Annotated in this window: 18 protein-coding genes, 1 tRNA gene and 16 pseudogenes (1 of these 35 running past the window's edge); 16 read left to right on the top strand and 19 right to left on the bottom strand. The window is 46.0% G+C overall.

Features of this window, described 5'->3' with window-relative positions:
- The 6 genes and pseudogenes from JCM10512_RS08405 to JCM10512_RS08380 all read left to right on the top strand — a co-directional run.
- Window positions 1-1,253 carry the 3' portion of a hypothetical protein gene (locus JCM10512_RS08405; protein ID WP_044162248.1) on the top strand. Its footprint begins 340 nt before the window's first position, so 1,253 of the gene's 1,593 nt are visible here — the last part of the coding sequence; its start codon lies off the left edge, out of view; its stop codon occupies window positions 1,251-1,253.
- 103 nt (window positions 1,254-1,356) lie between these two features.
- Window positions 1,357-3,148 (top strand): annotated as a pseudogene (locus JCM10512_RS08400) (glycoside hydrolase family 2 protein).
- A 66-nt stretch (window positions 3,149-3,214) separates the two neighbouring features.
- Window positions 3,215-4,056, top strand: a pseudogene (locus JCM10512_RS08395) (DUF4886 domain-containing protein); the annotation flags it as partial.
- A 114-nt stretch (window positions 4,057-4,170) separates the two neighbouring features.
- Window positions 4,171-6,376 (top strand): annotated as a pseudogene (locus JCM10512_RS08390) (glycoside hydrolase family 3 N-terminal domain-containing protein).
- Between the two features lie 10 nt (window positions 6,377-6,386).
- Window positions 6,387-8,841: pseudogene (locus JCM10512_RS08385) on the top strand (beta-glucosidase).
- Between the two features lie 29 nt (window positions 8,842-8,870).
- Window positions 8,871-9,980 (top strand): glycoside hydrolase family 88/105 protein, encoded by a 1,110-nt coding sequence (locus JCM10512_RS08380; protein WP_044162165.1) that lies wholly within the window; start codon window positions 8,871-8,873, stop codon window positions 9,978-9,980.
- A 378-nt stretch (window positions 9,981-10,358) separates the two neighbouring features.
- On the opposite strand, the pseudogene JCM10512_RS08375 reads toward JCM10512_RS08380, so the two are convergent.
- Window positions 10,359-11,368, bottom strand: a pseudogene (locus JCM10512_RS08375) (2-oxoacid:ferredoxin oxidoreductase subunit beta).
- Between the two features lie 3 nt (window positions 11,369-11,371).
- Window positions 11,372-13,222: a 2-oxoacid:acceptor oxidoreductase subunit alpha gene (locus tag JCM10512_RS08370; protein WP_044162163.1), complete on the bottom strand. Its 1,851-nt coding sequence runs from the start codon at window positions 13,220-13,222 to the stop codon at window positions 11,372-11,374.
- A 201-nt stretch (window positions 13,223-13,423) separates the two neighbouring features.
- Here JCM10512_RS08370 and JCM10512_RS08365 point away from each other — a divergent pair.
- Window positions 13,424-13,495 (top strand) — tRNA-Arg (locus JCM10512_RS08365).
- Between the two features lie 298 nt (window positions 13,496-13,793).
- Here the strand turns inward: JCM10512_RS08365 and secDF are convergent.
- The 5 genes and pseudogenes from secDF to JCM10512_RS08340 form a co-directional block, all read right to left on the bottom strand.
- Window positions 13,794-16,801: pseudogene (gene secDF, locus JCM10512_RS08360) on the bottom strand (protein translocase subunit SecDF).
- 151 nt (window positions 16,802-16,952) lie between these two features.
- On the bottom strand, window positions 16,953-19,037 hold the full coding sequence (locus JCM10512_RS08355) for a M3 family metallopeptidase (protein WP_044162161.1): 2,085 nt from the start codon (window positions 19,035-19,037) through the stop codon (window positions 16,953-16,955).
- A 28-nt stretch (window positions 19,038-19,065) separates the two neighbouring features.
- Window positions 19,066-20,151, bottom strand: coding sequence for an endonuclease/exonuclease/phosphatase family protein (locus JCM10512_RS08350; RefSeq protein ID WP_044162159.1), 1,086 nt, complete (start codon window positions 20,149-20,151; stop codon window positions 19,066-19,068).
- 5 nt (window positions 20,152-20,156) lie between these two features.
- Window positions 20,157-21,056: a rhomboid family protein gene (locus JCM10512_RS08345; protein WP_044162157.1), complete on the bottom strand. Its 900-nt coding sequence runs from the start codon at window positions 21,054-21,056 to the stop codon at window positions 20,157-20,159.
- Window positions 21,037-21,710 (bottom strand): annotated as a pseudogene (locus JCM10512_RS08340) (rhomboid family intramembrane serine protease). The gene JCM10512_RS08345 and the pseudogene JCM10512_RS08340 overlap by 20 nt, the downstream one beginning before the upstream one ends.
- Before the next feature lie 219 nt (window positions 21,711-21,929).
- Between JCM10512_RS08340 and JCM10512_RS08335 the strand changes: the two are divergent.
- The gene (locus JCM10512_RS08335) at window positions 21,930-22,202 is read left to right on the top strand and encodes an HU family DNA-binding protein (protein ID WP_044162155.1); all 273 of its coding nucleotides are present in this window, start codon (window positions 21,930-21,932) and stop codon (window positions 22,200-22,202) included.
- A gap of 1,120 nt (window positions 22,203-23,322) precedes the next feature.
- Here the strand turns inward: JCM10512_RS08335 and JCM10512_RS08325 are convergent.
- The 6 genes and pseudogenes from JCM10512_RS08325 to JCM10512_RS08300 all read right to left on the bottom strand — a co-directional run bounded on the left by JCM10512_RS08325 (window position 23,323) and on the right by JCM10512_RS08300 (window position 33,692).
- Window positions 23,323-26,086 (bottom strand): annotated as a pseudogene (locus JCM10512_RS08325) (alpha-L-rhamnosidase).
- Window positions 26,083-27,486, bottom strand: a complete 1,404-nt coding sequence (locus JCM10512_RS08320) for a rhamnogalacturonidase (protein WP_044162150.1) — start codon at window positions 27,484-27,486, stop codon at window positions 26,083-26,085. Before JCM10512_RS08320 ends, JCM10512_RS08325 begins: the two are co-directional and overlap by 4 nt.
- Window positions 27,483-28,061: a DUF4450 domain-containing protein gene (locus JCM10512_RS08315; protein ID WP_044162148.1), complete on the bottom strand. Its 579-nt coding sequence runs from the start codon at window positions 28,059-28,061 to the stop codon at window positions 27,483-27,485. Before JCM10512_RS08315 ends, JCM10512_RS08320 begins: the two co-directional genes overlap by 4 nt.
- Window positions 28,009-29,529: a glycoside hydrolase family 28 protein gene (locus JCM10512_RS08310; RefSeq protein WP_044162146.1), complete on the bottom strand. Its 1,521-nt coding sequence runs from the start codon at window positions 29,527-29,529 to the stop codon at window positions 28,009-28,011. Before JCM10512_RS08310 ends, JCM10512_RS08315 begins: the two co-directional genes overlap by 53 nt.
- 26 nt (window positions 29,530-29,555) lie before the next feature.
- Window positions 29,556-30,794 carry a rhamnogalacturonan acetylesterase gene (locus JCM10512_RS08305; protein ID WP_044162144.1) on the bottom strand — a complete coding sequence of 413 codons (1,239 nt, stop codon included), beginning with the start codon at window positions 30,792-30,794 and terminating at the stop codon, window positions 29,556-29,558.
- Window positions 30,795-30,816: 22 nt separating this feature from the next.
- Window positions 30,817-33,692, bottom strand: a pseudogene (locus tag JCM10512_RS08300) (exo-beta-1,4-galactosidase).
- A 244-nt stretch (window positions 33,693-33,936) separates the two neighbouring features.
- Here JCM10512_RS08300 and JCM10512_RS21315 point away from each other — a divergent pair.
- The 8 genes and pseudogenes from JCM10512_RS21315 to JCM10512_RS08260 all read left to right on the top strand — a co-directional run bounded on the left by JCM10512_RS21315 (window position 33,937) and on the right by JCM10512_RS08260 (window position 47,443).
- A pseudogene (locus tag JCM10512_RS21315) lies at window positions 33,937-36,301 on the top strand (family 43 glycosylhydrolase).
- A 31-nt stretch (window positions 36,302-36,332) separates the two neighbouring features.
- Window positions 36,333-38,415 (top strand): annotated as a pseudogene (locus JCM10512_RS08285) (beta-galactosidase).
- 26 nt (window positions 38,416-38,441) lie between these two features.
- Window positions 38,442-39,753: pseudogene (locus JCM10512_RS08280) on the top strand (rhamnogalacturonidase).
- Between the two features lie 80 nt (window positions 39,754-39,833).
- Window positions 39,834-42,233, top strand: a complete 2,400-nt coding sequence (locus JCM10512_RS08275; protein ID WP_052517150.1) for a beta-galactosidase — start codon at window positions 39,834-39,836, stop codon at window positions 42,231-42,233.
- A gap of 305 nt (window positions 42,234-42,538) precedes the next feature.
- Window positions 42,539-43,922, top strand: a pseudogene (locus JCM10512_RS08270) (alpha-d-galacturonidase).
- A gap of 3 nt (window positions 43,923-43,925) precedes the next feature.
- A complete protein-coding gene (locus JCM10512_RS23615; RefSeq protein ID WP_244437021.1) occupies window positions 43,926-44,297 on the top strand; it encodes a hypothetical protein in 372 nt (123 codons plus the stop codon).
- Between the two features lie 18 nt (window positions 44,298-44,315).
- Window positions 44,316-44,615 (top strand): SGNH/GDSL hydrolase family protein, encoded by a 300-nt coding sequence (locus tag JCM10512_RS23610; RefSeq protein ID WP_244437019.1) that lies wholly within the window; start codon window positions 44,316-44,318, stop codon window positions 44,613-44,615.
- Between the two features lie 759 nt (window positions 44,616-45,374).
- Window positions 45,375-47,443: pseudogene (locus JCM10512_RS08260) on the top strand (rhamnogalacturonan lyase family protein).
- 256 nt (window positions 47,444-47,699) lie between these two features.
- Here the strand turns inward: JCM10512_RS08260 and JCM10512_RS08255 are convergent.
- The 6 genes and pseudogenes from JCM10512_RS08255 to JCM10512_RS08230 form a co-directional block, all read right to left on the bottom strand.
- Window positions 47,700-49,333: pseudogene (locus tag JCM10512_RS08255) on the bottom strand (rhamnogalacturonan acetylesterase).
- Window positions 49,334-49,347: 14 nt separating this feature from the next.
- Complete coding sequence (locus tag JCM10512_RS08250) at window positions 49,348-50,748, bottom strand: family 43 glycosylhydrolase (RefSeq protein ID WP_052517149.1); 1,401 nt, start codon at window positions 50,746-50,748, stop codon at window positions 49,348-49,350.
- 149 nt (window positions 50,749-50,897) lie between these two features.
- Window positions 50,898-52,036: pseudogene (locus JCM10512_RS08245) on the bottom strand (glycoside hydrolase family 88/105 protein).
- A 279-nt stretch (window positions 52,037-52,315) separates the two neighbouring features.
- Window positions 52,316-52,930 carry a RagB/SusD family nutrient uptake outer membrane protein gene (locus JCM10512_RS24565; protein WP_500778524.1) on the bottom strand — a complete coding sequence of 205 codons (615 nt, stop codon included), beginning with the start codon at window positions 52,928-52,930 and terminating at the stop codon, window positions 52,316-52,318.
- 2 nt (window positions 52,931-52,932) lie between these two features.
- Window positions 52,933-54,438, bottom strand: a complete 1,506-nt coding sequence (locus JCM10512_RS21310; protein ID WP_200869098.1) for a RagB/SusD family nutrient uptake outer membrane protein — start codon at window positions 54,436-54,438, stop codon at window positions 52,933-52,935.
- A 34-nt stretch (window positions 54,439-54,472) separates the two neighbouring features.
- Entirely contained in the window at window positions 54,473-57,661 is a 3,189-nt protein-coding gene (locus JCM10512_RS08230) for a SusC/RagA family TonB-linked outer membrane protein (RefSeq protein ID WP_044162139.1), read from the bottom strand.
- Window positions 57,662-57,671 lie beyond the last annotated feature (10 nt).

Genomic DNA, 57,671 nt, shown 5'->3' with positions numbered 1-57,671 from the left:
CCCTGAATCCTGCCGAAGGAGAGTACGTATGGGATAATCCGAATGCACGTCTGACTAAGTTATTCCAAAGTGCATTGAATAGAAATATGCGTCTGTCTTTTAGGATCGTGGTAGATGGTCGTGATCAAGGATTAAATACGCCACAGTATGTATTTGATGCAGGTGCAGAGTGGTATCCCGATCCTAACGGTAATAATGGAGAGAATCGTAAGTCTCCTTATCCAGACGATGAAGTTTTTCAGACAAAGTATGCAAAGTTCATTGAAGCATTTGCCAAGAAGTTTGATGATCCGGATAAAGTGGACTTCATTGATGCCTATGGACTAGGTAAGTGGGGAGAAGCACATTCGATGGTTTATAAAGATTATGCGAATAAATCGAAAGTGTTTGAGTGGGTTACTAGCCTGTATACCCGTTGTTTTAAGAAGGTACCATTAGTTATTAACTACCATCGGTTGGTAGGTGCCAATAACACCTCAGGCTGGGGAGCAGTAGCGCCCGATACAGAGCAATTAATGAGTAGCGCGATTAATAAGGGATATAGCTTGCGCCACGATGCTTTCGGAATGAACGGTTACTACCAGGATTGGGAAAAGCAATTCGCTGAGAGGTGGAATTATAAGCGCCCGATTATAATGGAAGGCGGATGGATAACCGGTGGTACACACCGCTACTGGATTGATCCGAGTGGTAAATACCGTGAAGGACATCCGGAAGATGTACGACAAGGTGAGTTCGATGCCTCCGCAGAAGCTCATGTGAATATGATGGATCTCCGAGTAGGTGATGAAACTAATTCATGGTTTACGAAATGCTTTTCTCTGGTGCAACGCTTTATCACTGAAGGAGGTTACCGCTTGTATCCGGATATGGTCTCTTTACCGAAAGAAATATCTAGCGGGAAACAGATTACCATCATTCATCGCTGGAATAACTTGGGGTGGGGGTATTGCCCGACTAATATCCCTCAGTGGAATCAGCGTTACAAAGTCGCGTTTGCATTGCTTGACAGTAAGAATGAGCCTAAGAAAATAGTTGTAGACCAGCAAACCGATTTGTCAACTTGGTTAAAAGGCAAGCCTACTACCTATAACTTCGACTTGAATATTAAAGGTGTTACAGTAGGGGCATATACTTGGGCGGTTGGCTTGGTAGATACAACCAAAGATAATGCAATCGGATTGCAAATGGCTATCAAGGGCGATGTACTTCCATCGGGTTGGGCTAAACTGATGACCGTTACAGTGAAATAATACTTACTAGTTATTTTATACTCCCAAAGGTAGATGCGATGTGAGTATCTTCTGTGAGGTTGTATTCTCGTTACTCAAATGCATGTATTAAAATGAAATAGAGATGAAGATAGGAAAGAAACTGATAATATCCATGTTGCTGCTGACTGCCTTGGCGGAAACCCTTGCAGGGCAGCAATTGATAACGAATGTATATGGTCGCGACATCCGTTCACTGAATGGTAAATGGAATGCGATTATTGACCTCTACGATCAGGGGAGGCGGATGAATATCTATGAAAATCAGCAACCGAAAGGGACTACTGATTTCTTTGAATACGCATTTGAGGGCGGTTTGCGTCTCAATGTTCCGGGCGATTGGAACTCGCAGGCAACGGAACTTAAATACTATGAGGGCACCGTGTGGTATGCTCGTCATTTTGATGCCGGGCGGTTGGCGGATAGTCGTCAGTTTCTCTATTTCGGGGCTGTTAGCTATCGTTGTACGATTTATCTGAATGGCAAAGAGATCGGTGCGCACGAAGGAGGTTTTACTCCCTTCCACCTAGAAGTGACCGACCAACTGAAAGATGGAGACAACTTCTTGGTTGTTGAAGTAAACAACCGTCGGACAAAAGATGCCATACCGGCGTTGGCATTCGACTGGTGGAATTATGGTGGTATCACAAGAGACGTGCTACTGGTGAGAACCGCACGTACATTCGTAGAAGACTACTTCATTCAACTGGATAAAAACGCTCCTGATCGGATTGTTGTCAAAGTCCGCCTTTCCGATAAAAAGGCCGGTGAACAGATCACTGTTTTGATCCCCGAGCTGAAGATCAATGCGCTACTGACACTGATGCCGAGGGAAAAGCAGAGGCAGTGCTCAGTGTGAAAAACTGCAACGTTGGTCGCCGGAAGACCCCAAGCTCTATGCTGTGACGATTGCTTCCGGTAGCGACCGCGTGGAAGAGCAGATCGGTTTCCGTAACATTACGGTCAAAGGGACGGATATTTACCTGAACGGGAAACCAATGTTTATGTGCTGCATCTCCTTTCATGAAGAGATACCGCAACGCATGGGACGTGCTTTCTCGGAAGCAGATGCGGCCGTGTTGCTTCACGAAGCGAAAGAGCTGGGCGTGAATATGATTCGTCTGGCACACTATCCGCAGAATGAATACACCGTTCGGTTGGCAGAGAAGATGGGATTCTTACTTTGGCAGGAGATACCCATCTGGCAGGGAATCGACTTCATGGATAACGACACTCGTCGGAAAGCACAAGGGATGTTGACGGAGATGATCAAACGTGATCAGAATCGCTGCTCGGTCAGTTACTGGGGGATTGCCAATGAGACCCAACCCTCGAAAGAGCGGAATGACTTCCTCACCTCTTTGTTACAAACCGGCAGGCAACTGGATACCACTCGTTTGTATGTCGCTGCATTTGACCTGGTGCGTTTCAATGCCGAGAAGCAACGTTTCACAATGGACGATTCGTTTACCTCTCAACTGGATGTGGTAGCTATCAATAAATACATGGGCTGGTATCACCCCTGGCCGGTTGAACCGAAAGATGCGATCTGGGAAGTGACACCTGATAAACCGTTGATTATTTCAGAGTTCGGTGGTGAAGCATTGTACGGACAGTCGGGAGATGAGAATATCGCCAGCTCTTGGAGTGAAGAATATCAGGCACGTCTGTACAAGGATAATATCCGGATGTTCGGTAACATTCCGAACCTGCGTGGTGTATCTCCCTGGATTTTGTTCGACTTCCGTTCACCTTTCCGTTTTCACCCGACCAATCAGGATGGATGGAACCGTAAAGGGTTGATTTCCGATCAGGGAATGCGCAAGCAAGCATGGTATATCATGAAAGAGTATTATGAGAAGAGGAAAAATGAGTAAGGGGCAGGTCAATGCCTTATGTAATACTACCGTATGGTAGTATTTGTTTAAAAGATCTATAATATAATGAAGCGAATTAAAATCGGAATGCTCGGTCTGTTCATCGCATTCTTCTGGATAGGAGGAGTGCATGCGCAGCAGAAAGTAGTCCGAATACTGGCAATTGGTAATAGTTTCTCGCAGGATGCCATCGAACAGAATCTGCATGAATTGGCTGCTGCCGATGGCTTTACTGCCGTTATCGGTAATTTGTTTATCGGGGGATGCTCTTTGGAAAGGCATGTGAGAAATGCTCGTGATGATGCGTTTGCCTATGCTTATCGTAAGATAGGCATCGACGGTAAGAAGGTCGAACGAAGGAACGTCTCTTTGGCACAAGCGTTGGCTGATGAGCAGTGGGATTATGTGAGCTTGCAACAAGCCAGTTCTTTTTCGGGTATGTATGCAACCTACGAGGTCTCTCTGCCCGAGTTGGTTAGCTATGTAAGTGAACGAATCCCGAAGAAGACCAAGTTGATGTTGCATCAGACTTGGGCTTATGCAGCCAGCGCATCGCACTCCGGCTTTCGGAATTATGATAATGATCAACTGACGATGTATCACGCATCGTGGAAGCCGTGAAGAAAGCGGGACGGTTGGCGAAAATTAAGATCATTATCCCTTCGGGAACAGCCATACAGAATATGCGAACTTCCTTCGTGGGCGATCATATGAATCGGGACGGATTCCATCTGAATCTGACAACCGGACGTTATACTGCCGCTTGCACTTGGTACGAAAAGATTTTTAAGCGTAAGGTTGTCGGCAATCCATACGCTCCGCAAGGAATGAGTGAAGAAGAACGCAAAGTAGCGCAACAGGCTGCTCATAGAGCCGTACTGCATCCCGGCAAGGTAACAGAAATGTCCGGTAAGTATTCGGGAACGGCTGTGACGTTCACCGGCATTGAATATCTTTGTGTCGGTGACTCTCCGATGAGGCTGCATTCAATTGATGAATAGATAAACTAAAGACAAAATAAGATGAAGAAAAAAGTATTTATGTATGGGTTATGTCTGCTGGGCACACTCTGTACCCTTTCAGCGAAAGAGAAGAAAGGACAGCTTTTGTATAAGGATGCCAAAGTACCCGTGGAGCAGCGGGTGGAAGACTTACTGTCGCGTATGACACTGGAAGAGAAAGTTCTGCAACTGAACCAGTACACCTTGGGGCGAAATACGAATGTCAATAACATCGGTGAAGCGGTGAAGGAAATACCGGCAGAGATAGGTTCACTGATCTATTTCGATCGGACACCGAATCTGCGCAACCACATGCAAAAGAAGGCTGTGGAAGAATCGCGGCTGGGTATCCCGGTTCTTTTCGGTTATGATGCGATCCACGGCTTTCGCACGATTTATCCCATCTCACTGGGGCAGGCCTGTTCGTGGAATCCGGAATTGGTGGAACAAGCCTGTGCCGTATCAGCCCAGGAAGCTCGTATGTCGGGTGTTGATTGGACATTCTCGCCTATGATCGATGTAGCCCGTGACCCTCGCTGGGGACGCGTTGCCGAAGGTTACGGTGAGGACCCGTACACCAACGGCGTGTTTGCTGCTGCTTCCGTACGGGGTTATCAGGGCGATGATCTTTCGGCAGAAGACCGGATAGCGGCTTGTCTGAAACATTATGTAGGTTACGGGGCTTCGGAAGCCGGACGCGATTATGTCTATACCGAAATCTCCGGGCAAACCCTTTGGGATACCTACCTGCTTCCCTACGAAATGGGCGTGAAAGCGGGTGCGGCAACGTTGATGAGCTCGTTCAATGATATCAGTGGCGTACCCGGATCGGCCAATCATTACATCATGACAGAGGTGTTGAAGGAACGCTGGGGGCATGAAGCTTTATTGTATCCGATTGGGGAGCCATTGAGCAATTGAAGAATCAGGGACTGGCGGCCACTAAGAAAGAGGCGGCAATGCGTGCGTTTAATGCGGGCCTGGAAATGGACATGATGTCTCATGCCTACGATCGCCACCTGCAAGAACTGGTTGAGGAGGGGAAAGTGTCGATGGCACAAATCGACGAGTCTGTTCGGCGTGTGTTGCGTCTCAAATTCCGGCTGGGCTTGTTTGAACGTCCCTATACACCGCTTACGACAGAGAAGGAACGTTTCTTCCGACCGCAAAGTCGTGCTACTGCCGGAGAACTAGCAGCGGAGTCGATGGTACTTTTGAAGAATGCTAACGGGGTCTTGCCACTTACCAACGTAAAGAAAATTGCTGTTGTAGGTCCGATGGCAAAAAATGGTTGGGACTTATTGGGATCGTGGTGTGGGCACGGCAAAGATACGGATGTAGAAATGCTCTATAACGGTCTGGCGGCAGAGTTTAAGGATAAAGCTGAATTACGTTATGCTGCAGGGTGTAAACAGGATGGGGATGATCGTTCCGGTTTTGCCGAAGCTGTGGAAGCAGCCCGTTGGTCGGATGTCGTAGTTCTCTGTCTGGGCGAGAAGATGACTTGGAGCGGTGAAAACGCATCTCGCTCGACCATTGCCTTGCCTACTATTCAGGAAGCGTTAGCTGTAGCCTTGAAAGAAGCCGGCAAGCCGATTGTACTTGTTTTGTCCAACGGCCGGCCGCTCGAACTGAATCGGCTGGAGCTATCTGCGATGCCATGCTTGAAATCTGGCAACCGGGCATCAACGGGGCACGCCCAACGGCAGGCATTCTATCCGGGCGCATCAATCCGTCCGGGAAGCTGGCTATTACCTTCCCTTATTCAACAGGACAAATTCCGATCTATTACAATCGCCGGAAGAGCGGACGCGGGCATCAAGGATTCTATAAGGACATAACCAGCGATCCGTTGTACCCGTTTGGGCATGGGCTTAGTTATACAGAGTTTACTTACGGAGCAATAACGCCTTCTGTAACGACCCTAAAACGTGGTGAGAAGCTTACTGTCGAAGTGGTTGTAACCAATACAGGCAGCCGCGACGGCATGGAAACCGTTCATTGGTTTATCGCTGATCCGTATTGCTCCATTACCCGTCCGGTTAAAGAACTGAAGCATTTTGAAAAACAAGACATCAAGGCCGGAGAGAGTAAGACTTTTCGTTTTGATATCGATCCGGAACATGATCTGAGCTTTGTGAATGGAGATGGTAAACGCTTTTTGGAATCCGGAGAGTATCATATACTTGTCAAGGATCAAAAGATGAAGATTGAATTGCTGAACTAGGAACTGACAGATGATGAATATAAAAACAATAAGTGTGGGGCTTTGCTTATTCTTTGGAAGCATGGTGGGCAAAGCGCAGGTTATTACCCCACAGGCGGAGCAGCGGGCACGGGAAATTGTATCCCGGATGACACTGAAGGAGAAGATCGAATATCTATCGGGTTATACTTCGTTCTCACTCCGGGCCATTCCCCGATTAAGCATACCGGAAATCAGACTTGCTGACGGTCCGCAGGGGATTCGCAACCATGCGCCGAATAGTACCATGTATCCATCGGGTATTTTATCCGCCTCTACCTGGAATCGGGAACTTGTATATCGACTGGGTAGGGGATTGGGGCAGGATGCCGGGCTCGGGGAGTGTCTATTTTATTAGGCCCTGGAGTGAATATTTACCGTGCTCCCTTGTGTGGACGTAACTTCGAATATTTTGGCGAAGATCCGTATCTGGCAGGAGAGGCTGCCAAGGCTTATATTACCGGGGTACAGTCTGAGGGTGTGATTGCGACTATCAAGCATTTTGCCGCCAACAATCAGGAGTGGAGCCGGCATCATGCGAGTTCGGATATCGATGAACGCACGTTGCACGAAATCTATCTGCCCGTTTTTGAGAAAGCTGTGAAGGAGGCGAACGTAGGAGCGGTGATGAACAGCTACAACCTCCTGAACGGGGTACACGCTACGGAGCATAAATGGCTGAATATTGATTTGCTACGTGATACTTGGGGGTTCAAGGGAATCTTGATGTCCGACTGGACTTCGGTTTATTCGGCAGTAGGAGCTGCCAATGCCGGGCTGGATTTGGAGATGCCGAAGGGTGTTTTTATGAATGCCGGGAATTTGTTACCAGCCATCGAGACGGGGCGGGTGACGGAGGAAACGATCAATCTCAAAGTGCAACATATCTTGCAGACATTGATCGCTTACGGTTTATTGGATAAGGAGCAGCAAGACCGGACTATTGCGTTGGATAATCCTTTCTCTCGCCGGACAGCGTTGGATTTGGCTCGTGAAGGGGTTGTCTTGTTAAAGAATACCGGGAACTTGCTTCCGCTGAAAGGTCGGACGGCTGTCATGGGACCTAATGCGGACCGAATCCCTACGGGTGGCGGTAGTGGCTTTGTTTCTCCTTTTTCTACGGTATCGGTAAGCCAGGGGTTGAAGGGGTTGCAAAATAAAAACACATTGCTGCTGACCGACGATGTGATTTACGATGATATCGTTGCGGAGTTCTATACCGATAGTACCCGGCAGACGAAGGGTTTTGTCGCTTCGTACTTTAAGAATAAAACGTTGAGCGGACAACCGGAAGTGATTCGGACCGAACCGTCTATTGATTACGATTGGAAAGACGGTGCGCCGTTGGATGGCTTCCCGGTGGATGGCTTTTCTGTTCGCTGGACAGCCAATTATCGTTCGGAGGTGGCTGGGCAGTTGAAGCTACATATTGGGGGAGATGATGGTTATCGGCTCTTTGTGAACGATGAACGGGTGACAGGGGATTGGGGTAACCACTCTTATTCCGGTCGGGAAGTGGAATTATCGGTTGAGGCGAATAAGGAATACCGCTTCCGAATTGAGTTTTACGACAATATATCTTCGGCCATTATTCGTTTCAATGCCTATAAACTCAATGAAGAAAAACTTCGGCAGGGATTGGCAAAGGTCGATAATGTCGTCTTTTGTACCGGCTTTAACAGCAATACGGAAGGTGAAGGATTTGATCGTCCGTTTGCTTTAGCACATTATCAGGAACTGTTTATCAAGAAGATCGCTTCCATGCATCCGAATCTGGTGGTTGTGCTCAATGCCGGTGGTGGAGTGGACTTTACTCCTTGGCATGAGGCGGCAAAGGCTATTTTGATGGCGTGGTATCCGGGGCAGGAAGGTGGGCAGGCCATTGCTGAGATATTGACCGGAAAGATTTCGCCGAGTGGCAAGCTGCCTATATCCATCGAACGGAAATGGAGGATAATCCGGTTTATGGAAGCTATTATGAGAACTTGCGCGCAGAGATTAAACGTATAGATTATTCCGAAGGTGTCTTTGTCGGCTACCGAGGGTATGATCGTTCAGGCAAAGAACCGTTTTACCCTTTTGGCTATGGACTCTCTTATTCTTCTTTTGCTTATGGCAATCTGGCTGTGGAGAAGGTGGGAGACTACCAGCTTGCGGTTAGCTTTGAGGTGAAAAACACCGGAAAGATGGATGCTGCCGAGGTCGCTCAGGTCTATGTGCATGATGTGCAATCAACTGTCCCCCGACCGTTGAAGGAACTGAAAGGGTATGAAAAGGTATTCCTTAAAAAGGGAGAAAGTAAACGTCTGTCGTTGGTTTTGGATGAGCGGGCTTTCTCGTATTATGATATGAATTTGCACCGATTTGTCGTTGAGCCGGGAGAGTTCGAGATTCTGGTCGGACCGGATTCGCGCCAATTGCCGTTGAAAGCGACTGTAACGTGGTGATGTAGACTAATAAACTGAATGAATAGCTTATGAAAAAGTATATCTTAGTGGGGATCTGGCTGCTGGGACCGTTTTATATGCAGGCGGATTTTCCTTTCGGTAAATCAGAATTGAAAGGAGTCATGAGGAAAGTGGCAGACTGGCAGCTCGAACACCCGCATCCGGCCCCCGAACATGATGACCTCAACTGGCCTCAGGCAGCTCTTTATATCGGTATGTTCGATTGGGCTGAGTTAGCGGAGCAGGAGGATCAGGACGATACGTATCTCAACTGGCTCGTTCGGATGGGGCGAAGGAATGGTTGGCAACCCGATAAACGTTTTTATCACGCTGATGATATTGCGGTGTCGCAACTCTTTATCGACCTCTATCGAAAGTATAAAGATGAAGCGATGCTTATTCCGACGCTTGCGCGCGCCGATTGGATTGTGAGGCATCCCTCTTGGGGACCTTTTCAATTGAAAGAAGGAGATCTTAAAACATTGGAACGATGGACTTGGTGCGATGCACTTTTCATGGCTCCTCCGGTATATGCGAAGCTGTATAGGGTGACTGGTGATAAAAAGTATATCCGCTTTATGAACCGTGAGTATAAAGCAACGTATGATTATCTATTCGATCAGCAAGAAAATCTATTCTACCGGGATTGGCGTTATTTCGACAAACGTGAAGCGAACGGCCGGAAGGTTTTCTGGGGCCGTGGCAACGGATGGGTGCTCGGCGGATTGGTGGAAATCCTGAAGGAGCTTCCCGCAGGCGATAAGAACCGACCCTTTTACGAGGAACTTTATACTAGATTGGCTACTCGGGTAGCCGGATTGCAGCAGGCTGACGGTTTCTGGCATGCCAGTTTGTTAGACCCGGCTTCTTATCCGTCACCGGAAACCAGTTGTACGACTTTCATTGTGTATGCTTTGGCGTATGGAGTCAATGAAGGCTTATTGGATCGGATGCTTTATTTACCGATTGTGCAGAACGGGTGGAAGGCATTGCTTTCTGCAGTAGATCCCGATGGAAAATTGGGGTATGTGCAACAGATTGGTGCTGATCCCAAAAAAGTAACCCGTGACATGACCGAAGTCTATGGTGTAGGTGCTTTTCTGATGGCTGGCTGCGAGCTTTATAGAATGGCGGACTGACCGGTTTCTTTGCCCTGGGCAAAGCAGACCAATGCCCTGGGCACACGAACGCGGAGCCTGGGCATATTTTATTTTGCCCTGGGCAAAGAAATGAAGAAGCCGGGCTCTCGGTTGCCGGTGCATAGATGGCGCAAGATGGGTGCCGGATACTCAGTCATAACAAGCTTGTCGCCTCAATCGCGCTGCCATCCCAATCGTCTTTTGCTAACTGCATGGTATAAAGTCTTGAGGTCGTTTTTCAATCTGAATTGATGGTGCAGGTGAAAAGAAGAGATCATGACCTGTCCTTTTGATGCTCTCAGCTTATAAGATAAAAAGAGGGCCGACTCAATTTCATAGTTGAGCCGGCCCTTTTCGTTGTATCGTTTGAAGAGTGTATTACTTCACTTCCCAAGTATCGTTTGTCATTAGCAATTCCTGAAAATTGTGATATTTTTTCTTGCTTTTCACTTCAGCAATCTGTTCGTCTATCGCATCGTTGTAGGTCAGAGCTTCTGTATTACGGATTACGCCGAGCGCTATTGGAAACTCAGGCCTTCCATTAAGGCCAATTTCAGTTGCAAAGTATTGTCTTGGCAATGGGCATCGTGGACTAGAATATCTTCTTCTGTAACTCCATTCTCACCGAGCTTAACGACTTTCAGTCCAAAGCCTTGTTGCATCAAGCCAAACTCTTTGTTTTCACCGAACAACATCGGCTTGCCGTGCTCCAGATAAATAGCGTTCTTATTACGACCTTCTTTCGTAGCCACTGACATATGTGTACCATCATTGAAGATTACACAATTCTGTAGGACTTCCACTACGGAAGCTCCTTTATGGTGCGCAGCGGCCTTTAAAACCTCAATAGAGGCGGGACCGTCTATGGCTATGCAACGGGCAAAGAAGTGACCGCGGGCTCCGAATGCCAATTCAGCCGGGCGAAAAGGATCCTCAACTGTTCCATAAGGAGACGATTTGCTGACGTATCCACGTTCGGAGGTCGGTGAATATTGCCCTTTAGTCAGTCCGTAGATACGGTTGTTGAGTAAAATCATATTTAGATCTATATTCCGTCGCAAGGCATGAATGAAATGATTACCGCCAATAGCCAGGCCGTCACCGTCGCCGGAGATTTGCCAGATGGTTAGATCCGGATTAGCTACCTTAGCACCTGTTGCTACAGCAGCTGCACGTCCGTGAATCGTGTGGAATCCGTACGTATTGACATAGTAGGGAAGGCGGGAAGAGCAACCGATACCGGAAATTACGGCAATATTGTGTGGAGCTACTCCCAGCTCGGCCATTGCTTTGTGCATGGAATTTAGGAAACCGTGGTCTCCACATCCCGGACACCAACGAGGTAGACCCGATTTATAGTCGTTTACTGTATATACTGTTTCGCTCATCTCTTATTCCTCCAATAATTTAGTGAATGCATCTGTCAATTCTTTCGTAACGAATGGCTGCCCCTTTACCTGATTGAACTGGTTGATATTCAGTCCCGGTATTTCCATACGCAGGTATCCGGCAAACTGTCCCAGGTTTTGTTCGGCAACTACTATCTTCGAGTATTTACGCAATACGTCAGCTGTATTTTTCGGTAGCGGGTTGATGTATTGGAAATGAGCTAAAGCGACTTTCTTTCCTTCTTTGCGCATGAAGTCCATTGCCAGACGGAGATGTCCGTAAGTACCGCCCCATCCAACAATTAGTAAATCGGCGTCTTGATCGCCCATAACTTCAAGTTCGGGGATGTGATCCGCTATTTTTTCTATTTTAGCCTGACGCAAGCGTACCATCTTTTCATGATTCTCCGGTTCGGTGGAGATGACACCTGTTTCATTACTCTTTTCCAATCCACCGATGCGGTGTGTGAAACCTTCAGTTCCTGGAATGGCCCAATAACGGACTCCGGTTTCTTCGTTTCGTTGATAGGGAGTCCACTTACCTGCCATATCTGCTGTTACATACGGCGGAACGATTGCAGGGTATTCATTCAGATCAGGTAATTTCCATGCGGCTGATCCGTTGGCTACGAAAGCATCTGTCAACAAGACTACGGGAGTCATGTGTTCCACTGCTATTTTAGAAGCCATATAGGCCGCATCGAAGCAGTTGGTTGGAGAAATTGCGGCGATTACCGGCATGGGGCTTTCGCCATTACGTCCGTAGAGAGCTTGAAATAAGTCGGTCTGTTCGGACTTGGTTGGTAGGCCGGTCGACGGACCACCGCGTTGTACATTAACTACAACTAAGGGGAGCTCGGCAATTACCGCCAAGTTCATAGCCTCGCTTTTCAGACAGACACCCGGTCCGGATGTTGTGGTAACAGCTAGTGCACCAGCGAATGCAGCACCTACTGCCGAAGCACATCCGGCAATTTCGTCTTCGCATTGTACGGTCTTTATCCCAAGTGATTTATGCTTGGATAGCTCGTGCAGAATGTCGGTTGCAGGGGTGATAGGGTAAGAGCCCAGATAAAGTTCTAAGCCAGCTTTCTCAGCGGCTGCTATCAGACCGTAAGCGGTTGCCTTGTTGCCATTGATGTCTGTGTAGATACCTTTCGACTTCGGCTCTTTGCTTTCAATTTTATACGTAGATGTTGATGCGTGTGTATTAGCACCGTAGTTATATCCATCGTTTAGCACCTTGATGTTAGCTTCGGCTATTTCCGGCTTTTTGGCGAATTTCTCGCGAATGGTCTTTTCCGCTGCCGCTAGGTTACGGTTAAAGAGCCAGCAAACCAAGCCAAGTGCGAACATATTTTTGCAACGAAGAATGGACTTATTATCCAGCCCGGAGTCTTTGAGGCTCTCTTTACACATTGAAGAGATTGGTACTTCGAGTACATCCTGTTTGAGGCCCAGTTCTTCGAAAGGATTGTCGGTTGTAAACTTTGCTTTTTCCAGATCTCTGGCTGCGAATGAGTCAGAGTCTGTGATAATTAATCCTTGTGGCCTACAGAACTTGATTTGGGTTTTCAGTGCTGCCGGATTCATCGCTACCAATACGTGGCAGTGATCTCCCGGAGTGTACACCTGCCCAGCTCCTATATGAACTTGGAAACCGGAAACCCCGGTTAGTGAACCTTGTGGGGCACGGATGTCTGCCGGATAGTCAGGAAATGTACAAATGTCATTTCCTACTGTGGCCGACACATTCGAGAAAATGTTACCGGCCAGCTGCATACCGTCACCGGAATCACCGGAGAAACGTACTACTACTTCCTCCAATTCTTTAACCAACATTTCGTCTGCCATAACTTTAATTACTATATTTTGTTTAATAAAGAGTTTTACTTTCAATTTGGAACACAAAGGTCGGAAAGATTGCCGAATTATCAAAATAAAACCATGTTTATTGTCCTATTGACGCTAAAGTTTTAGATAACTTGACAGAATACCGTATTTTTATTCTTGTTAAATTGCCAGAAACCGTTATCTTTGCAAGCAAAATAGAGCGGCCTTGTAGTTCAACGGATAGAATAGAAGTTTCCTAAACTTTAGATAGGGGTTCGATTCCCCTCGGGGCTACTAAATAGCGAAGTTGCATTGTTTTTTCCATATTGTATTCATTTATGTTCTGCAATATAGCTCCTTTATTTAACATTGTCACGCTGTGACCTCTGTTTTTTAAGATAATTAATAGAAAAGAGGCTGTTTCGATAAGCAAATCTGTCAATATGATAGATATTTGTCGAAACAGCCTCTTTTGCTCTCCGTAATATGCTCAATAGTGTAGATTAACCCTTGAACTATAATCAAAAAGAAAGAGCCTGCTCTGTATTGCACAGAGTAGGCTCTTTCTTTTTAAGGAAATAATTCCAGCTTATTATTCTTTAGCAGCAGCAGCTTTTTTGTTCATCATTGCAAACGCGATCGGAGATGCGATAAACAATGAAGAGAATGTACCGAAGATTACACCTAGGATCATAGCGAATGAGAAGCTACGGATAGAATCACCACCTAAGATGAAGATACATAATAATACAAATAAGGTACTACATCCTGTATTGATTGTACGAGACAGGGTTGTATTCAAAGAGTCATTGAACAACTGGTACTTGTTGCGTTTCGGATATAAACCGGAGAACTCACGTACACGGTCGAAAATTACGACCTTGTCATTGACCGAATAACCAATAGCTGTCAGGATTGCTCCGATAAATGTCTGGTCGATTTCTAATGAGAACGGAACGATACCCCATAGCAAGGAGTAAGCACCGACGATCATAATCGCGTCACTACTTAAAGCAACAACCGAACCTACACTATACGCAATGTTGCGGAAACGGAGCAGGATATATAGACCAATACCAATTACAGCCAATATGATCGACCATACAGCGCCAGTCTTGATATCGTCAGCAATACTTGGTCCTACTTTCTGTGAACTAACGATGCTGCCACCCTTGTGGTTGTCGCGGTCGATGAAAGTAGCCAAAGAGATATCTTGAGTCAGCAACGGTTTCACCGCTTCATACAAGTAAGATTCGATTTCCGAGTCAACATTGGCTCCACTTTCTTGGATACGGTAGTTTGTGCTCACACGTACGGTCTTCTTATCTGTACCGATAGCGATTACACTTACGTTAGCTTCTCCAAATTTGTCAGCGATCAGTGTGCGAACTTGTTCGGGTTCTACCGGATTCTCGAATTGTACCTTATAGTTACGTCCACCAGTAAAGTCAATACTCTGGCTTAAGCCGCGGAGTACGAAGGAACCGATGCAGACAACAACAATAGTACTGATAATAATCAAAGACTTTCTATTCGTCCCCATAAAGTCGAAATGAGGATTGATGAACAGGTTCTTAGAGAATTTAGTAGAGAATGTAAGGTTCAACCATTTGTCTTTGCTTGTGAAGTGATCGTAAATTGTACGAGTCATAAACACAGCTGTAAAGAACGAAACGAGGATACCTATAATTAAGGTAGTAGCAAAACCGCGGATCGGGCCTGTACCAAAGTTGAACAGGATGATACCGGTTAGGATAGAGGTCAAGTTGGCGTCAAAAATAGCAGAGAATGCATTCTTGTATCCATCACTGATCGATTCTCTTACCCCCTTACCGCTACGTAGCTCTTCTTTAGTACGTTCGTAGATCAACACGTTCGCATCCACCGCCATACCTAATGCGAGCACCATACCGGCAATACCGGACATCGTCAGGGCCGCCTGGAAGGAGGATAAGATTCCTAATGTGAAGAAGAAGTTCATGAGTAGCGCTCCATTGGCAACCATACCCGGGACGAAACCATACATTGAACACATGAATGTCATCAACAGGATTAATGCGACTACAAATGAGAAGATACCTGCATTGATAGACTCCTGACCCAGTGACGGACCAACGATGTCTTCTTGTACGATATGAGCCGGAGCCGGCATTTTACCGGACTTCAACACGTTTGCTAAGTCTTTTGCTTGTTCCGGAGTAAAGTGACCGGTAATCTGTGAGCGTCCACCGGTAATTTCGGTGTTTACGTTCGGTGCAGAATATACGTAGTTATCCAGTACGATAGCGATTGAACGGCCAATGTTTTGTTTAGTCAACTGAGCCCAACGGCGTGCACCGTCCGAGTTCATTACCATGCTAACTGCAGGTTTGCTGTATTGGTCATATTCGTCTTTAGCATCTGTTACAACGTCTCCTTCCATAGGAGCTTTGCCATTGCGTTCAGTCGATTTGATCGCATAAAGTTCGTATGTTTGTCCTTTCTTATCGAATTCAGCCGCAGAAACACCCCATTTCAGGTGTAAGTCTTTCGGCAGTTCAGCACGTACTTCAGGTAGAGCCAAGTATTTGTTAACTTCGGCTGTATCTTTCGCAATTGCATAACCAACTACCGGACCTTGACCGCTAGAGTTCAATTGAAGGATGGCCAACAATGGATATTGTTTTTTGATCTCGGCCATGTTAGCAGCTGTATTGGTGTCTTTTGTGTCACCCTTAAGAGCTGCTGCCAAGCTATCAGCGCACTTACGCCCTTCTTTTCCGGAGTTGCTTCAGCTACGAGTTCAGTAGAAGCAGAATCACCTGCAACTGAATCTGCCGGAGCTTCTTGATTCAACACTGCGCGTAGTTTCGCATCTGCTGATTGCATACTCGGAATGATCTCTTTGGCTGTATAGGTTTCCCAGAATTCCAGGTTAGCCGAACCTTGGAGAAGCTTTCTTACACGCTCAGGTTCTTTGATACCCGGCAGCTCCACCATGATACGTCCCATTTTGTCTTCCAGGCTTTGTATGTTCGGTTGAACAACACCGAAGCGGTCGATACGGGTACGAAGCACGTTGTATGAGTTCTCAACTGCTGCTTTTACCTCTTCTTTCAACACTTTCTCAACTTCAGCATCTGATGATTTTTGGTTAACCTTGTCTTTGAGTTGTTGTGTAGCGAAGATCTCGGAGAGTTTGCCTTCCGGAGCAAGTTTGTGGTACTCCTTTACAAAGAGGGTGATGATGTTCTCCTGGCTGCTGACAGCTTGCTTAGCAGCTTCGTCGACAGCTTTGTTGAAAGTCTCGTCCTGTTTGTTGTCAGCTAATGCTCTGATAACATCGGGCACAGAAACTTCAAGGATAACGTTCATACCTCCTTTTAGGTCCAAACCTAAACCGATCTCCATTTCGCGACATTGTTTTAGCGTCCAGTTACCCAGCCAAACCTTCTCGTTAGCGAGAGAGTCCAGGTAATTCTGCTCTACTTTCGCATCTCCATTCGCAATTTCTTTCGCCTTATTAGTATAATGGCGAGTCACGAAGGAAAAGGAAAGGTAGAACACACATACCAGTGTGAGTAATACCGCAAAAAACTTAACAAATCCTTTGTTTTGCATTTTACTTTAATTTATTATGATTACTTTTTTAATTTAATTCTGTCGTATACAAGGCTGCAAATATAGTTTTTTTTTCACACTCACTGATAATAAGCCCTCAAATATTTGATGTTTAGACAATATTTTACCAAAGATGCAGCCTTTTCCCCATTTATTTCATTCCCCTGTTTTTCAACATCGGTTCCATACTCGGCTCAGCACCACGAAATTTCGTATAAAGCACCATTGGGTCTTCGCTGTCTCCCTTTTCCAATACATTGCTCCGGAATAGTCCGGCGGTTTGCTGATCGAAAATGCCATGTTCCTTAAATGCTTCAAAAGCATCATTGTCTAATACATTGGCCCATAGGTAGCTATAGTAACCGGCAGCATATCCGCCAATGATGTGGTTGAAATAAGTAGCGCGGTAGCGTGGAGCGATTTCGGGGATAAGTCCAAGTTTATGCATGGCTTGCTTCTCAAAATCTATAATATCCATATTTTTTACATCCGTAACCATGTGCAAATCCATGTCGAGGATAGCGGCAGCCAGTAACTCGGTTGTAATAAAGCCTTGGTTGAATGCTTTTTGCTTCAAGATCTTGTCGATTATTGCATCGGGAATTACTTCTCCGGTCTGATAATGTTTAGCATACATTTTCAACACTTCGGGTTCAGTGGCCCAATGTTCGTTGATTTGAGAAGGAAGTTCTACAAAGTCACGGGCTACGCTGGTTCCGGAAGTTCCTTTGTATGCGCATTTAGTCAGCAAGCCGTGAAGGGCGTGTCCAAATTCGTGGAACAGAGTTTCTACTTCATCCATAGTAAGCAGCGAAGGGGTATCGCCAATGGGTTTAGTAAAGCTGCATACATTGCATACTAACGGGCGAATATCACCTTGTTGATCGCGGTAATTACTCATCCATGCGCCACCGCTTTTACCCGGGCGCGGGAAATAGTCTACGTAGAAAATACCGAGTTGTGAACCATCAGCGTCTTTTACCTCAAAGACTTCTACATCTGGGTGGTACGTTGGGATTCCCTTAAGGGGAGTCAGTGTGATACCATATAGTTTGTTTGCTACCGAGAAAGCTCCGTCGCGTACATTCTCCAATTTAAAGTAAGGCTTAGTCTCTTCTTCAGTTAAGTTGTATTTTTCCTTACGAAGTTTCTCTGTATAGAACCACCAATCCCAAGCTTCCAGCTTCTCGCCTTTGCCTTCATTGGTCATGATCTTCTGCAATTCGGAAGCTTCAGCTTTGGCTTTGGGAAGAGCATATCCCCATAAATCGTTCAAAAGTTCCATAACATTGCTTGAGTTCTTAGCCATTGTTTCATCCAATACAAAGTTGGCATACGTATCAAAACCTAGCAGTCGTGCCTTTTCCTGACGCAAAGCTATGATTTGGGTGATAATCTTCTTGTTATCGTTCGCATCGTTGTTATTTCCCCGATTGATGTACGCCGTATACATCTTTTCGCGTAGCGGGCGATTCTCAGAGTACTGGAGGAAAGGCAGACGGCTGGCGTTGTGAAGCGTGAATAGCCACTGGCCTGCTTTGCCTGCTGCCTTCGCTTCTTCGGCAGCACTTTGACGGAATGATTCCGGAAGACCTGCCAAGTCGGCCTCTTTGTCTACAAACAGTTGGAAAGCATTGTTCTCATTTAGTATGTTGTTGCTGAAAGTCAATCCCAACGTGGAGAGTTCTTTATTTATTTCGCGCAAACGAGTTTGCTTCTCTGTGTCCAGATTGGCTCCTGCACGTACAAAACTCTTATAGGTCTTGTCGAGTAAGCGCAATTGTTCGGAGTTCAGGTGCAGCGAGTCTTTCTGCAGATAGACTGCATTGACACGTTTGAAAAGATCACTATTCAACGATATATTGTCTCCGTGTTCCGAAAGTAGGGGAGCAACCTTGATAGACAGTTTAGTCAGCGAATCAGTTGTTTCCGCATCAATCATATTAAAGAAGATAGGGTTCACGCGGTTTAATATCGGATCACTGTTGTCCAAAGCAACGATTGTGTTGTCGAAACTAGGTTTTTCCGGATTGTCGATAATAGCCCGGATATTTTGGTTTTGTTCCTCAATACCTTTCAGGAACGCTGGTTCGTAATGCTCCATTTTGATTTTATCAAAGGGAGGGACACCGTTCGGAGTTTGAAACTCTGTCAGGAACGGATTGCTTTCTGTTTTCGTAGCGCAAGAGTACATCATACAGCTAATTGCTAAAATAGTGAATGCCTTTTTCATCATAGGGGGTTATAATTTAAGTTTTTAATATTTATTGCTTACTTAGGTAACACCAGATCGGATAATGATCGGAATCTTTAATCGAACGATCTACGGTGCAGTTGTAGGCTTTTAGCCCCGGGCTCATTAATATATTGTCGATTCGGAAATAGAATTTATTCTGATTGTAGGAGATGCCCAATCCTCTGCCAGATTGAGTAAAAGCGTCATTTAAGTGTTGGCTCATTACCCGGTGCGTATACGAAATCGAAGCATCGTTGAAATCACCGCATGCAATAATTAGCGGATGCTTGCTCTTGGCGATCACTTTAGCTACGGAATCCGCTTGAGAAGATCGGATGGCGGATGCTTCGGCGAGCTTTTTCACCAATTGACGCATACCGCTTTTCACCTTCTTGACATTTGGGTCATTAATCATATCCTCATAAATACCCTTATCTTCTTTGGTTAGCTTATTCGATTCCAAATGGTTATTAATAAGGGTGATGGTATCATCCTTCACCTTCAGTTCGTACATGACGGAGCCATTGTATTCGCTTTGGTATTCGATTACCTTAGCCGAGAGTATCGGATATTTAGAGAAACAAGCCAATTGAGTACCTCCTTTCGATGGAGTGCGTACCGAATGGTAAGGGTATTTCTTTAATGCCTTTTTGATATCTCTTTCGGTCAGATGTTTCGGGTCATCGGAGGTACTGTATTCCTGTAAACATAAGATATCCGCTTCGCTATTGGCCAGATAAGTGAGGATTGGGTTTTTCCCCTCTTTCTTTCTCTGCATTCCAAAACTCATCACATTATACGATAGTAGTTTAATATTCTCTTCCGGAATGTCTTTGCTTGGGAGATGTATCGGAATATAGGTTTTAATTTGCGAATAGCACACCAGAAAACCGATAAAGGATAGCAGTGCCAACCGATAATTGATGAGTAGCCAGAAAATAAAGAAGCCTAGATTAACAATCAAAAAGATCGGAAAAGCCAGTCCCAGGCATGAGGCCAAAGGATGTATCTTCGGGTGAAGGTACGGACTGTAAGCTGTCAAAATTAACATTCCAATAAAGAATGCGTTGGCAGCCAGAATCAGGTAGATAACCAGTTTTCCGAAATGTTTCATTTGAACTATTTTTTGCTTGCATCAAACAAGCTCTTCTTTTCTTCTGTCGTTAAGCTCTCGTACCCTGATTTCTTCAGTTTCTCGAGAATACGGTCTATTTCATCCGATTGAGCTTTCTTATGCGCATTGTAATCGTAATCTTTTTCCCGGATGTTTTGACCATAGTGTATTTTCATTTTCGGCTTACGCTTCCAAGTTTTCTTCCGGAACAGAGCGGCAATACCATCCAGTAGTTTGTTGATCCACAAAGTCAGGTCGCTACCTTTGCTAAGGCTGGCGGCAAACCATAGGCCGGCAAGTGCGCCGCCTAAGTGGGCAATATGTCCACCGGCATTGTTGGAAGTAATAAAGAGCAGGTCGGTTCCAATGACGATCAAGGCCAGGTATTTCAAACGGATAGCACCAAACAGAAATAGCTGAATGCGGTAGTTAGGTTCGCGATAGGCGGTAGCGGCCACAATAGCTAGTACCGAAGCCGAAGCACCCACTAGTGAGGCTTGCTCGACCACTACACTGAAATAAGGGAAAATGTTATAGGCGATCATATAGAATAAACCGCCGCAAAACCCTCCCAATAGGTATAATCCACGTAAATGTTTGGCAGAGAAGAAATGGAGAAAAAGTGCGCCGAACCAATATAGCCAGAGCATATTGAATAAAATATGCAGGAATCCGGCGTGCATAAACATATACGTAAGGATCGACCAAGGTTGCAAGGCAAACCGGGTAAAGGATGCCGGGAGTGCGAAAAGATCGAATATTTCTACGGCACTTTGGTTGAAAAGTTGCAAAGCAACGCCTATTAACGTGCAGAAGATGAAAATAGCGACGTTAATAAAGATCAGTTGGATATAAATATTTCCTTTCTTAAATGTATCTTTCAGGTCAGCGATGATATGTCCCATTTACTTTATCATTTTTTTTCCAATATAAAACAAGGATTAATCCGAATACCATTCCTCCCAAGTGGGCAAAGTGGGCTACGTTATCACCAGGGTTATTGGCTATTCCGGAATACAATTCGATTAAGGCATATCCGGCAACAAAGAACTTGGCTTTGATGGGGAAAGGTAACGGAAATATGAATAGTCGGTCATTGGGAAACAACATCCCGAATCCCAACAAGACGGCATACACTGCGCCCGAAGCTCCTACGGTAGTCATTCTGTTTAGATATTCGTCCATTGAAATAAGGCCTGTCCCGATATTTACTTGAGTATATTGGCTTAGTTCTGTCACATATTGGATATATTGTATCCCTTCCTGAATGAGTCCTGCACCAATACCACAAAGAATATAGTAGAAAAGAAACCGACGGGGCCCCAGACTTGTTCAAGAACACGACCGAACATAAAAACAGCAAACATATTGAAAAATATATGACTAAATCCTCCATGCATAAACATATAAGTGATTAACTGTGCCGGATTAAAATCACTGGCAAGGAAGAAGTGCAATCCTAGCTGATTGGTTAGATCTATACCATATCGCTGGGCTACAAGAGTACCGAAAAAGATGAGTACATTGATAATTATCAGGTTCTTAGTAACGGTTGGCATCTTATTATCGTTTTAACTTTTTACGTATTTAAGCGCAAAAGTACGAATAATTTCTGTTTTAAAGCATGAAAAGGGTCTCTTATTAGTTCTTTTTCAATAAATTGCATCGTTTTTTTTATGTTTTTATTTGATATATTGTTTCATTCGTTTATATTTGTGAAGTGTTTTTAGGAGCTGAATTCTTTTGTGTAACATATATTAATTAATCATTAACGTATTATGAATAAGGCTGAACTTATTAGTGCTATGGCTGCTGAAGCTGGTTTAAGCAAAGCAGATGCAAGGAAAGCTTTAGAGGCTTTCATCTCAACTGTTACTAAATCTTTAAAAGAAGGTGACAAAGTTTCATTGGTTGGTTTCGGTACTTTTGCGGTGAGTGAAAGATCTGAAAGAAAAGGAATGAATCCTGCGACGAAGGAGGTAATTACTATTCCGGCGAGAAAAATGCCCAAATTTAAAGCAGGAGCTGAGTTGTCGGCCGCTGTTAAATAAAAGACGTTTTATATAGAAATAATAAATGAGGTGTGCCAACTAGGTACACCTCTTTTATTATTTACCCCTAAACGAATCTATTAGGTTCATTCAAACTTGCCGATAAGTATGGGACAACTCGAATCATTATTGTAAAATTCGCTGTTTCTCTCTCTCCCTAAGAGTTGTTTTGGTTTTTCGTCACTTTAGGTGCCGTTTGCTCCAAAGAGATATTTTCCTAGGGTATTCGAATGAATCGATCTCATTTCTGGAGTCATACTTTCCCTCCTCCCTACATACAAGAAAAAATATTTCATCTCTCATGCTCTCATTGTTTTTTGCTTAAAAGGCAGCATTTCAGTATTTTATGCAATGAGAGATACTTTTATAAAGCGGTATCTCTCATCATTTTCCCGCATTTTTGCCCCTTTTTGGACGTATCTCTCATCATTTTTGAGGGATCTCTCATTCTTTTTGGCTGTGTTTTTGCCTTAGACAGGGCTTCATTTCCCCGGAGAGTTTGTGACAGCATTTTAGCTTTCACAAATCTGTTGCCCTGACATACAATACATATTAGCACTTGACTTGCTAGTATACAATCTATTAGGCAGCCTACGAGACAAACGAAAGCAGGTTTATAAAAACAAGGTTCTTCTTCAATTTTAGTGCAAGTTAACTTGAAAAAGGCATCAGTAGCTTGAAGGCATAACAACCCATGATCACCTGAATGTATCTTAGTGCCACAACTGTTCTTTATAGTTGGCACGACAGTGCCACTGCGATGTCACAGTTGTGCCACCGGCTTGGCACAGTTGTGACACGGGCATGTCACAGTCTAATTCAGTACTTGTTTTCAGCAAGAGCTGCCATGTAGAACCTAAAAAGGTATTATCAAAAACTACTTTTCAAATAACCTCTAAGAAAAGGAAGAAAGGACATAGCTAATAAATGGCTGTAGAATGATTATTCGGGCTCATAGATGTAGCCGATTGATTAGCGTATTTCGGATAGCGTTAGGCTTTGATTTAGGATTGACAAGAAGCCATCTGCAACAAGGTAACCAGCTATTTTTAAGTAGCGCGGTCTGGTTGCAGATGGCTTATGCTAATTTATGAGCAATCTTTTCTCGCAGTTTGAGTTGTCAGAACTTCCGGTTAACGGGTATGAGTCTGACTTCACTGTTTAAACCGGAAGGCATGGGTGCCCAATGCGCATAGCTACTTGGACGATAATTGAGATTGACGATATTAATCTCTTTAAACTTCCGCCATTTCACTCCTTGTCGATCTAATTCGGCAATCCGGTTGGCCGGGAGGTTGGTTACCTCTACCTCAATCCGGTTTTTGCCCTTTTTCAAGAAACTGCCTACTCTTAATTCATAGGGTACAGCCCAAGCGCAGCCGGCATCTTGTCCGTTGATACGTACACGGGCGCTTTCACGTACATCTCCCAAGTCGAGTATCCAGTCATCAGCGGGTAGATCGGGTAATTCGATTTCCAGTGTGTAAACTCCGGTACCCATGTTGATGGTAGCTGCCGGATGCTGGATAGTTGTCCACGAACAGAGTTGATCGATGTTGAAGTTTCCTTTAATCTCCGGCTGACTTTCGGCAAAGTGCAGTTGCCAACCGTGATCCAATCGGAGGCTGAACGGTTGCTCTTGCTTATAGAACCAAGGTTTGGCATCGGTCAAAGGCTTCTGATACGTTTGGAGTAGTACCGATTCGCCGGACTTTAATTGCAGGTAAACCTGTGTTTGTCCGTTAACTTGCTGTAAGCGTGCTTCACCCGACTCTCCGGTCACCGGATTGAAGAGAGCAGCGGCTTTCGCCTGTACTCCTAAGGTCACCCAGCCATCCACTCCTTTCTCTTGCAAGGAAGAGATGAAGTAATGATGTCCCGTCGAGTTGACTCTGCGAATCGCTTGCAGTCCGAATTCAGTTTTCATCTCCTCAATGGGGATGTTGCAACTAGCTAATGTGCGCGCATAATCCGTACCGGTAATGATTTTCCCTTTGCCGACAGGAGTAACTGTTGTTTCAGAGAAAGAAACGGCCGGTAATTGTTGCAAGGTTGCACGGTAGGCGTTACGTCTCTTGTCCAAATTGGCATATCCGGGTACGTCTGTCGGATAGTTTTCAAGGAATACGATGGTAGCTCCTTGTTGGGCTAGCTTGGATAGGTGAGCTAATACATCCGCAGGCATTAGATGGGCGGCAGGTACGACCAATGCTTTGTAGGCTGTTCCTCCCGATGTCACGAGACGTCCGTCTTTGAACTGAGTCGACCGGATGAAGTCGTCCGAGATGTAATCGCCATCGTATCCGCTGTTGTTGATACGGTGAATGGCATCGATGAATTTAGGAGCCAGTTTTTCCATATGGTGAACAGAAAAGAGCAACAACCTACCCGGTTGTTCGTTCCACATATCATATATGGTAGATAGATGAGGAAATCATTATCCGGTTGCCCCATTTGTAAAAAAGTCTGGCAACGAGTGATGTATTGGAAGAAAGCGGGAGCGTCTTTCCATATACTATTTGTCGGGCTCATGTTGATGGATGCGTAGAAAAGCCAGCCCGGCCATTCTGCGTCTTTAGGGGAATATGTAGTACCGTGAAAGAACATATGGTTGACGCCCGATACAAACATTAAATCCATGTCCGGTTTGCATTGAGCCAGCGAAGTGCGGAAGTGTTCGGTCAGCCAAGTGAATGTTTCGGAGGATGTATAAGTCTTTCCGGCAATGTGAGCACCCGATGACGCATATTTCAGCATGGACAAGTCCGAATCATTCTTCTTAGTAAGTGAATCCTGTCGCAATCCATCGACATGGAATTGAGAAAGTCCGAATCCTTCGCATTCGGGAATGTCTACAGCCGCATAGATATCGATGAGGTTTCCCGGTGAACCATGTGCTTGGTTGCGAGTGATGCTGCCGTGTTTATGTGCCCATCCGGTCCATTGCCGGGTGAAGTTATCCAGCAAAAGTTCGGAAATGGTTTCCCGGTAGTCAGATACGATGCGACGGCTGATCTCCGGGCGGTCGGTATCTAGGAACTGAGGTAAGAATTGTTCGAGTTTATAACCGCGGCGACGGTTGAATTGTTCCAAAAAGTCTTCTGTCCAATCCGCCTGATAGACTTCGTAGGAATCATTGAAAAATGTATGTGGATAGCTACTCCGTTACTTTTAAATGCCCGGTCGAAACGAGACAAGTAGTTGTTGACAGCACTCTTGGAGAGATGATTCATGACATAACCTTCCCCTCCCGGAGCGGCTCTCTTCACTTTTTGCAGTGTCTTGCCGACATAAAGAGCGATCAGCTTCCACTTTCCAGCAGATGCTTTCCAGTGTAGTTTGTTGTGCTTCACACGAGCGGTTAGGTCGATGCACGATCCATTCTCAGCATAGCCCATGACTCGGCTCAGTATCGCGTGCGGACGTTGTTTCTCATCGTTTACAGCTAGATCTAATACGATCTCTTTGCCTCCCTCTACGTCATAAGTCTGGAAAATAGCTTTACTGGCTGCATCCTTTATACTCACTTCAGGACCTCCGAATGGCCATCCTGTACCGGTATTCATGTCGATTTCGAGCCCTGTTCGTTTTCCTTCGGTTTGCGTATGCTTTAACATTTCCATCCAACGAGGTGATAGAAATGGAATCTCGTTTGCATCGTTACCTTGTACCCCATAGATTGGCGTGATCTCCAAACCACCTAGTCCGGCGCGTGCGTATTCTTCCAGATTGTAAGTCAGATTCTTTTCATCGACCGCATTTCCCAACCACCACCATCGGGTAGCCGGACGAGCTTCTGCCGGGGTATCCGGCCATTGTTGCGCTTGCATACTTCCTCCGGCAAGGAGTAGACAGCAAGCGATTAGTGTTTGTTTCTTCATCATTCTATAGTTGTATTAAGGTATTTAATTTCTTGTGTATCTTCTGTCACAAAGAGCGGACGACCATCCGGTTGGTTGAAATGAAACTGAACCTGATCGAATGTAATGTTCCGTGCGTGGCGGACGTAGAATCCTTTGGCGGGGATTGTACCGAACATCCACGGCTCTGGATAAGTTTTCTCTTCTTCGGGAGGAACGCGCTTGCCATCTTCTGCACTGTATCCTCCTTTATAATATAGGTGGATGTTCTGGAACGTCACATCTTCGATGCAACTTCCGGGTATGCCACTGATAATGGAGGCGTAACGACTGTCAGCGTTCCATACATTGATGTTGCTGATGAGAATACGCTTCATGCTACCTACGGGTGTTCCCTCCGGACTTCGCATCCGGGCTCCCAATCGCAGGAAAATAGGAGCGTTCACAATATCCCTCATGGTAATATTGTTGATAACGATATCTTCCAGACGTCCTCCGTCTACCGTTTCCAATGCCAGTCCGCGGCAATGTTCGAAGATGCAGTTGGTGATAGCGATGTTGCGAAAACCTCCGCTACTCTCTGTGCCGAACTTAATGCGGCCCGTGCGGTAACCATGGTCCGGTGCTTGCGGTTCGTCCAACTGCCAGCTGGCATCCAGCATACTGCCTTTGTCGTAACCACTGACGTAACAATCACTGATTGTTACATTCTCCGTATCTTGAAAACGGCCTAACGCATAGGAAGCCTTAAGAACGATGGCATCGTCCCAAGGAGAGTTCACGCTGCATTGGCTAATGCGTACATTCCGGCAGCAATCGATGTCGAACCCGTCTCGGTTCGTGTCTACTTTCAGGTTTGTAATCGTCAGATGATCCACGCCTGTAGCGAGCAAAGCAAAGTGTCCGCAGTGTAGCATGGAAAAATCTTTTAAGATCACATTCTTGCATTCTCTCAGGCTGATTGCTTTATTGCCTACTCCCGGCAAACGGTTTTCTTCCCGTGTGAGGCCTTTGCCGTAGATTAAGCCGTAGCCGCTAATGGTTATATTCTCCAGTCCGATGCCCCAGATCAGCGAATTCTTCCAGTGGCTGTGACCGAAGTCTTGAAATTTGTTATGCTCGTTGGGCTCGGCATTGTCGTAGCCCTCATCCTTTCCAGGAAAAGCAGCAATGATCTTCGCGCCCTGCTCCAAGTACAAATGAATATTGCTTTGCAACCGGATGGAGTAGCAGGCATATTCGCCCGCAGGGAGGTAAACCATTCCGCCACCTGCCTTTGCGGCCGCTTCGATGGCGCTGTTGATAGCGGGTGAGTCAATGGTTGTTCCATCCGCCCGTGCTCCGAAGTCTTTTACATTGTAGACGGCAGCGCGGATAAGTAAGCAGCATCCCAACAAAACGAATAGGGTATAAAGTCTTTTCATGGTCGGTTGATTTGGGAGAATAGATCCGGTAATGAGTAATAATTATAGTCTGCTTTGGCATTTTGCTCATAAAAGCAGAAGTAAAGTTTGGCGCCCTTAGTTAGCGCACAACGTCCGGCTAACACCGGACGATCCGTACGTTTTCCCGATTCGTATAGCATTCGCGGAGTTTCATCCTGTTTGCCGTTACTCAGCCGAATATCGTCGGTAGGGACAACTGCTTGTACGGTGCGTAGCTTCATACTCTCTCCGTAATAGCAGGTAAACGCCTGCCCTTCCACACTGAATACGTTTACATCGGCATCCGGAAGGCAATCTCCAAAACTCCAGTAGAGCATATCAGCTTTGGAAAGGTTCGTTATGCTTACCTCAAGCAGAAATCCGCGCGTATCGGGCAAGGCTTTCCACTGGAAGGCCATGCCTTGCACTTTTTCTCCCGCTGCGAGCCAACGACTGTTTTCCCCTTGCCCGATGCCTAACCGGAAAGTTCCGGCGGGCGGTGGCAACGATTGCGCTTGCAGGCTAATGGCGCAGATTCCCAGCAGTACGGCTGTCAGCAGATGGGGGAGTTTCATTAAAATGTATGTTACTTTCTTCATTCTCTTCCAGTTTGATAGTTACTTTCTCTTTTATGTTGAGAGTTGTTTCCGACAGGTTGAAGTTTCGCGTATATCGAATCTTGCCCGGACGATCTACTTGCGCTTCAATGGCATAAAGATAGAAGTTTTCCAAACGCAAACTGTCATTCCAACCCGATGCGGAAATAAATTCTTTCACATTCGACGCTTTTACGTGCGACATATATACGTTGCGGAAATGCGGATAACCCTTTTCAACCGGTAGTACCGGAGTCAGCATTACTTTCCAGTGTTCGGGAATCTCTTTGTCCTTGTATGCATCGGGCAGCGTACTGTAACTGTAGCTTGGATTCCAATTCAGATCGGCTGCCAGTACGTGGCGGGTACTGTCTGCTTCGATGCGTGTCATATAAATGTTCTCGACGGTGCCGCCCCGATTCATGGCACTTTTTAATCGTAAAACTGCCGAGGTGCCGACCGCTTTCAGGTCGTAGCCCAATATGTTCCGAATGCTGCCGGAAGTTTCACTGCCACAGGTAATCAGTCCGGCACCTTTCCGGGCAACACAATTGCGTATTACCACGTATTCGGTGGGGCGATTCACCCGTAACCCGTCGGCATCCCGTCCCGATTTGATGCAGATATTGTCGTCGTTGCAATCGATATCGCAGTTCTCAACCAGAATATTGTTGGAAGAGTCGATGTCGATTCCGTCCGTGCTCGGTCCGTGTCCGCCAATGTTGTTGTTGATGGTAAGTCCATCCAGTGTACAGTGGTCTGAGTACAGGATTTGACATCCCCAAAAGCCTGTGCGCATGAGTGTAAAGCCGCTCAGTGTAATGTCCGAACTACGTTCGACCAGAATACCTCGCACACGTTTGCAATCGTAATCCACAATCCAGCGCAATCCTTTCGCTTCGTATTCTTTCCGCATGGTCCAATACTGGTCCCAAAATACTTTACCGCGGCAATCTAGCGTCCCTTCTCCACTGATAGAGGCATTTTTCTCACCGATGATATTGATTACTGCCGACGGCCATATCATTTCGATACCCGCAATGCGCGATTGGAATTCCGGATAAGCTTGCAAGTCGGTACAAGCCAATAGCGTGACTCCTTTGTCAAGCCGCAGGTTCACATTGCTTTTGACAAACAGTGCGCCGGTTTGGTAATATCCGGGTTGTAAAGTGACAGTACCTCCACCGGCAGCGGCACAACTGTCAATAGCTTGTTGAATAGCAGCTGTGCTGATCTGGTTACTGTCGGCCACCGCGCCAAAATGATTGGCAGATAGAACCAAGTTCTTTGCCGGGATTTGTCGGCTACCGACACTGTCAGCCCACGATAAATCCGGTTGCTGTGATAACTGTCCCCATTCAAAACCTTTGTCGGTCTGTTTAGCCGAATTGCATGCCCAGAACAATGCTCCTGTCAGCAGACAGGGTAGTAGGTTGCTTACTCTCATATCTTTTAAAAGCTGTTGTCGTATTTTTAATTACCGTCTGGTTTCTCTGCCTCAGCAAAAGGCGAATCATTCCAATGAAACGCATTCACATCATCCGGTTGAGCGGGATTGTATTGCGGATCGAATTGTAAGTGTTCTGTCAATTGCGGAACAGCTTGCTTCATCCCTTCGATCACACATTTAGCAATTTGGTACGCCCCGTAAGGATTGAAGTGCGTGTTATCTTCGAAAACTTTCGTTTGTCCCGGATAGCTTCCTGCGGGATAGTGTACAAAAGCCCGTTTAGACGTTTCCGGTCCCAATGCTTCATAAAGCGTTCGGGTGAGGTTATTGAGATCTATCAAGGGGACATTCTCTTTGGCAGCCAGCCAACGCATCGCTTCCGGATAGTCTTCATGCGTATCCCGTATGCGCCCGTCGCTGTTGAAACTTCGACGTTGCGTGGGAGTTACCAGTACCGGATAAGCTCCGCGAGCCCGAGCTTCATCAATGTATGTCTTCAAGCTGGTCATGAATGAGTAATACGCCCCTTTGCCTGGGCCTTTCTGTTTCTGGTCGTTGTGTCCGAATTCCATAAACAGGTAATCGCCGGCTTTCATTTGCGATAGGGCTTTTTTGAGCCGATTGGCTGCAATAAATGAATTGGCGCTTTCTCCGCTTTCGGCATAATTGGCAATGCAAACATCGGTGTTGAAGAAGCGGGGAATCATTTGGCCCCAGCTTGCCCAAGGTTCGTTGTCCTGATCGACTACTGTACTATTGCCACATAGGAAGACGGTAATAACTGACGGATCGGCCGGTTCGATGCGAATGCTCTCGCATGCGGGAGCGTCCCCATTAAATTCCAATGTGAGCTTGTCATCCCAATTCAGCTTTTGTTTCTCACGAGCCTTGATACGTACAAACTCATTATCCGAAATTTGCGTGTTCCGCTTGTTTATGATAAATGTTTCCTCAACAAATTTCCCTTTTTGAGTCGGCAGGTTCTCAATGAACAACCGACGTGATTCTCCCCGGACGGTGGTTATCCCTGCCTCCTTCTTGTTTCCCAACCTTACGGTTACTTTGTAGTTCCCATCCGGTACACGGACTGAGAAGAAGAAGGGTGCTTTGCTGCCTTTTACAGGAGTGGCGACAAGGTCGTACCCATATCCGGTCTCTTCGCTGTATCGGGTAGTATCCGTCAGTGGGTAAGTGCGTGCATATTCTTGTGCCTGCGATGCGGTCGCTGCTAAAAGCAGAAGTCCTATGATTCTTGTTTTCATATTTATTTGTGTTATCTGCAGCTTAATTAATTTTCGGTTTCAGCTCATCGGGTGAGTCTTTCGTATACGATTTCACGTCACCTGCCACTTTGGTGAACAATGTCTGGATCTGTTCCGGAGTAACTGTAGTTGCCGGACGGAAATTGTCAGCGTTCATGTAGTCGAGGATCGCTTTATGCAGTTGGCGAGCAACTACCCGTTTGTCCGGCTGCGAAGTGATATCCATACTGGTCATCATTAACTTGCCGTTAAGTACGTTCGCTTCGAACAGCATACCGATCTTCCGACTGATGAACCAAGTGTCTATACTTTGAACAGTCGGTTGGAATCCGGCAGGGAAGTCGGTGAATTGCATCACCTGTGCTTTGTTCAGTAGCTCCCACCACTGCAAATTGCTGTGATATTCGGTTGGGAATTCACGGAATAGCGGATGGTATTCGTTCAGGAAGATACCTGTAGTGTGAGGAGGACGCATTTTGAACCATGACGTGTTCCAGAACACCGGTGTGAAGTATTGTACTACTTCTTTGCCATAGCTGATCTTGCCAGCTGCTGTGATCAATACTTTGCCGCCATCTTTCAATACAGATAACGCTTTTTGATCTAAGGTGTCGGTTGTGTATACATCCTTTTCGACAAGGTCTACTTTGGACGGATATACCCAGAAATCCCAATCATTGATCGCGTCACAGCCTTCGATCCGTACTTCCAGATTCAACTTAACAGGTGTATTGATTCCGGCAAGGTTCATATCTACACTTCCCAGTGGGCATAGGTTCCCGATCGGAACGTTTTTCGTACCGACAGTACCGTGTGCATATACTTTTCCGTATTTATCTTTAATCGTATAGGTGGTCTTTGCGCCTGCCAGAGGTGCTTTGCCGAAGTGTGAAACTTCAATGTCGGCGTGGAATGTCTCAGCATTGGTGTACACAAACTTAGGAATACGTGCTAATGGAACTGTCGGGCTGCAAAAACGATGAAATTCTGCCGCATTGATATACCCTTTCTCTTCGAAGAATACGTCAATTAAACCTACTAACGCCGTGCCTTGGCCGGAATAATCATTGAGAGCCAAGAGTTGGAATCCGGCATAGTCCGGTGTGCGCAAGGTTTTTTCAATTTCATGTTTGTAGCAGAGTGCTTGCAGTTTACCCGAAGCCATCATGAAGTCGTGACTTAAACTGCTCATATCGTTATCGTTCAGTATGTCGCGGAATATCTCAAAGTTCTTAGCTTTGTTTACACCGGTATACTTGCGAATTTCGTTGAAGTTAGGGAATACACACCACTGGCCTGTTTCATGTGAAACGTAGGGTTGCTTCACCGTGTCGATTCGGGCACGATAATCTGACATACTCTCGGGAGATGCACCGGTCCAATTCAGTCCGCGAGCACCGGCTTTCACATGAAACTCGTTCCGTGGTTGCCATTGCCAACTGTTACCTACCGAAGCACCGGTATATACACGGCGGGGATCGGTAGCTTTCCAGTAGTCGACAAACTTGCTTACCCAGCTACCCAACGTCCCGAAGGTTCGTTACCACAAGCCAACATACAGTAAGACGCATAGTTGCCGTAAGCTTTAGTCAGCGCGATTGTTTCATCCATCAGGTATTTGTCGATCGGCTGTCCGTTACCCAGACGCGGGCCGTGATTGGGCCAGCTAGGGCCTTCCGGTTGCAGGTAGAAACCTACCAGGTCGGCAGCTATGAAAGCAGCTTCCGGTGGACAGAATGAATGGAAGCGCATATGGTTCAGGCCGAAGCTGCGGCAAATGCGGAATACACGTTCCCAAGCTGCCACATCCATGGGCGCATAGCCCGTTAGCGGGAAATCACAGTTCTCTACCGTACCGCGGAGCATCGTCTGACGCCCGTTGACGTAGAACCACTTGCCCTCTATCTTGAATTCACGCATTCCGAATTGCAGTTGTTTGCTTTCGGATTGCTTGCCACTGTTCAAGGTAGCTGTTAGTCGATAGAGGGCAGGGTCGAACTCATCCCAAGTCAGGAAGTCCTTTCCCATGGGGAGCTCTATTTCAACCGGATTATCTCCCGGTTGAATACGAATTGTCTGTCGGACAGGAGAAACTTTATGTTGAGTGTCTGTATTAAAACTGGTGGCAGCGAGTGTAATCTCACCTTTAGTCGCGGCAGCCGACCGTATGTTCATGCGGACAGTTGCTTTTTGCCCGGCTAGATCGGGGTATACCTGAATATCTTCAAAAAAGGCTTTGGGCGTACTTTGCAGCTCCATACGGCCTACAATTCCATTCCAGTTGCCTTGTGTCTGGTCGGTGATACTGTGCGAGTCGGGGCCGACATTGATCTCTTTGATCCGGTTGTCGATCCGGATTGTGATCTGGCAGGATTTACCGGGGGTAACTGCCGAAGTCAGATCGTATACGTGAGGCACGCAAAGGCTGTTCTGCATACCTATTTCCTGTTGGTTTACCCATACGGTTGTTTCAATATGCGGGCGTTCGAGGAAAAGAATAACGCGTTCCCCTTTCCAATTAGCCGGAACGACCACTTTCTTCTGATACCACGCTACTCCTACGTAGTGTTTGTCGGGTGTTAGGAAAAAAGGTAGTTTGATCTGGCCTTCGATCCGGTACTTCTCCATGTAGGGGTTGAAGTAATATGAACTGTCGTAGAGGCTTCCCGTCCATTGGGTGCGGGCAGTGACTTCATCGCCTTTTAATTTCTCAGGCATTGAACCCGGCAGATTGATATGGTCGTCGAGCGATTTCTTAAACCATTGTTCTTTTACACCTGCATCTTTCCGGTCTATTTGGAAATCCCATTTGCCGGATAAATCGACAGCGTTACTTTGCCCCGTTGCTGTAAGCAAAAAGGCGAATGCGAATGTGATACTAACTAAAAAATGTTTCATGATATGATAGGTTGACTTATTTCTTTTTACTCGGTTGAATTCCAGCCGCTAAAATAGGGCTTTTCCGCTGTTTGTTAAATAGAAAGATGTACAGATACCTAGAATATTGTGTCGAAAGAGGTAAATATCAGTAGAAGTGTACAGAACTACATGGAAATGTTGATTAATCCATCCTACTTGGCTTCGGTATGTCTAGCGGATGACATATATTTGCGAAATCAACTTTTTAATCTTAAAGTGAACCATGAAAGTATTGTTTGCCTGGATGGCTCTAAACCTCTGTTCGTTGTTTTCTGTTTGGGGCGGCGAAACGGCCTACCTCTTTTCTTATTTCATCAACGATAGTAAAGACGGCTTGCATTTAGCTTATAGTTATGACGGTTTGACATGGACTCCTTTGAATGGTGGAAAGTCTTATTTGACACCTGCTGTGGGGAAGGATAAACTCATGCGTGACCCCAGTATTTGTCAGTCTCCCGATGGAACTTTCCACATGGTGTGGACATCCAGTTGGACAGACCGCATTATTGGATATGCTTCTTCCCGCGACCTGATTCATTGGAGCGAACAGCAGGCTATTCCCGTTATGATGCACGAGCCTGCCGCGCACAACTGTTGGGCTCCCGAACTTTACTATGACGAGCCGACGCAAACCTATTATATCTTTTGGGCAACAACCATTCCCGGCCGTCATAAGAAGGTGGCTACCAGTGAGAGTGAGAAAGCTGAATCATCGGATGTATTATGTTACGACTAAAGACTTCCAGACCTTTTCAAAGACAAAGATGTTCTTCAATCCGGATTTCAGTGTGATTGACGCTGCCATTGCGAAGGTGCCCGGACAAGATGAACTGCTTATGGTTGTCAAGAATGAAAACTCCAACCCACCTGAAAAGAATATACGTGTTACACGTACGCAGTCTTTGCTGAAAGGTTTCCCGACTAAGGTTTCCGAACCGATTACGGGTAATTACTGGGCGGAGGGGCCGGCTCCTCTTTTTGTAGGTAATACGCTTTATGTCTATTTCGATAAATACCGTGAACATCGTTACGGAGCGGTTCGCTCGTTGGATTATGGACAAACGTGGGAGGACGTGTCCGAACAAGTCTCTTTCCCGCGAGGAGTTCGCCACGGTACTGCTTTTACCGTAGATGCCTCGGTGGTAGACGCTTTGATAGCCAATCGCAGCTATAACCCGTTGATCCCCGATAATCTGGCCGATCCGTCGGTCTCTAAATTCGGAGATACTTACTATTTATATGGAACGACCGACCTTGATTATGGGCTCGGACGTGCCGGCACACCAGTGGTCTGGAAGTCGAAAGATTTTGTGAATTGGAGTTTTGAAGGTTCGCATATCCGTGGAATCGATTGGACGAAAGGATATGCGTATGTAAATGATAAAGGTGAAAAGAAAGAAGGATATTTCCGGTATTGGGCCCCCGGGAAAGTTATTGAGAAACAGGGACAGTTTTACTTGTATGTTACATTTGTGAAACCGGACGAAAAGATGGGTACTTATGCACTAGTATCCGATCGTCCGGAGGGCCCTTTTCACTTTGCTGAGGGGAAAGGTATTTTTCCTCCGGGATCGGAAGAGGTTGATAGCCCCGCTGTTGTGCCGGATATTGACGGAGACCCGTTTGTCGACGAAGATGGTTCGGCTTATATATTTTGGCGGCGGCGAAACGCAGCACGCCTTACATCGGATTGGCTTCATGTCGAAGGGGAAACGGTTAATCTGAAAACTGCCCGGCAAGGCTATTCAGAGGGACCGGCTATGTTTAAACGCAAAGGGATCTATTATTATATCTATACGCTGAGCGGCCATCAGAATTATGCCAATGCATATATGATGAGTACCGAATCACCTTTGGCTGGGTTTGTCAAACCTGAGGGGAATGATATTTTTCTGTTCTCCGCACCTCAGAATCAAGTATGGGGACCGGGACACGGAAATGTTTTCTACGACGAAAAGACCGACGACTATATCTTCCTCTATCTGGAATATGGTGATGGAGGAACTACTCGGCAGGTATATGCCAACCGTATGGAATTCAATGCAGATGGAACGATTCGGACACTTGTGCCTGATTTACGGGGAGTCGGCTACTTGGCCAAACCGCAGGAGCAACGCCCTAATTTGGCTTTGCAAGCTCACTTCTATGCATCTAGCGAAAAAGAGCCACGCACTTCTACGGTGAGTATCGAAACCCAACCCAACCAACCTTTGGCGGACAAAGGATCGGTGAAATCCTATACCCGGACACATACTTATCAGGCAGCCCATGTTGCCGATGAATCGAATGGTACTCGTTGGATAGCGGCTGAGTCGGATAGCAGTCCGTACATCATAGCGGATCTGAAAAAGGTATGTAATCTGGAAGAATGTCAATTCTACTTTACCCGCCCTACCGAAGGGCATACGTGGCGGTTAGAGAAATCGGTCGACGGTAAGCGATGGGAGAGTTGTGCTGAACAGGGTAAACTACAAGTACGTTCGCCTCATGTGGCAACCGGTATCGGAGAAGCCCGTTACCTCCGTCTGCACATCCGTCGGGGAGATCCCGGCTTGTGGGAGTGGAAAATCTTTGAAACGGCAAAATAGAATAATTAGCGGAATATATTAAAGGTAAAAGATGATGAGAAGGAAATTAATCGGTTTGATTTGTGCCTCTTTGCTGGCACTTTCGGCAGGAGCACAGCCCTCCTCTTGGTTTAATGACAAAGACTTAACGCTGACAGGGGTTTATTATTATCCCGAACACTGGGACGAGAGTCAATGGGAACGTGATTTCAAACAAATGCACGAGATGGGTTTCGAGTTTACGCATTTCGCCGAGTTTGCCTGGGCGCAGTTGGAACCCGAAGAAGGTCGCTATGACTTTGCCTGGTTGATCGTGCGGTAGCTTTGGCAGCCAAATATGATTTAAAGGTTGTTATGTGTACATCGACGGCTACTCCTCCCGTATGGTTGAGTCGGAAATATCCGGAAATTTTATTGAAGAATGAAGATGGTACGGTGCATGATCACGGTGCCCGCCAACACGCTTCATTCGCTTCGCCACTCTATCGCGAACTTTCCTATAAAATGATTGAGAAGCTAGCGCAACACTACGGTAACGATTCGCGTATCATCGGTTGGCAGTTGGATAATGAGCCGGCTGTACAGTTCGATTATAATCCGAAGGCGGAACTCGCTTTCCGTGATTTTCTACGGACCAAATATCAAAACAACATTAAACAACTGAACGATGCTTGGGGTACAGCTTTCTGGAGTGAGGCTTATTCCTCTTTCGATGAAATCACATTGCCTAAGCGCGTGCAAATGTTTATGAATCATCACCAAATACTCGATTATCGTCGTTTTGCTGCTCAGCAGACCAATGATTTCATGAATGAGCAATGCTTGCTGATTCGAAAGCATGTCAAGAACCAGTGGATCACCACCAATTACATTCCCAATTATGAAGAGGGACATATCGGAGGAAGCCTGACTCTTGACTTTCAGAGTTATACCCGTTACATGGTTTATGGCGATAATGAGGGAATCGGACGCCGCGGCTACCGGGTAGGCAATCCACTTCGGATCGCATTGGCTAATGACTTTTTCCGTCCCATTCAGGCACATACGGGGTCATGGAACTGCAACCGGGGCAAGTGAACTGGGGAAGCATCAATCCGCAGCCGTTACCGGGTGCTGTTCGTCTTTGGATGTGGAGCGTATTTGCCGGAGGAGGAGATTTTATCTGCACGTATCGCTATCGTCAGCCTCTGTATGGAACGGAGCAGTACCACTACGGCATTGTAGGTACGGATGGGGTGACTGTAACCCCCGGTGGAAGAGAATATGAGACTTTTATCAAAGAGATCCGGGAACTGCGTAAACACTATTCGCCTCGCGAAACGAAACCTGTCGACTACCTGGCTCGACGTACGGCCATCCTCTTTAATCATGAGAACTCGTGGAGCATCGAGCGTCAGAAGCAGAATCGTACTTGGGACACATTCGCGCATGTTGAAAAATACTACCGTACACTGAAGTCTTTCGGTGCACCGGTTGATTTTATATCGGAAGCTAAACAACTGTCGGACTATCCGGTGGTGATTGTACCCGCTTATCAATTGGCCGATCCGGCATTGGTTAGTCAGTGGACGGAGTATGTGAAGAATGGCGGTAACCTGATTCTGACGTGCCGCACAGCGCATAAAGACCGTTATGGTCGCTTACCCGAGATTCCTTTTGGGGAGATGCTTACTCCGCTAACCGGTAACCGGATGGATTTCTTTGATTTGCTGCTGCCCGAGAATCCGGGTAAAGTGATGATGAATAGCCAAGCGTATAGTTGGAATACTTGGGGCGAAGTGTTGATCCCCGCTTCCGATGCGCAGGTTTGGGCAACCTATGCCGATGAGTATTATGCCGGAAAGCCTGCCGTTACCTTCCGCAAGCTAGGCAAAGGTACGGTAACCTATGTCGGTGTAGACACGCATGATGGTGCGTTGGAGAAAGATTTATTGAAGCAGTTATATGCTCAGTTACAAATTCCGGTAATGGATTTGCCGTATGGCGTAACGCTGGAGTACCGGAACGGGTTGGGTATTGTGCTCAACTATTCGGATCGTCCTTATACATTCGCATTGCCTCAAGGGGCTAAGGCTTTGGTAGGATCTACGGAGATTCCGACCGCAGGCGTATTGGTTTTTTCATTCAAGAAATAGGTATAAACTAAATAGATAGACAAAAGATGAGAATTTTTCTACTGTGGATAGCGGTATGCGCTTCTTTACAACTGGTTGCACAAGAGAAATTTCCCGATGGGACTCCTGTTCCCGAGTGGTTTAAAAACAACGAACAGGTTAAGGTTGCTACACTGGGGAAACCGTATCGCTTGACAGATTACGGAGTGATTAACGACAGTACGGTGTTGCAGACTGAAAAGATTCAGGAAGTGATTGATCTGGCTGCCTCCAATGGGGGTGGAGTTCTGGTTGTTCCTTCGGGTACTTTCCTGAGTGGCTCTCTGTTTTTCAAACCCGGTACCCATCTGCACATTGAAGCCAATGGCGTTTTGAAGGGTAGCGACGACATCAGCCATTTTCCGGTGGTGCTGACTCGTATGGAAGGACAGACGCTGAAATACTTTGCTGCTTTGGTTAATGCCGATGGATTGGATGGCTTTACCATTTCGGGAGCGGGTACGATTAACGGTAACGGATTGCGCTATTGGAAATCTTTCTGGTTGCGCAGAGAAGTGAACCCCGGTTGCACGAATATGGACGAACAGCGTCCCCGGTTGGTTTATCTCTCTAATTGTAAGAATGTGCAGCTGGAAGGTGTCCGGTTAATGAATTCTCCTTTCTGGACTACTCACCTCTACAAGTGTGAGCATGTAAAACTGCTGAATCTGCATATTTCCTCCCCTAAAGCTCCGGTGAAAGCTCCCAGCACGGATGCGATCGATCTGGATGCTTGTCGGAATATCCTGATTAAAAACTGTTATATGTCTGTCAACGACGATGCGGTTGCTTTGAAAGGCGGTAAAGGCCCTTGCTGATCGTGATTCGAACAATGGAGCCAACGAAAATATTATCATTGAAGATTGCCAATATGGCTTCTGTCACAGTGCACTGACATTCGGCAGCGAATCCATTCACAGCCGCAATATTATATTCAGACGTGGCAAACTCGATCAGGCAAGAAACCTGCTTTGGCTGAAGATGCGTCCCGATACGCCACAGATTTACGAGTATATCTTGGTGGAAGATATGCAAGGAAATGCGAACAACTGCCTGTTGATTAAGCCGTGGACTCAGTTCTTCGACATGAAAGACCGGAAAACGATTCCGCCGTCCTCCTCCCGCCACGTGACCATGCGTAACATTCAACTGGAGTGCGAGGTATTTTTCAACGTAGAGAAATCGAATCAATACCGCTTGACTGATTTTGTTTTTGAGAATATGCAGATTCAGGCCAAAGACGGAAAGGTCGATAAAAGTATAATTAATCCGTTTACCATCAAAAATGTGACGGTCAACGATCAAAAGTTGAAACCTTGAGAAGTTGAAGCTTTTCTTCTCCTTCATATCGACTTGTACCGAGAACTGTTCATCGTAAACATCAAATAAACTGTTATTCAATGGCTAAATTTACATCTGTCCCTTTATCGACTTGGCTTTTGGGCTTGGTTTTGAGTGGCTGTAGCCTGTGCCATGCGCAGGAAATAACGATCGGGGAGATACCCGAACGATCGAAGTCTACTTTTCAGTTGGGAACTGCTGTTAATCCGCAAGGCCGGACGCTGCTGTGCGATTCTAAAAGTATACTGATGGATGGTAAACCGGTTGTGCCGGTTATGGGAGAGATACATTACACCCGTTGCGATGAAAAAGAATGGAGGCGGGAACTGCTTAAAATGAAGGCAGGAGGAGTGACGATTGTCGCTACTTATGTTTTCTGGATACATCACGAAGAGATAGCAGGCCGGTATGATTGGAACGGAAGGCGGGATCTGCGGAAGTTCGTTGAAATCTGTAAGGAGTTGGATTTGCCTGTCGTGCTGCGTATCGGTCCGTTTTGTCACGGAGAAGTGCGCAATGGCGGCTTACCGGATTGGTTGGTCGATGGCTCTTACAAAGTGCGTTCTACAGATGCGAAGTTTCTGGATAAGGTGCAGGAATGGTATTCGGCCATCTATGCCCAGGTCAAAGGCTTGATGTGGAAAGACGGCGGGCCTGTTGTTGGCGTACAGCTAGACAATGAATACCGGGGGCGTTGGGATTATCTGAAAGGCTTGAAAGATATAGCTCACCGGATTGGCTTTGATGTTCCGCTGTACACCCGTACCGGGTGGCCGACGTTGACAAGCCCGGCTACTTTCGGCGAAATACTACCCTTGTATGGAGATTATGCCGATGGCTTTTGGGACCGTTCCATGAAGGATATGCCGGGCGATTACGCACAAGCATTTGTTTTCCGTCCGTCACGCCTTTCAACCGTAATTGCCACCGAGCAAATACCCAATCAAACAGGTAAGGAAGATGCAGCCGATTTGGCGTACCCTTATTTTACGTGCGAGTTAGGTGGTGGTATGATGTCCAGTTACCATCGGCGCATTCACATCGATCCGTTAGATATTCACGCGCTGGCTATCGTGAAAGTCGGTAGCGGAAGCAATCTGCCGGGATATTATATGTATCATGGCGGTACAAACCCAACAGGGATACAGCATACGTTGAATGAGAAACAAGATAGCCCGGCTACGAATTCCAATGATATGCCGGCGGTTACCTATGACTTTCAGGCTCCTTTGGGAGAGTTCGGACAAGTGAACGAACAGTATCACTGGCTAAGAAGGCTGCACCTGTTTCTGGCAGACTTCGGTGCGGAACTTTCCGGCATGGACGCTGCCTTTCCGATGGATGGAATTACCGACGGCAAAGGCGAAGACAAACTTCGTTGGGCTGTGCGCAGCGATGGACAGAGTGGGTATGTGTTTGTGAACAACTACCAACGCATGCGTCCGCTGTCGGATAAAAAGGATGTTCGCTTTACGCTGCATTTGCCTAAGGAAACCTTGAGCTTTCCGCAGCAAGCAATGACAATTCCGGCGGGACAATCCTGCTTTTTCTCTTTTCAACTGCCAATTGGTGGCCTAACACTGAAATATGCTACGGCACAACCCTTGGCAAAGATCGAACATGAAGGCATAGTGACGCTTTTCCTAGCGGAAGTCAAAGGCGTTCCGGTGGAGCTGATGCTTTCGGCGGATGTAACCGTGGATTCTTCCCTTCCGTTTGAAAGGACAGCCGAAGGTGTGTTGTTCAAGGGACTTCGTCCCGGAAAAGATTGTGTGATCCGCACAAAGACATCTACGGGACAGCGCGTGCACATAGTCGTACTGGATGAGGCTACTTCTTTGAAAAGCTATAAAATACAAACGAATCAGCAGGAATATCTGGTGATCACTTCGGGCAGTCTGATTCATTGGAACGATGAATTCAGCTTCGAGCAATGGGGAGAGTCGGCATTTGATTGGCGTATTTATCCCGCAGCATCTTTCACGCAGAATGGAAAGAAGATACGTTCAAAGGCCGATGGCGTGTTTTCCCGTTTTCAAGTGAGTAAACCACTCACACCGGTAGCTGCGAAGCTAACCAAGTTGCGTGATGGTGGGGCATTGCGTACGGTGGGTATGGGACAACGAGGAGTTGCCGAACAACCGTCGGACAATGATTTTGCACAAGCAGCCGCGTGGCGTATCGATGGGGTGAATGCCCTGAAAGATCCGTCGAACTATTTCCTGAAGGTAACTTATGAAGGAGATGTAGCCCATGTTTATTCCGACGGACAGCTGGTGGAAGATAATTTCTACAACGGCAAGCCGATGTATGTGCGTGCTACGAGTCTGCTAGGGACGAAGAATGCCCTGGAAATCCTTCCGTTGGGTAAGGATTATCCCATTTATTTCCATGCGGCTGTTCGTGATAAACTGTCAGAAGCAGGCAGGCTGTTGCAACTGAGTAAAGCGGAATGGTAGAACGGAATATGCTGAATGTCCGCTTGTTGACCCCGTAGGCGTTCTAAATAAGAAAAGAGACTTCTCAGATAGCGGCGTATTGCGATTTTAACAGGGAATTGTTGCGATATGTCTATGTGGTGTACAACGCTTACTGTTGAAAGCGTGTATGCGGGGACTTAACTGTACCTCATGTACCGTTTTTTAGGCAGGATTAGGTCTGAAGAGCGTACAATTCTATATAACGTACGGAATTCCATGTTCGGTTGCGCTCTGTTGCCTTATCTTTGGGGTACTTAAATCATTCTATCAAATAACAGATTATGATGAAAAAACTTTTCTTGAAAAATGGCTTGGTTGTTGCTCTTTATCTACTGGCAACCTCATTTACTCCGGCGCCGGGCAGTTATACAACCGTGAAGGTGAGAGCACCTTTTCCCATGCAACCTATTAAAGTATTTGTGTATCCCGATCAGGATTTTCCAATTACGGCCTATGGAGCAGTCCTCGGAGGAAACGTTGATAATACGAAAGCCATTGCTGCGGCTGTCGATGCCTGCCATGAAGCCGGAGGCGGACGCGTTGTTGTTCCGGCAGGTGAATGGCTGACCGGTCCGGTTCATCTTAAGAGTAATGTAAACCTGCATCTGGCAGCAAACGCGATCTTGCGTTTTACGGATAAGCCCGAAGCCTACCTACCGCTGTTATGACTTCGTGGGAAGGAATGGAGTGTTACAACTACTCTCCATTGGTATACGCTTTTAAATGTGAGAACGTGGCGATAACCGGTAAAGGGATGCTGAAACCGGATATGAATACATGGAAGGTTTGGTTCAAACGCCCGCAACCTCATTTGAACGCGCTTAAAGAACTCTATACCAAGCTTCGACCGATGTGCCGGTAATTGAACGGCAAATGGCTGTAGGCGAGAATAACCTGCGTCCACATCTGATTCACTTCAATCGTTGCAAGAATGTGATGCTGGATGGATTCCAAATTCGGGAAAGCCCCTTTTGGACTATCCATTTATATATGTGTGACGGAGGAATCACACGCAACCTCGATGTAAGGGCGCATGGACATAATAACGATGGAATCGACTTGGAAATGAGCCGCAATTTCTTAGTAGAAGATTGTACGTTCGACCAGGGAGATGATGCGGTAGTAATTAAAGCGGGCAGAAACCGGGATGCTTGGCGTTTGAATACGCCTTGCGAAAACATCGTGATTCGTAACTGTCGCATCTTGAAAGGTCATACTCTGCTGGGCATCGGAAGTGAAATGTCCGGCGGTATTCGAAATATCTATATGCATGATTGTGTGGCTCCGCAATCTGTGACGCGGCTTTTCTTTCTGAAGACCAATCACCGTCGCGGTGGATTCATCGAGAATATCTATATGAAGAATGTGCAAGCCAAAAGTGTACAGAATGTGTTCGAAATCGATACTGACGTGCTGTATCAGTGGAAAGATTTGGTGCCTACCTACGAGGAACGTATTACCCGTATCGAAGGCATTTATATGGAGCAGGTCTCTTGTGAGTCGGCGGATGCTGTCTATGAACTGAAGGGGGACGCACGGTTGCCTATTCGGAAGGTACAACTTAAAAACATACGGGTGGATCACGTGAAGAAGTTTGGGAAGAAAGCCGCTCATGTGGAGCAGTTGACAGAGAAGAATGTTGTTTTCCGGTTGGATCAAAAGCAATAAAGCATGAAGCATTTAAGTCTTTGGTTGTGGATTGTCTGCCTATGCATCGGTTTGCAAAGTCGGGCGCAGTCTGTAGAGAATCATGCGGACGATGAGTTCCGAGGAAAACGAATCGGTGTTATCGGCGACAGTTATGTGAAGAATCATAAAGAACCGGTTGCCTATACTTGGCACTATAAGTTCGCGCAGAAACATGGCATGGAATATTTCAATTACGGGAGAAACGGGAATAGCATAGCTACTCCAGTCCTCGGTGGGGAGAAGCCATATATGTACGCTATCGGGAGATGGCTGATAGCTCGATTATGTACTGGTTATCGCCGGGCACAACGATGCGTTCAAATTGGATTCTATCGGAGGAATCGAACCCTTTAAAAATAAGATGGAAGTCTTGTGCAAAGGCTTATCGAAAAGTATCCGACTGCTAAAATATTCTTCTTCACACGGTGGACGTGCAAGGACTTTGTGGGAAGCGATTCGGAGAAAGTGGTGGACGCCATGCTTGAGGTCTGTGGCAGATACAGCATTCCGATTCTGGATTGTGCCCGGAAAGGAGGGATCTATGCCGAAAGCGATGCGTTCCGGGCAATCTACTTTCAAAAGAGTAAGAATAATACCGATACCGCTCACCTGAATGCCAAGGGGCACGATCGCTTTCTGAAAGTGGCTGAAAACTTTATCCGGCTATACTAATTCTGCTTTTAAAAAGTCTCCGGTGTTTTTCATTCAAACGCCCAGGGCAGATGACCAAATGCCCTGGGCAAATGATTCAAATGCCCTGGGCTTTCGTTCAAATGCCGAGGGCATTTCATTCACTACTTGCTTTCTCAACGAGATACTTCCTTAGACTATTCAGAAGATTCACTCACTCACTCGTTTTAGGTAACCTGAATACTTAGCCATAATAGGCTGAATCTAGGGGATTCTATATGCATCGAGATATCTGATAGCTATGGGATAAAACGAAAGCTGATTTGTATCTAAACTGACGAAAAAATCGAATTCTATTTTGCCTTTCAGGTTTCAGTTTTAGAGGTAATGTGTTGTTATCTAGCACTTTTTGCCTGAAAGCAAGGACTGAAAGGAAACTCTTTGCTTTCAGCCATCTCTTGTTGTTATAAATTGAATTATCTATGGCTTTGGTAGGAATGTGTTCTTGTCAGAGATGTTTTTTTCTGTGTAAATTCGGTTGTTTCTTAAAGTAGCTTATAAACTGAAAGGGCTGAAAGCTATAATAGGGGGTTTCTTTCAGTGTTGTAAGTTGTATATCAGCTTATTATGTGAAAGCTGAAGGGCTGAAGGCAAAAAGTAAACATTGTGTCGGAAATAGGATGTATTCTTCTGTTATGTGGAGTATTTTCTATCTAAAAGTACGATAATCCATGGTGAAAGCGGCTGCGCAGATCTATCTTTGATCTGATTATTTATTAACCAATAAAAGTTAACCAAAGTATGAAACACTTACGCTATTTGTCCGCCATGGCTTTGGCGGCTCTCGTTTTGGCATGTACGGATGAAGCCATGCCGACTCCTTCGGGTGGAACCGACGCTGTTGATCCCGGTGAGAATACAGAAGCAATTGTGCCCACTACTATTTCCCGCGCTATGTGGGTCAGTTACGATCCTGCTCCTCGATCGACCAAAGGACACACATCCGGATTTAAATCGGCACTTATTAGTTGGAGATTATTACGTACCGATCCGTCTACTATTGCGTTTGATATTTATAAGCGTGAGAACGGAGGGAGTGAGGTCAAGTTGAATACCAGCCCGATTAGCCATGCTACTTGTTGGTCGGATGCGAATGTGAACGCAACCGTAACCAATATATACCGCGTTACCCAGTCGGGATCTAATGAAACGCTTTGTGAATACGAGTTCACAGCCGAAATGGCCAAAACTTTCCATCGGGCGATTCGGCTGAATGCCACCGTTCCCAATGCCGCTCTCGTTTACGAGGCAAACGATGCGCAGGTGGGCGATGTGGATGGTGACGGAGAGATGGAAATCATCTTGAAGCGTCAGCCCTATGACGGAGCTAATCAGGGAGGTTGGCGAGAAGGGACTACGCTGCTGGAAGCTTATAAATTGGACGGTACTTTCCTTTGGCAGATCGATATGGGGGTTAATATCCGGTCCGGATCGCACTATACCTCTTTCGTAGTCTATGATTTTAATGGAGATGGCAAATGCGAAGTCGCTCTCCGTACTTCTGAGGGAACACGCTTTGGCGATGGCAAACAGATAACGGATGCCAGTGGGAAAGTGAATGACTATCGCCTGACTGATCCAAATGGGAAAGGGTGGTATTCGGGGAGATCGCTCTATTCTACAGCAGGCCTCATCTTTGACGGTCCTGAATATATATCTGTAGTCAACGGGGCAACCGGAGCTGAGATAAGCCGCACAAACAACATTCCTCGGGGCGGTACGGGAACGAACTGGGAACGTGCTAAGTATTGGCATGAGTATTGGGGGATGATTACGGCAACCGAATGGATCGTTTCTTTATCGGAGTGGCTTATCTGGATGGGGTACCTCGCGATGGCGTACGGACGGCTAACCCCAGCCTGATTATAACTCGTGGAATTTATAAGAACTGGCAAGTATGGGCACTCGATCTCAACGGATCGGAACTGACTAAACGTTGGGCATTTGATACGAATAGTGGCACGAACACAGTTGCTCAATCGATGGGATCGCATAGCTTCCGGGTAGCTGACCTGAACGGAGACGGATACGATGAAATCTTATACGGTTCTGCGGCAATCAGCCATACCGGTAAACTGCTTTATTGTACGAAGAACGGACATGGAGACGCACTTCATGTGGGGAAATTTGCTCCGTCACGTCCGGGCTTGCAGATTGTCGCTTGCTTCGAGGAGCAGAATAATTATGCGGTAAGTGGGCAAGGCTATGGCTGTACAGTGATGGATGCGGCCACCGGACAATTCTTGTTCGGACATGGAGCGGGGAATAGCGGTGATGTGGGCAGATGCCTGGTGGCCGACATTGATCCGGAAAGTCCGGGATGCGAATATTGGTCTTCGCTGGGAACGGGTGTATATAGTTGCGAAACCGGTGCACTGGTGAGTACCGTAATGCCTACTTATAAAGGAGGAGGCAATAGTTACAATAATGCAGTTTACTGGACTGGTTCTCTCACCCGCCAGATGCTGGATGATGTCATGATACAGAGTTATAAGCCATCGGCTCCCTGGCATCCGGAACTGAATAACTGGACACGTGTGCTCACTTTCTCATACTATGGTGGCGGAGTTTCTTCCAACAACAGTTCGAAGTCAAATCCTTGTTATTACGGTGACTTCCTAGGCGATTATCGCGAAGAGGTGATATACCGGAGCAGTGACAACGCTTCTATTTATCTATTTTCAACCAATCACCCGACCGAGCACCGGTTTGTACAGTTGATGGATGACCATACATACGATATGTCTCAAGCTTTGCAGAATATCGGATACAACCAACCGACCCATTTGGGTTATTATATCGGCGAGTAAACTGTACTTATGAATAGAATCCCCCTGCTGTCAGTCTGTAACAGCAGGGGGATTTTGGTTGGTATAGCTTGAATGTTTCAGGCTTTTCGGCGTTATTCACTATTCAAAGGCAAGGAGTAGTGTTGCAAAACTGTCTGAAAAGGCCAACGACTAAAGAGTTAAGCGCAATTGGCTGCATCTGAAACCTGAGCGGATCATTGAATGAAGATCTGCTATTACTTTAGGTTGGTTAATAGCCGAAAGCCAGTTGTTTGCTTTATTTCAGGTATTGCTTTAACGGACAATCCGACTCCTTCAGTCCCTCGGTAATGCTTTGCGCATTCAGCTGGGCTCCTTTGAAGGAGGTGTGCGTGTGGTCGGTATTGTAGAAGGCGGCTGTTTTCTTTGCGCCTTTCTTTTGCAACTTATCGGCCGACAGTTTATTCAGGTCGATGAAGTAAGCTCCTGTAGATTCGGCCGTTTCGCGGGTCCATTTGCCATATGAATCGGTATTCCGCTCTATTTGTCCGTCTTTCCATTTGTTGCGCGGTGTGTGGCTCAGTACAATTGGAATTGCCCCCTTTTCCTGAACGTCCAAGATGAACTTGCGGAGGTATCCACCAAAGGTATAGATCACTTGATACTTTCCTGTCGGCTCCATTAGGAAGACTTTGCTTTCTCCTCCCGAACCGTGCAGTTCTCCCCGCGCCTTGCCGACATTGATATCGCCGCCGTCGTTGTGCCCAAACTGGATAAGTACAAAATCACCGGGCTGAAGCGCATTGTACACTTTATCCCAACGTCCTTCGTCCAGAAAAGTACGGGCGCTACGTCCGGCCATGGCACAGTTTTCAACCGATATTTTATTTGGATCGAATAAATCGGCAATGACGCTGCCCCATCCCCACATACCGTTCTTGTCGTCATCTTTGTTCTTGACCGTGCTGTCGCCAACTGTGAATAGCACGGGACGACCTTCTTGTCGGCTCGAACCGGTCTCGGTATCTGATACTAATGGCTTTAGATAATTGGACAATTCTAGGCCCTGATACGTACGAATGCCTTCAGCGGCAGACTCTGCATTTACTTTGGCTCCGAACGCACTGGTATGGATACGGTCGATGTAGAACATATATTTCACCTTCTCCTTTCCGAACTGTTCAAACTTGCGAGCTGTGATGTCATTCAGATCGATGAAAGGGACACTTTGCTCCTCTGCTACCTGTTTAGCCCATAGACCGAATGTCTGGTTAACACGGGTGACGATTGTACTATCCTGATCCTGCCATGCATTGCGGGGAGTCAAGGAAAATAGAATAGGGTGCCCTCCTTTTTGCTTTACGTCCCGGATAAAACGACGCATATATTCTCCGTAGGTGTATACGGTTTCTTTGGCTCCGGTCTCTTTAATCGTAACTTCCAGCTGTCTTTGCCAATGCCCGGAATAGAAGCCCGCGCGCGTCCGCTGTCATAAGGACCGTTATCATTATGTCCCAATTCGATAATCACCCAGTCGCCCGGACGAACGCCTTTAACTACATCCGGCCAAAGACGGTTGTAGAACGTGCGGCTACTTGTTCCCCCTAGCGCATGGTTTTCGACCGTTATTCTATTGTTATCGAAGAACTCTTCCGCATAATATCCCCAACCCCATTGACCATTATTGCCATTTCCCAACGTTCCGGTACGCATGGTTGAATTGCCAACCAGAAACAGAACCGGATTATTTCCCTTGCGGCTGGAACCGGCAGCAGGTCTTACTGTGCGAGTCTGGTTTAAACTGTCCAGTGTATTGTCAATCACTTGATTTACATCTTCCATCGGTGCAGCCACTTTATCCTGCGCCGTTGCCGACAGGCTAAAAGCAATAGCAGCCAGCCAGCATAAATGATGAACTAAATGGTATTTCATTCTTTCTTTATTTTTTAGTTGTAAAATACATCTTTAATTGTGACGTAGTGATCTGTGCTTCCGTACACGGTCTTACTTTTATCCGTCCAGGTGGTATGCTCGCCAAGTACTTCGATAGTCAGCGTATATTGACCCGAGGGTAGTAGCGGACTTAAGAACTTGAGCGAAGCGTTTTCGTATTTGCTATAGAAATCGACGGTCGTATCGATTATCACTTTATTGCGTTTGTCTCTAATTGTCACTTTGGCATAGCTGCTTTTATTATTGGCTAGTCCATCGATTCCCACCTGTCGGCCGTTGAAAGTATATGAGACTGTCGCTCCTTGAGCTTTCGATGTAAGATGGTTGCCGGTGGTTTTCCATTCACCTTTGCGAACTACGTTCTTCAAAGAGGTGTTTTTGCGGTTGATTGCAATAGGCGTGTATGGATTCGTTGATGAACCCGGACGCCAGCTTTCATGAAATTGAGGAATAGACATTTCATCACCTGTCAAGGTAACCGGTTGCCAAACATAGGTTGCGGCCGAACCTTGCTTGGGATACGACCAGCGGTCTCCCATATACATATATAGCGTATCTGTCTGGTTAATAATAGGCAGGAAAAAAGACGATTGAGAGTTCCAGGTTAATGTTCCGGTAGGAGCGACCAATCCTTTCTCCGTCCAGGGGCCTTCTAAGGAGGTAGCGGTGAGGTAGTAATTGTCATTCCGCTCCCAGCTTGTTTTGCGTGAGAACATCCAGAAATAACGTCCGCCTTGTTTGAGTATGGCGGGTGATTCTCCTCCGGAAGTCGCATGGCCGACAACTTGTAGTTTTACCGATCGGTAATCTGCGTTTAACTCATAAATAAATCCTTCGTGGGTGAGTAGATAACCCGTACCGTCGCTATCTTGAAAAGCGCCCAAGTCCCATTTCTTCAAATAGTTGCCATCATGAAGGAGCTCACCTTGAAACTGATAATCTCCATTGATTGTTTGGCAAGTAGCGTACCCCACGTGCGGATCTTTATACCGTAAATCATCGGTGTGCATATACATCACGTACTCACCTGTTGCGGGACACTTCATCACTTTGATCCGTTCGCCTACCCGGTTGGGTCCTAACAGTCCATCGGGCTGTACTTTCAATACCATGTTCTCAAATCTCCAATTCATTAAATCGGTTGATGAGTAGCAGCTGAATCCGATGAAGGCATTGCTTGTGTCGGTGTGATATTCTCCAAACAGATAGTAACGATCGCCTTCTTTAAGTATGCAGGCGCCATGAGCGTTAACTTCTTTGTTGTTTTGGTCGAACCAAGATATACCGCTATAGATCGCTTCGTATCTGTTTGCGGTATTTTGTGCCTCTAGCAAACCAGTATTTAGGAAACTCAGCAAGAGAAGCAGTGTGAAGAGATAAAGAGCGTTTTTCATGATAGGATGATCCAGTTAATAGATAAGTGATAAAAGAAAAATCGTTTTGCAGGGAGTGACACGTCTTGAATAAGAAAATTCCATTGGCTAAAATTGTTTTAGCCAATGGATATACCTGAGGTGCCATGAAATGCGTGAGAAACCGCCGCTTATTTTAATTTATAAACTTCCGTTCCCGCCAGCAAGAAGCATCCTACTCCGTAGTCTTCAAAGTCTGGTACGCTGGTGTAGGTTACCGGTTGGCTGTCTTTGGGCTCTTTGCCGGTTCCCTGCACATAGCCCAGAAAACCATTTGGATGAACAGCCTCCTTGGTCATCGCATTCCATGCTTTGAGTAAGATGGGCAAGTATTCTTTTCGGTCGAGCAGTCCGTTACGAACTCCCCACGCCATGCCATAAACAAACAGCGCGGTACCCGATGTCTCTTTGCCTCCGAAATTACTTTCGTCGTGCAAGCTCACATTCCAGAAGCCATCTTTACGTTGACATTGCTTGAGCGCCTTGCTCATGGTCAGGAAATCATTGATGTAGTCCTGGCGATGCACTTCTGTTGCCGGAATTTCGTTCAAAACCCGTACGAGTGCCGCGTAAACCCATCCGTTTCCTCTCGACCAGTAACAATTCTTCCCGTTCGGTTCTTTATAAGGAGGGTCGAAGTCATGATCGCGCCACCATAATCCTTCCTTTGCATTGTACATACCGCTTCGCCATGCGTATTACGGGTGTAGGAATACAAGTCCCACATCTTGTCGTAGTACTTTTGCTCTCCCGACATTTTACCCAGTTTGGCGTAAATCGGCATAGCCATCTGAATAGCGTCCACCCACCACCAGTCGTTTACTTGCGGCGTGTTAACCACCATATCGATACTGGCTTTAATGTTGCGTAGCATACCCGGATCGGATGGGCATAAATTATATAAGTCTATATACACCTGTCCGCAGCATTGATCATCTGCATTTCGGGTCGTATTGCCGTTGCGCATTCCCCATTTGTGGTAAGCGGCCCAGTCGTATGTATATCGGTAGTAATCTTCGCGCGGATAAATGCCATACAATGCCATTAGTCCTTCGTAATAGACGCCGCGAGTCCATATGTTGCTGGGGCGGATATTATCGCGAAAGGATGGGAGTGTATAGTCTGCATGTTTCTTCATAAAGTAATCGTTTACTTTAATCAGTGATTGTAAAGTCTCTTTTTGTTCAGGTAATGCTTGTGCCTGAACTTCCTGCTTAGATAGGCTGCATGCTAAAACGGCCGTACAGAATAGAATTGATAATTTCTTCATGGATTCGTATTTCTTTTTAATATTCTTATCGTTCTGAATATTCTCCCGATTGAGGTGTTTCTTACATCTGCAAAAATAGGGCGAATATGAAAACCTGTAAATGGAATATCATCCATATTTATGTGATTTTATCCATTCTAAGGCTTCTCTTCGGACTTGGTAACTAATCGGTGACCGGATAAATGTGAAAACAGGTTGCAAAGAATGGAGAACCCAAAACATTGCAACCTGTCTTCTTTTATTCGAGATGCGTCTCAATATGACGCGAATCTTATTCGTTTAATAACCCGGATTCTGCCATTTATCCTTTTGTTCTTTGGATAAGTTAGAACCGTCTTCGTTTAATAACCCATCAATAAATGATTGTGGAATAGGACGAAGTTCGTGCTTGCTGGCTTTGATATTTGTACTGGCTTCTGTGTTAAACACTTTAGCTCGTTTGATCAGAGTTCCCGTACGTGACAGCGTTTCCCAACGTTGCCATTCGCCTAATAACTCACGAGAACGTTCGTTCAGAATGAAGTTTAAAGCACGTTCGTACTCTCCTGAAACGCCCAATGAGGAAATGATTGCTTCATCTTCGGCTGGGAGATTATTTGGGAATGCTGTTAAAGTCAGGTCTGAAGCTGCTGTAGTAACTGCTACTCCTGGATTCGACAGATAATAAGTGTTCATGTTAAGATTCGAATTTGTATAATTCGTTGCCGAGGTACCGGTGTTTAATGAATTGCTTTCAAAAGCTTGCGATCCATCTGAGTAGAATGAACGGTTCTCTCCATTCTTCCACTGAGCACGTTTACGAACGACATTGATGTCTTTCATTGCATTGGCGTAATCGTTGAGACGAACATAGCACTCTGCTCTTACAAGGAATGTTTCTGCCAGACGAGCCATAGTCACGTCGCGGTGGGCATCTCCCTTTTCTGCTGTACGCGAACCGTCATCAGTTTTGTTGATACCTGCAAAGAAATTACAAATCGGTTGGTTCTTAAATTGAGGTGCAACATACTGGCTGTTCTGATAAAGAACAAGTGAGTTGGGAACCATTTGCCTTTTTGTGTGGTCAAGTCGCCTGAATTAGGTTTCTGACGAGAACCGCTTTTCCATTCGGCTAAGCGACCATTATCGTCTTTCCATGTTGGATTTTGAATGAAGCAACCGAAAGTGTACTGGTCGTAGGTATGGTCGTTCTTGGTATTCAGAATCATTACAATCGCAGGGTCTCCCAAGTTAATGTCTTTCGTTTTATCTTGAACGTTATTGGTTCCAAAAACAGTTCGGAATGTTTTCCACATACGGGCATCGTTTACGTGATCGAATACCGCATAAGCATATTCGGTTGGGCGACAACGCTGGAAATCCATACCACCAATCCAGACACCGCGTTTCACCCATCCACCGGAGAAACTTGAAAATTGCGGATTGAAATAGTTATAAGTACGGTTGCCGAAGCGTCCTACGGTGGTAGCGTCTGCATTATTACCTGCTGCCATTAGAATCTCATCAAGTTGCTCGTTGGCACAGTCTACTCCGGTCCAGTTTGCGTAAAGATCGCTGTAGTTGTCTGTCAACTTTCCTCCACGAGCTGTAATCGCATAGCTACATGCTTCGATTGCTTCGTTCATGTCGTTCTTAACATCAGCGCTGGTACGTGTTGTTCCATCTTTCGTGAATTGAGCCGTGCATCGCTCTGAACTACGGAAAAGTAAGGCTTTTGCCAAGAAGTGGGCTGCAGTAGCTTTGGTCCATGTAATTCCCTTACCATATGTAAATACTTCACCTTCAAAGAGGTTGTACGCTTGGCGAAGGTCTGATACGATCTGTTCCCAACATGCTTCTTCTGTTGCACGTGTGAGGCTACGGATTACACCTTGTGCTGGTTCTGTTTGAAGTACAACGCCACCGTATTGTGCAGTTAAGCGATAATAGTTGTAGCCACGTAAGAAGTAAGCGTGTGCCAGACAGCGGTTGCGTACTTGTACGTCCGATATTTTATCTGCCTTGGCAATAATCGTGTTACAAGAAGCTATTCCATAGTACATTTGATCCCAAAGAGCACCAGGGGCTGTACAGTTACCATTTGCAGCACCTAAAGCGGTAGTCGCATGAATCGGGCCAAAACGATTATCGTATGTATTCCAACATTCGTTAGTCAGGTCATTGGCATTTGTAAATTCATCCGTGCCGTAGAGAGTTAAGCCGTAGGCCCATTCATAGCCGAAATGCCAACGAATGTTTCCGTAAAGAGATCTGGCTAACGCTTCGAGTCCTTCAGGAGTTTCAAAATAATCTGTCGAATATTTGGTGTCTAAATTCTCGTCAAGGAAGTCACTTGAGCAAGAGGCGAATGTTATGCTAGCTAGCACTAGCATGGCAATTCCTATATTTTTAATCTTTTTCATATGTATATTCTTTTATTGTTATGATTGGTTCTGCTTAGAAGCCGATTTCAATGCCGAAAACAAAGCTACGATTGTAGTAAGTTGCATTTACGTCGAGATCATACCAACTTATGGATTGATAAATGCTGAACGGATTTACTGCTTGTGCGTATACTTTCAGATTACCAATACCAGCCTTTGCGCATATGTTCTTAGGTATATTGTAACCCAAAGAGATGTTGCGCACTTTAAGAAACGATGCGTCTTTGAAACCGAGAAGTCCGGAGAAATCATCACCTGATCCTGATGTGGCTTGTCCTAGAATAGGCTTTTGGAATTCAGCACCTGGGTTATTGGGTGTCCAATAGCTTACCTCGTGTTGGTTGGAGTGCGCAGTCAATGCTTCACCACCCAAAGAGGCTGTGTAGCCCATGCGCCCGTACAGGCTTATGCCCAAATCAATTCCTTTATAGTTGAAGTTATTACTCCATCCCATAGTCCAACGTGGGTCTTTGTTGCCAAGTACTACACGGTCATTGACATCCATTGTATAATTACCATCCTGATCTTTAGGACGAACATTACCCGGAGTAAACTTATAGCCATTGGCGTTCCATTTTTCCATTTCTGCCCGATCTTCCGGAGTATCTTGCCAAATACCGGCGTTCGCATAACCGTAATATACATTAATGGATTTACCGATAAACCAAGCATTGTCAACCATGTCATTTTTACCGTATGCCAATTCGTCTATCTTATCTTTTTGCCATGCGAGATTAAAGTTGGAATCCCAAGAGAAATCTCTGAGTTGCACAGGAATCAGATTTAGGGTTAGTTCCACACCGTGATTACTGGTCTTACCTACGTTAGCGTAAGTTGACGGGAAACCTGTTAAAGTCGGTATGGTCATATTCATTAATAAGTTTTTAGTGCGCGACACATAGGTATCGATGCTACCGCTGATTCGGTTATTTAGAAATCCAAAATCAATACCTAAGTTGTATTGAGTCGTTTTCTCCCATCCGAGTTTAGTGTTGGCCATTACTAATTGATCTTTCATATAATAAGGCTCATTCGTGGTATAACCAATCTGGTTGCTCATTCCATTAAAAGGAAGATAAATGGAGGTAATGTCACCTTTGGTTGCGTAAGGAGATACAGCTGCATTACCTGTTGTTCCGAAACCAAGACGGAGTTTCAGGTTACTAATCCATGATACATCTTTCAAGAAGCTTTCTTGATTGATACGCCATGCAAGGGCAGCGGAAGGGAAGAAATCCCATTTGTGGCCTTCGGAAAGCTGTGAAGCTCCATCCCAACGTCCGGATACGGTCAGTAGATAACGTTCGTCGAAACCATAATTCAAACGAACCATATACGAGGTGAGCTGACGCTCTGTTAAGCCCGAACCCATTCCCGCTTTATTATCTTTGTTCAGGATGTCAACACTTCCAAAAGCATTCCATAGATAAGAAGGCTTAGCAATATTATTGGCATTCATCGAAGACTCCTCTATATTCCATGATGATGCTGTTTGAAGCAAAGTTACGCCTACCTTATGTTTTTCCACAAAAGTGCGATCGTAAGTAATCATGTTATCTAGTGTCCATGAGAAGTCGCGGCGATTCTTTAGTCGGGCGTAGTTAACACCTTCAGTACCGTCCGAATTAACTTTAAGCGCAGATGTTCCATCAATATAAACCCCTTCTCTCCAATTGCGGTAGTCGGGGCCGAAGTTTATTTTATAACGTAATCCATTCAACGGTTTCCACATTTCGCCAAAATTAAGAGTGGCGGAGAAGTTTCCTAGTGCACGTAACGATTGCGACTGTTGGGTACTTTTGTCCCATTCATTCATGATTGTATAAATGGTGCTTTCACCTCCCGGGTTAATGACAAGGTTGCCATTGTCATCGTAGGGAACGGCGAAGTTATAGATACTTTTAGCTACTTGATAGATAGCATCAGGAGCCGTACCACTCCGTGCACCTAAAGTCGACATTCCATAATCTTGCTCACTCCACGATACATTCATCGAACCGTTCATTGTAAACCATGGAGTTGGGTTGATATTAACGCTAAGCTTAGCTGTATAGCGTTCATACCATTGGCCCTTTTGCGTCCCTTTGTTACTAAGATAACCAAACGAACCATACGCATTCAATTTATCTGTACCGCCACTTGCACTTAATGTATGCTCGTGTGAGAGGCTTGTTTGAGTAACGTAATCTGTCCAGTCTGTATTAGCTACTCTGGAAGGATCCCAGCTACCACCGGCCCATCCTTTCATTACATTATTCAAGGACGTCTGTCCGTCCAATGTACTGTCGAAAATCAGCTTATCGTTTTCCATTGTAGGAGAATCAGGATGTGCATATTGAGTAGGATCAAGATTGTATGCTGCCCAACGCCGGAAATTAACAAACTCCGAAGAACTCATAGAGGGGGATTTGTCAACAATGTCGGATACCGTAACCGTACCCGCATAGTTGAGGCTGAATGATCCAGATTTTCCTTGCTTAGTTGTAACGAGAATAACACCGTTAGCACCACGTGATCCATAAATAGCAGTAGCTGAAGCGTCTTTTAAGATATCAATCGATTCGATATCACGCGGATTCAGCGTTTCAATAGCCGATGCCGACATTAAGGGAACACCATCTACTACATATAGCGGACCATTTTCTGCACTAATGGAGCGGTTACCGCGGATGCGGATGTCACCGATAGTACCCGGGCGTTCGCTAGTTGTGATGTCCACGCCGGCCGCTTTACCTTGCAAAGCTTCGAAAGCGTTATTTACCGGTCTTGCCGTCAGTTGTTCGGCACTAACGCTCGCCATAGCTCCTGTGATGTCACTTTTCTTTTGTACACCATAGCCCACTACGACAATTTCATCCAGTACCTTGGTGTCTTCCTGCAAGGTGATGACAACGTTTGTTTTGCCGGCTACTGACACTGATTGAGTGGAGTAGCCAACAAAGCTAACTTGTAAAGTGGCATTATTCGGTACATTAGAAAGTCTAAATTTACCATCGAAATCAGTGATAGTGCCATTGGTAGTGCCTTTAACTACTACGCTAGCACCAATTACAGCTTCTTTATTCGAATCAAAGACGCTGCCAGAGATTACCTTGTTTTGTGCAGAGGCTCCTATGGCTAATGTAGATAATAAAGTAATAAAAAAGATTTGCCGGACCGTGTCCGTCCAGCCAAATAGACATAAAAACTTGTTGTTTTTCATACTTTAAACT

Origin of the sequence: Bacteroides reticulotermitis JCM 10512 (assembly GCF_000517545.1) — a bacterium.
In the GTDB taxonomy this organism is placed as follows: Bacteria; Bacteroidota; Bacteroidia; order Bacteroidales; family Bacteroidaceae; genus Bacteroides; species Bacteroides reticulotermitis.
The sequence above is the reverse complement of the archived record's forward strand: the minus strand, read 5'-3'. Positions and strand labels throughout refer to the sequence as shown.

What these genes read in the sequence shown, in the direction of transcription:
- JCM10512_RS08380 (WP_044162165.1), top strand. Translation starts at nt 8,871, where the DNA reads ATGAAAAAGTATATCTTAGTGGGGATCTGGCTGCTGGGACCGTTTTAT.
- JCM10512_RS08370 (WP_044162163.1), bottom strand. Translation starts at nt 13,222, where the DNA reads ATGGCAGACGAAATGTTGGTTAAAGAATTGGAGGAAGTAGTAGTACGT.
- JCM10512_RS08355 (WP_044162161.1), bottom strand. Translation starts at nt 19,037, where the DNA reads ATGATGAAAAAGGCATTCACTATTTTAGCAATTAGCTGTATGATGTAC.
- JCM10512_RS08350 (WP_044162159.1), bottom strand. Translation starts at nt 20,151, where the DNA reads ATGAAACATTTCGGAAAACTGGTTATCTACCTGATTCTGGCTGCCAAC.
- JCM10512_RS08345 (WP_044162157.1), bottom strand. Translation starts at nt 21,056, where the DNA reads ATGGGACATATCATCGCTGACCTGAAAGATACATTTAAGAAAGGAAAT.
- JCM10512_RS08335 (WP_044162155.1), top strand. Translation starts at nt 21,930, where the DNA reads ATGAATAAGGCTGAACTTATTAGTGCTATGGCTGCTGAAGCTGGTTTA.
- JCM10512_RS08320 (WP_044162150.1), bottom strand. Translation starts at nt 27,486, where the DNA reads ATGAAAAGACTTTATACCCTATTCGTTTTGTTGGGATGCTGCTTACTT.
- JCM10512_RS08315 (WP_044162148.1), bottom strand. Translation starts at nt 28,061, where the DNA reads ATGAAACTCCCCCATCTGCTGACAGCCGTACTGCTGGGAATCTGCGCC.
- JCM10512_RS08310 (WP_044162146.1), bottom strand. Translation starts at nt 29,529, where the DNA reads ATGAGAGTAAGCAACCTACTACCCTGTCTGCTGACAGGAGCATTGTTC.
- JCM10512_RS08305 (WP_044162144.1), bottom strand. Translation starts at nt 30,794, where the DNA reads ATGAAAACAAGAATCATAGGACTTCTGCTTTTAGCAGCGACCGCATCG.
- JCM10512_RS08275 (WP_052517150.1), top strand. Translation starts at nt 39,834, where the DNA reads ATGGCTAAATTTACATCTGTCCCTTTATCGACTTGGCTTTTGGGCTTG.
- JCM10512_RS23615 (WP_244437021.1), top strand. Translation starts at nt 43,926, where the DNA reads ATGAAGCATTTAAGTCTTTGGTTGTGGATTGTCTGCCTATGCATCGGT.
- JCM10512_RS08250 (WP_052517149.1), bottom strand. Translation starts at nt 50,748, where the DNA reads ATGAAAAACGCTCTTTATCTCTTCACACTGCTTCTCTTGCTGAGTTTC.
- JCM10512_RS24565 (WP_500778524.1), bottom strand. Translation starts at nt 52,930, where the DNA reads ATGGCTCGTCTGGCAGAAACATTCCTTGTAAGAGCAGAGTGCTATGTT.
- JCM10512_RS21310 (WP_200869098.1), bottom strand. Translation starts at nt 54,438, where the DNA reads ATGAAAAAGATTAAAAATATAGGAATTGCCATGCTAGTGCTAGCTAGC.
- JCM10512_RS08230 (WP_044162139.1), bottom strand. Translation starts at nt 57,661, where the DNA reads ATGAAAAACAACAAGTTTTTATGTCTATTTGGCTGGACGGACACGGTC.